Origin of the sequence: Shigella sp. FJ200513, assembly GCF_040495915.1 — a bacterium.
Classification (GTDB): Bacteria; Pseudomonadota; Gammaproteobacteria; order Enterobacterales; family Enterobacteriaceae; genus ECMA0423.
In genome coordinates this window covers 1-57671 of record NZ_JBDYCV010000008.1, presented here as the reverse complement: position 1 = coordinate 57671, position 57671 = coordinate 1, and the positions used below count along the sequence as shown (strand labels likewise).

At 53.1% G+C, this 57671-nt stretch carries 48 protein-coding genes, 1 pseudogene and 1 riboswitch (1 of these 50 running past the window's edge); of the genes and pseudogenes, 21 read left to right on the top strand and 28 right to left on the bottom strand.

Annotation, left to right across the window (positions count from 1 at the left end; all coding sequences use genetic code 11):
• From carA to caiF, 3 genes are all read left to right on the top strand, one after another.
• A protein-coding gene (gene carA, locus ABZJ92_RS03400) for a glutamine-hydrolyzing carbamoyl-phosphate synthase small subunit (protein ID WP_005086795.1) crosses the window boundary here: on the top strand, nucleotides 1–884 show its 3' portion. The gene continues 265 nt to the left of window position 1, outside the view; only the last 884 of its 1149 coding nucleotides appear in the window; its start codon lies beyond the left edge, outside the window; its stop codon occupies nucleotides 882–884.
• 17 nt (nucleotides 885–901) lie between these two features.
• The gene (carB, locus tag ABZJ92_RS03395; RefSeq protein WP_001126371.1) at nucleotides 902–4123 is read left to right on the top strand and encodes a carbamoyl-phosphate synthase large subunit; all 3222 of its coding nucleotides are present in this window, start codon (nucleotides 902–904) and stop codon (nucleotides 4121–4123) included.
• 261 nt (nucleotides 4124–4384) lie between these two features.
• Nucleotides 4385–4780 carry a carnitine metabolism transcriptional regulator CaiF gene (gene caiF, locus ABZJ92_RS03390; protein ID WP_000333125.1) on the top strand — a complete coding sequence of 132 codons (396 nt, stop codon included), beginning with the start codon at nucleotides 4385–4387 and terminating at the stop codon, nucleotides 4778–4780.
• 85 nt (nucleotides 4781–4865) lie between these two features.
• Here the strand turns inward: caiF and caiE are convergent, their stop codons facing one another.
• From caiE to caiT, 6 genes are all read right to left on the bottom strand, one after another.
• Nucleotides 4866–5456, bottom strand: a complete 591-nt coding sequence (caiE, locus tag ABZJ92_RS03385; protein ID WP_000122884.1) for a carnitine operon protein CaiE — start codon at nucleotides 5454–5456, stop codon at nucleotides 4866–4868.
• A gap of 5 nt (nucleotides 5457–5461) precedes the next feature.
• The gene (gene caiD / locus ABZJ92_RS03380; RefSeq protein WP_005053639.1) at nucleotides 5462–6247 is read right to left on the bottom strand and encodes a crotonobetainyl-CoA hydratase; all 786 of its coding nucleotides are present in this window, start codon (nucleotides 6245–6247) and stop codon (nucleotides 5462–5464) included.
• 108 nt (nucleotides 6248–6355) lie between these two features.
• Complete coding sequence (gene caiC, locus ABZJ92_RS03375; RefSeq protein ID WP_005053636.1) at nucleotides 6356–7909, bottom strand: crotonobetaine/carnitine-CoA ligase; 1554 nt, start codon at nucleotides 7907–7909, stop codon at nucleotides 6356–6358.
• Between the two features lie 73 nt (nucleotides 7910–7982).
• Nucleotides 7983–9200, bottom strand: coding sequence for an L-carnitine CoA-transferase (caiB, locus tag ABZJ92_RS03370; RefSeq protein ID WP_000349932.1), 1218 nt, complete (start codon nucleotides 9198–9200; stop codon nucleotides 7983–7985).
• A gap of 128 nt (nucleotides 9201–9328) precedes the next feature.
• Entirely contained in the window at nucleotides 9329–10471 is a 1143-nt protein-coding gene (caiA, locus tag ABZJ92_RS03365; protein ID WP_000347117.1) for a crotonobetainyl-CoA dehydrogenase, read from the bottom strand.
• Nucleotides 10472–10501: 30 nt separating this feature from the next.
• A complete protein-coding gene (caiT, locus tag ABZJ92_RS03360) occupies nucleotides 10502–12016 on the bottom strand; it encodes an L-carnitine/gamma-butyrobetaine antiporter (protein ID WP_000787092.1) in 1515 nt (504 codons plus the stop codon).
• A 355-nt stretch (nucleotides 12017–12371) separates the two neighbouring features.
• Here caiT and ABZJ92_RS03355 point away from each other — a divergent pair, with 355 nt between their 5' ends.
• The 8 genes and pseudogenes from ABZJ92_RS03355 to folA all read left to right on the top strand — a co-directional run bounded on the left by ABZJ92_RS03355 (nucleotide 12372) and on the right by folA (nucleotide 20275).
• On the top strand, nucleotides 12372–13142 hold the full coding sequence (locus tag ABZJ92_RS03355; protein WP_000692206.1) for an electron transfer flavoprotein FixA: 771 nt from the start codon (nucleotides 12372–12374) through the stop codon (nucleotides 13140–13142).
• A gap of 14 nt (nucleotides 13143–13156) precedes the next feature.
• Nucleotides 13157–14098 (top strand): annotated as a pseudogene (locus ABZJ92_RS03350) (electron transfer flavoprotein subunit alpha/FixB family protein).
• Nucleotides 14099–14148: 50 nt separating this feature from the next.
• On the top strand, nucleotides 14149–15435 hold the full coding sequence (locus ABZJ92_RS03345; RefSeq protein ID WP_001287727.1) for an FAD-dependent oxidoreductase: 1287 nt from the start codon (nucleotides 14149–14151) through the stop codon (nucleotides 15433–15435).
• Nucleotides 15432–15719: a ferredoxin-like protein FixX gene (gene fixX, locus ABZJ92_RS03340; protein WP_000203747.1), complete on the top strand. Its 288-nt coding sequence runs from the start codon at nucleotides 15432–15434 to the stop codon at nucleotides 15717–15719. The genes ABZJ92_RS03345 and fixX overlap by 4 nt, the downstream gene beginning before the upstream one ends.
• Nucleotides 15720–15777: 58 nt before the next feature.
• Nucleotides 15778–17172: an MFS transporter gene (locus tag ABZJ92_RS03335; protein ID WP_001183183.1), complete on the top strand. Its 1395-nt coding sequence runs from the start codon at nucleotides 15778–15780 to the stop codon at nucleotides 17170–17172.
• A gap of 47 nt (nucleotides 17173–17219) precedes the next feature.
• Nucleotides 17220–17750 carry a glutathione-regulated potassium-efflux system oxidoreductase KefF gene (gene kefF, locus ABZJ92_RS03330; protein ID WP_000600737.1) on the top strand — a complete coding sequence of 177 codons (531 nt, stop codon included), beginning with the start codon at nucleotides 17220–17222 and terminating at the stop codon, nucleotides 17748–17750.
• Nucleotides 17743–19605 (top strand): glutathione-regulated potassium-efflux system protein KefC, encoded by a 1863-nt coding sequence (kefC, locus tag ABZJ92_RS03325; protein ID WP_000377186.1) that lies wholly within the window; start codon nucleotides 17743–17745, stop codon nucleotides 19603–19605. Before kefF ends, kefC begins: the two co-directional genes overlap by 8 nt.
• A 190-nt stretch (nucleotides 19606–19795) precedes the next feature.
• Nucleotides 19796–20275, top strand: coding sequence for a type 3 dihydrofolate reductase (folA, locus tag ABZJ92_RS03320; RefSeq protein ID WP_000624375.1), 480 nt, complete (start codon nucleotides 19796–19798; stop codon nucleotides 20273–20275).
• A 77-nt stretch (nucleotides 20276–20352) separates the two neighbouring features.
• Here the strand turns inward: folA and apaH are convergent, their stop codons facing one another.
• The 6 genes from apaH to lptD are packed head-to-tail and all read right to left on the bottom strand — an operon-like array spanning nucleotide 20353 to nucleotide 27082.
• Nucleotides 20353–21195, bottom strand: coding sequence for a bis(5'-nucleosyl)-tetraphosphatase (symmetrical) ApaH (gene apaH / locus ABZJ92_RS03315; protein WP_000257186.1), 843 nt, complete (start codon nucleotides 21193–21195; stop codon nucleotides 20353–20355).
• Between the two features lie 6 nt (nucleotides 21196–21201).
• Complete coding sequence (apaG, locus tag ABZJ92_RS03310) at nucleotides 21202–21579, bottom strand: Co2+/Mg2+ efflux protein ApaG (RefSeq protein ID WP_000610901.1); 378 nt, start codon at nucleotides 21577–21579, stop codon at nucleotides 21202–21204.
• A 2-nt stretch (nucleotides 21580–21581) separates the two neighbouring features.
• On the bottom strand, nucleotides 21582–22403 hold the full coding sequence (gene rsmA / locus ABZJ92_RS03305) for a 16S rRNA (adenine(1518)-N(6)/adenine(1519)-N(6))-dimethyltransferase RsmA (protein WP_001065372.1): 822 nt from the start codon (nucleotides 22401–22403) through the stop codon (nucleotides 21582–21584).
• Nucleotides 22400–23389, bottom strand: a complete 990-nt coding sequence (gene pdxA, locus ABZJ92_RS03300) for a 4-hydroxythreonine-4-phosphate dehydrogenase PdxA (protein WP_000241261.1) — start codon at nucleotides 23387–23389, stop codon at nucleotides 22400–22402. The genes rsmA and pdxA overlap by 4 nt, the downstream gene beginning before the upstream one ends.
• Complete coding sequence (gene surA, locus ABZJ92_RS03295; RefSeq protein WP_000800457.1) at nucleotides 23389–24675, bottom strand: peptidylprolyl isomerase SurA; 1287 nt, start codon at nucleotides 24673–24675, stop codon at nucleotides 23389–23391. Before surA ends, pdxA begins: the two co-directional genes overlap by 1 nt.
• A 52-nt stretch (nucleotides 24676–24727) precedes the next feature.
• Nucleotides 24728–27082 (bottom strand): LPS assembly protein LptD, encoded by a 2355-nt coding sequence (lptD, locus tag ABZJ92_RS03290; RefSeq protein ID WP_000746145.1) that lies wholly within the window; start codon nucleotides 27080–27082, stop codon nucleotides 24728–24730.
• A 254-nt stretch (nucleotides 27083–27336) separates the two neighbouring features.
• Here lptD and djlA point away from each other — a divergent pair, with 254 nt between their 5' ends.
• The gene (gene djlA, locus ABZJ92_RS03285) at nucleotides 27337–28152 is read left to right on the top strand and encodes a co-chaperone DjlA (protein ID WP_001200573.1); all 816 of its coding nucleotides are present in this window, start codon (nucleotides 27337–27339) and stop codon (nucleotides 28150–28152) included.
• A gap of 116 nt (nucleotides 28153–28268) precedes the next feature.
• On the opposite strand, the gene rluA is transcribed toward djlA, so the two are convergent.
• From rluA to araB, 6 genes are all read right to left on the bottom strand, one after another.
• Nucleotides 28269–28928, bottom strand: a complete 660-nt coding sequence (gene rluA / locus ABZJ92_RS03280) for a bifunctional tRNA pseudouridine(32) synthase/23S rRNA pseudouridine(746) synthase RluA (protein ID WP_000525176.1) — start codon at nucleotides 28926–28928, stop codon at nucleotides 28269–28271.
• Between the two features lie 11 nt (nucleotides 28929–28939).
• Nucleotides 28940–31846: an RNA polymerase-associated protein RapA gene (rapA, locus tag ABZJ92_RS03275; protein ID WP_001117023.1), complete on the bottom strand. Its 2907-nt coding sequence runs from the start codon at nucleotides 31844–31846 to the stop codon at nucleotides 28940–28942.
• 164 nt (nucleotides 31847–32010) lie between these two features.
• Nucleotides 32011–34362, bottom strand: a complete 2352-nt coding sequence (gene polB / locus ABZJ92_RS03270; protein WP_000035612.1) for a DNA polymerase II — start codon at nucleotides 34360–34362, stop codon at nucleotides 32011–32013.
• 74 nt (nucleotides 34363–34436) lie between these two features.
• Nucleotides 34437–35132 carry an L-ribulose-5-phosphate 4-epimerase gene (gene araD / locus ABZJ92_RS03265; RefSeq protein ID WP_000910215.1) on the bottom strand — a complete coding sequence of 232 codons (696 nt, stop codon included), beginning with the start codon at nucleotides 35130–35132 and terminating at the stop codon, nucleotides 34437–34439.
• 199 nt (nucleotides 35133–35331) lie between these two features.
• Nucleotides 35332–36834 carry an L-arabinose isomerase gene (araA, locus tag ABZJ92_RS03260; protein ID WP_000963947.1) on the bottom strand — a complete coding sequence of 501 codons (1503 nt, stop codon included), beginning with the start codon at nucleotides 36832–36834 and terminating at the stop codon, nucleotides 35332–35334.
• A 10-nt stretch (nucleotides 36835–36844) separates the two neighbouring features.
• Nucleotides 36845–38545, bottom strand: a complete 1701-nt coding sequence (gene araB / locus ABZJ92_RS03255; RefSeq protein ID WP_000951772.1) for a ribulokinase — start codon at nucleotides 38543–38545, stop codon at nucleotides 36845–36847.
• 338 nt (nucleotides 38546–38883) lie between these two features.
• Here araB and araC point away from each other — a divergent pair, with 338 nt between their 5' ends.
• Nucleotides 38884–39762: an arabinose operon transcriptional regulator AraC gene (gene araC, locus ABZJ92_RS03250; RefSeq protein ID WP_005053594.1), complete on the top strand. Its 879-nt coding sequence runs from the start codon at nucleotides 38884–38886 to the stop codon at nucleotides 39760–39762.
• 85 nt (nucleotides 39763–39847) lie between these two features.
• Nucleotides 39848–40612 (top strand): DedA family protein, encoded by a 765-nt coding sequence (locus tag ABZJ92_RS03245; protein ID WP_001148403.1) that lies wholly within the window; start codon nucleotides 39848–39850, stop codon nucleotides 40610–40612.
• A gap of 113 nt (nucleotides 40613–40725) precedes the next feature.
• Here the strand turns inward: ABZJ92_RS03245 and thiQ are convergent, their stop codons facing one another.
• From thiQ to sgrR, 4 genes are all read right to left on the bottom strand, one after another.
• Complete coding sequence (gene thiQ, locus ABZJ92_RS03240; protein WP_000916288.1) at nucleotides 40726–41424, bottom strand: thiamine ABC transporter ATP-binding protein ThiQ; 699 nt, start codon at nucleotides 41422–41424, stop codon at nucleotides 40726–40728.
• Nucleotides 41408–43018 (bottom strand): thiamine/thiamine pyrophosphate ABC transporter permease ThiP, encoded by a 1611-nt coding sequence (thiP, locus tag ABZJ92_RS03235; protein WP_000235706.1) that lies wholly within the window; start codon nucleotides 43016–43018, stop codon nucleotides 41408–41410. Before thiP ends, thiQ begins: the two co-directional genes overlap by 17 nt.
• Nucleotides 42994–43977, bottom strand: coding sequence for a thiamine ABC transporter substrate binding subunit (thiB, locus tag ABZJ92_RS03230; protein ID WP_005053588.1), 984 nt, complete (start codon nucleotides 43975–43977; stop codon nucleotides 42994–42996). Before thiB ends, thiP begins: the two co-directional genes overlap by 25 nt.
• 30 nt (nucleotides 43978–44007) lie before the next feature.
• A riboswitch (TPP riboswitch) is annotated at nucleotides 44008–44107 on the bottom strand.
• Between the two features lie 33 nt (nucleotides 44108–44140).
• Complete coding sequence (gene sgrR, locus ABZJ92_RS03225) at nucleotides 44141–45796, bottom strand: DNA-binding transcriptional regulator SgrR (protein WP_005053586.1); 1656 nt, start codon at nucleotides 45794–45796, stop codon at nucleotides 44141–44143.
• An 88-nt stretch (nucleotides 45797–45884) separates the two neighbouring features.
• Here sgrR and sgrT point away from each other — a divergent pair, with 88 nt between their 5' ends.
• Both sgrT and setA read left to right on the top strand, forming a co-directional pair.
• Nucleotides 45885–46016, top strand: a complete 132-nt coding sequence (gene sgrT, locus ABZJ92_RS03220) for a glucose uptake inhibitor SgrT (RefSeq protein WP_001248770.1) — start codon at nucleotides 45885–45887, stop codon at nucleotides 46014–46016.
• Between the two features lie 101 nt (nucleotides 46017–46117).
• Complete coding sequence (gene setA, locus ABZJ92_RS03215) at nucleotides 46118–47296, top strand: sugar efflux transporter SetA (protein WP_000637838.1); 1179 nt, start codon at nucleotides 46118–46120, stop codon at nucleotides 47294–47296.
• 48 nt (nucleotides 47297–47344) lie between these two features.
• On the opposite strand, the gene leuD is transcribed toward setA, so the two are convergent.
• The 5 genes from leuD to leuL all read right to left on the bottom strand — a co-directional run bounded on the left by leuD (nucleotide 47345) and on the right by leuL (nucleotide 52205).
• Complete coding sequence (gene leuD, locus ABZJ92_RS03210; protein WP_000818230.1) at nucleotides 47345–47950, bottom strand: 3-isopropylmalate dehydratase small subunit; 606 nt, start codon at nucleotides 47948–47950, stop codon at nucleotides 47345–47347.
• Between the two features lie 10 nt (nucleotides 47951–47960).
• On the bottom strand, nucleotides 47961–49361 hold the full coding sequence (leuC, locus tag ABZJ92_RS03205; RefSeq protein ID WP_001140640.1) for a 3-isopropylmalate dehydratase large subunit: 1401 nt from the start codon (nucleotides 49359–49361) through the stop codon (nucleotides 47961–47963).
• Between the two features lie 2 nt (nucleotides 49362–49363).
• A complete protein-coding gene (gene leuB / locus ABZJ92_RS03200) occupies nucleotides 49364–50455 on the bottom strand; it encodes a 3-isopropylmalate dehydrogenase (RefSeq protein WP_000042384.1) in 1092 nt (363 codons plus the stop codon).
• Nucleotides 50455–52026 carry a 2-isopropylmalate synthase gene (leuA, locus tag ABZJ92_RS03195; RefSeq protein WP_000082848.1) on the bottom strand — a complete coding sequence of 524 codons (1572 nt, stop codon included), beginning with the start codon at nucleotides 52024–52026 and terminating at the stop codon, nucleotides 50455–50457. The genes leuB and leuA overlap by 1 nt, the downstream gene beginning before the upstream one ends.
• Nucleotides 52027–52118: 92 nt before the next feature.
• Nucleotides 52119–52205, bottom strand: coding sequence for a leu operon leader peptide (gene leuL, locus ABZJ92_RS03190; protein ID WP_001300467.1), 87 nt, complete (start codon nucleotides 52203–52205; stop codon nucleotides 52119–52121).
• A gap of 658 nt (nucleotides 52206–52863) precedes the next feature.
• Between leuL and leuO the strand changes: the two genes are divergently transcribed.
• Nucleotides 52864–53808 (top strand): transcriptional regulator LeuO, encoded by a 945-nt coding sequence (leuO, locus tag ABZJ92_RS03185; protein ID WP_001297362.1) that lies wholly within the window; start codon nucleotides 52864–52866, stop codon nucleotides 53806–53808.
• A 154-nt stretch (nucleotides 53809–53962) separates the two neighbouring features.
• On the opposite strand, the gene ABZJ92_RS03180 is transcribed toward leuO, so the two are convergent.
• Entirely contained in the window at nucleotides 53963–54007 is a 45-nt protein-coding gene (locus tag ABZJ92_RS03180) for a hypothetical protein (RefSeq protein ID WP_128566915.1), read from the bottom strand.
• 118 nt (nucleotides 54008–54125) lie between these two features.
• On the opposite strand from ABZJ92_RS03180, the gene ilvI reads away from it, so the two are divergent.
• The 4 genes from ilvI to cra all read left to right on the top strand — a co-directional run bounded on the left by ilvI (nucleotide 54126) and on the right by cra (nucleotide 57528).
• Nucleotides 54126–55850 carry an acetolactate synthase 3 large subunit gene (ilvI, locus tag ABZJ92_RS03175; protein ID WP_000425676.1) on the top strand — a complete coding sequence of 575 codons (1725 nt, stop codon included), beginning with the start codon at nucleotides 54126–54128 and terminating at the stop codon, nucleotides 55848–55850.
• A 2-nt stretch (nucleotides 55851–55852) separates the two neighbouring features.
• The gene (ilvN, locus tag ABZJ92_RS03170) at nucleotides 55853–56344 is read left to right on the top strand and encodes an acetolactate synthase small subunit (RefSeq protein ID WP_001252744.1); all 492 of its coding nucleotides are present in this window, start codon (nucleotides 55853–55855) and stop codon (nucleotides 56342–56344) included.
• 11 nt (nucleotides 56345–56355) lie between these two features.
• Nucleotides 56356–56442 carry a fruR/shl operon leader peptide gene (locus ABZJ92_RS03165; protein WP_001303787.1) on the top strand — a complete coding sequence of 29 codons (87 nt, stop codon included), beginning with the start codon at nucleotides 56356–56358 and terminating at the stop codon, nucleotides 56440–56442.
• An 81-nt stretch (nucleotides 56443–56523) separates the two neighbouring features.
• On the top strand, nucleotides 56524–57528 hold the full coding sequence (cra, locus tag ABZJ92_RS03160; RefSeq protein ID WP_000762401.1) for a catabolite repressor/activator: 1005 nt from the start codon (nucleotides 56524–56526) through the stop codon (nucleotides 57526–57528).
• Nucleotides 57529–57671: the final 143 nt, after the last annotated feature.

The following is a 57671-nucleotide window of genomic DNA, read 5'->3' as shown; positions in this document are numbered from 1 at the left end:
CCAGCAACTTCCGTAATACCGAAGACCTCTCTTCTTACCTGAAGCGCCATAACATCGTGGCGATTGCCGATATCGATACCCGTAAGCTGACGCGTTTACTGCGCGAGAAAGGCGCACAGAATGGCTGCATTATCGCAGGCGATAACCCGGATGCGGCGCTGGCGTTAGAAAAAGCCCGCGCGTTCCCAGGTCTGAACGGCATGGATCTGGCAAAAGAAGTGACCACCGCAGAAGCCTATAGCTGGACACAAGGGAGCTGGACGTTGACCGGCGGCCTGCCAGAAGCGAAAAAAGAAGACGAGCTGCCGTTCCACGTCGTGGCTTATGATTTTGGTGCCAAGCGCAACATCCTGCGGATGCTGGTGGATAGAGGCTGTCGCCTGACCATCGTTCCGGCGCAAACTTCTGCGGAAGATGTGCTGAAAATGAATCCAGACGGCATCTTCCTCTCCAACGGTCCTGGCGACCCGGCCCCGTGCGATTACGCCATTACCGCCATCCAGAAGTTCCTCGAAACCGATATTCCGGTATTCGGCATCTGTCTCGGTCATCAGCTGCTGGCGCTGGCGAGCGGTGCGAAGACTGTCAAAATGAAATTTGGTCACCACGGCGGCAACCATCCGGTTAAAGATGTGGAGAAAAACGTGGTGATGATCACCGCCCAGAACCACGGTTTTGCGGTGGATGAAGCAACATTACCTGCAAACCTGCGTGTCACGCATAAATCCCTGTTCGACGGTACGTTACAGGGCATTCATCGCATCGATAAGCCGGCGTTCAGCTTCCAGGGTCACCCTGAAGCCAGCCCTGGTCCACACGACGCCGCGCCGTTGTTCGACCACTTTATCAAGTTAATTGAGCAGTACCGTAAAACCGCTAAGTAATCAGGAGTAAAAGAGCCATGCCAAAACGTACAGATATAAAAAGTATCCTGATTCTGGGTGCGGGCCCGATTGTTATCGGTCAGGCGTGTGAGTTTGACTACTCTGGCGCGCAAGCATGTAAAGCCCTGCGCGAAGAGGGTTACCGCGTCATTCTGGTGAACTCCAACCCGGCGACCATCATGACCGACCCGGAAATGGCCGATGCGACCTACATCGAGCCGATTCACTGGGAAGTGGTACGCAAGATTATTGAAAAAGAGCGCCCGGACGCGGTGCTGCCAACCATGGGCGGTCAGACGGCGCTGAACTGCGCGCTGGAGCTGGAACGTCAGGGCGTGTTGGAAGAGTTCGGTGTCACCATGATTGGTGCCACTGCCGATGCGATTGATAAAGCAGAAGACCGCCGTCGTTTCGACGTAGCGATGAAGAAAATTGGTCTGGAAACCGCGCGTTCCGGTATCGCACACACGATGGAAGAAGCGCTGGCTGTTGCCGCTGACGTGGGCTTCCCGTGCATTATTCGCCCATCCTTTACCATGGGCGGTAGCGGCGGCGGTATCGCTTATAACCGTGAAGAGTTTGAAGAAATTTGCGCCCGCGGTCTGGATCTCTCTCCGACCAAAGAGTTGCTGATTGATGAGTCGCTGATCGGCTGGAAAGAGTACGAGATGGAAGTGGTGCGTGATAAAAACGACAACTGCATCATCGTCTGCTCTATCGAAAACTTTGATGCGATGGGCATCCACACCGGTGACTCCATCACTGTCGCGCCAGCCCAAACGCTGACCGACAAAGAATATCAAATCATGCGTAACGCCTCGATGGCGGTGCTGCGTGAAATCGGCGTTGAAACCGGTGGTTCCAATGTCCAGTTTGCGGTGAACCCGAAAAACGGTCGCCTGATTGTTATCGAAATGAACCCACGCGTGTCCCGTTCTTCGGCGCTGGCGTCGAAAGCGACCGGTTTCCCGATTGCTAAAGTGGCGGCGAAACTGGCGGTGGGTTACACCCTAGACGAACTGATGAACGACATCACTGGCGGACGTACTCCGGCCTCCTTCGAGCCGTCCATCGACTATGTGGTTACTAAAATTCCTCGCTTCAACTTCGAAAAATTCGCCGGTGCTAACGACCGTCTGACCACTCAGATGAAATCGGTTGGCGAAGTGATGGCGATTGGTCGCACGCAGCAGGAATCCCTGCAAAAAGCGCTGCGCGGCCTGGAAGTGGGCGCAACTGGCTTCGACCCGAAAGTGAGCCTGGATGACCCGGAAGCGTTAACCAAAATCCGTCGCGAACTGAAAGACGCAGGCGCAGAGCGTATCTGGTACATCGCCGATGCTTTCCGCGCGGGCCTGTCTGTGGACGGCGTCTTCAACCTGACTAACATTGACCGCTGGTTCCTGGTACAGATTGAAGAACTGGTGCGTCTGGAAGAGAAAGTGGCGGAAGTGGGCATCACTGGCCTGAACGCTGAATTCCTGCGCCAGCTGAAACGCAAAGGCTTTGCCGATGCGCGCTTGGCAAAACTGGCGGGCGTACGCGAAGCGGAAATCCGTAAGCTGCGTGACCAATATGACCTGCACCCGGTCTACAAGCGCGTGGATACCTGTGCGGCAGAGTTTGCCACCGACACCGCTTACATGTACTCCACTTATGAAGAAGAGTGCGAAGCGAATCCGTCTACCGACCGTGAAAAAATCATGGTGCTTGGCGGCGGTCCAAACCGTATCGGTCAGGGTATCGAATTCGACTACTGCTGCGTACACGCCTCGCTGGCGCTGCGTGAAGACGGTTACGAAACCATTATGGTTAACTGTAACCCGGAAACCGTCTCTACCGACTACGACACTTCCGATCGCCTCTACTTCGAGCCGGTAACTCTGGAAGATGTGCTGGAAATCGTGCGTATTGAGAAGCCGAAAGGCGTTATCGTTCAGTACGGCGGTCAGACCCCGCTGAAACTGGCGCGTGCACTGGAAGCCGCTGGCGTACCGGTTATCGGCACCAGCCCGGATGCTATCGACCGTGCGGAAGACCGTGAACGCTTCCAGCATGCGGTTGACCGTCTGAAACTGAAACAACCGGCGAACGCCACCGTTACTGCTATTGAAATGGCAGTTGAGAAGGCAAAAGAGATTGGCTACCCGCTGGTGGTGCGTCCGTCTTACGTTCTCGGCGGTCGGGCGATGGAAATCGTCTATGACGAAGCTGACCTGCGTCGCTACTTCCAGACGGCGGTTAGCGTGTCTAACGATGCGCCAGTGTTGCTGGATCATTTCCTTGATGACGCAGTAGAAGTTGACGTGGATGCCATCTGCGACGGCGAAATGGTGCTGATTGGCGGCATCATGGAGCACATCGAGCAGGCGGGTGTGCACTCCGGTGACTCCGCATGTTCGCTGCCAGCGTACACCTTAAGTCAGGAAATTCAGGATGTGATGCGCCAGCAGGTGCAGAAACTGGCCTTCGAATTGCAGGTGCGCGGTCTGATGAACGTGCAGTTTGCGGTGAAAAACAACGAAGTTTACCTGATTGAAGTAAACCCGCGTGCGGCGCGTACTGTTCCGTTCGTCTCCAAAGCCACCGGCGTACCGCTGGCAAAAGTGGCGGCGCGTGTGATGGCTGGCAAATCGCTGGCTGAGCAGGGCGTAACCAAAGAAGTTATTCCGCCGTACTACTCGGTGAAAGAAGTGGTGCTGCCGTTCAATAAATTCCCAGGCGTTGACCCGCTGTTAGGGCCAGAAATGCGCTCTACCGGGGAAGTCATGGGCGTGGGCCGCACCTTCGCTGAAGCGTTCGCCAAAGCGCAGCTGGGCAGCAACTCCACCATGAAGAAACACGGTCGTGCGCTGCTTTCCGTGCGCGAAGGCGATAAAGAACGCGTGGTGGACCTGGCGGCAAAACTGCTGAAACAGGGCTTCGAGCTGGATGCGACCCACGGCACGGCGATTGTGCTGGGCGAAGCGGGTATCAATCCGCGTCTGGTAAACAAGGTGCATGAAGGCCGTCCGCACATTCAGGACCGTATCAAGAATGGCGAATATACCTACATCATCAACACCACCTCAGGCCGTCGTGCGATTGAAGACTCCCGCGTGATCCGTCGCAGTGCGCTGCAATATAAAGTGCATTATGACACCACCCTGAACGGTGGTTTCGCTACCGCGATGGCGCTGAATGCCGATGCGACTGAAAAAGTAATTTCGGTGCAGGAAATGCACGCACAGATCAAATAATAGCGTGTCGTGGCGGATATTTTTCATCCGCTAATTTGATCGAATAACTAATACGGTTCTCTGATGAGGACCGTTTTTTTTTGCCCATTAAGTAAATCTTTTGGGGAATCGATATTTTTGATGACATAAGCAGGATTTAGCTCACACTTATCGACGGTGAAGTTGCATACTATCGATATATCCACAATTTTAATATGGCCTTGTTTAATTGCTTCAAAACGAGTCATAGCTAGACTTTTAATTTGTGAAACTGGAGTTCGTATGTGTGAAGGATATGTTGAAAAACCACTCTACTTGTTAATCGCCGAATGGATGATGGCTGAAAATCGGTGGGTGATAGCAAGAGAGATCTCTATTCATTTCGATATTGAACACAGCAAGGCGGTTAATACCCTGACTTATATTCTGTCGGAAGTCACAGAAATAAGCTGCGAAGTTAAGATGATCCCTAATAAGCTGGAAGGGCGGGGATGCCAGTGTCAGCGACTGGTTAAAGTGGTCGATATCGATGAGCAAATTTACGCGCGCCTGCGCAATAACAGTCGGGAAAAATTAGTCGGCGTAAGAAAGACACCGCGTATTCCTGCCGTTCCGCTCACGGAACTTAACCGCGAGCAGAAGTGGCAGATGATGTTGTCAAAGAGTATGCGTCGTTAATTTTATCTCGTTGATACCGGGCGTCCTGCTTGCCAGATACGATGTTGTAGCATCTTATCCAGCAACCAGGTCGCATCCGGCAAGATCACCGTTTAGGCGTCACATCCGTCGTCCCCTGCAAACGGGGGCGATTTTCCTCCATTTGCCTCAGTGGCTGCGTTTCATGTAACGATGCATGACAGCGCCCGACAAGATCCTGATACTCTTTGGTATTCAACCGTTTCCAGTGTAACTCGTCGTCACTAACACTGCGTACAGCGCGGGCTGGCGTACCCATCAACAACTGGCGTTTCTCGCCACTAAAGCCTGCTTTGACAAAGCTCATTGCGGCAACAATGCTCTCTTCGCCAATGACCGCGCCATCCATAATTACGCTGTTCATCCCGACCAATGCATCGCGACCAATCACACAACCATGCAGGATCGCTCCATGCCCGATATGGCCGTTTTCCCCAACGATGGTGTCAGTGTCGCAGTAGCCATGCATAATGCAGCCATCCTGAATATTGGCTCCCGCTTGCACGATCAACCGCCCGTAGTCACCACGCAGTGAGGCGAGTGGGCCGATGTAGACACCGGCTCCCACAATCACATCGCCAATCAAGACGGCACTGGGATGGACAAACGCCGTCGGGTGAACCACCGGAATTAACCCCTCAAAGGCGTAATAGCTCACGGTTGTTAACGTCCTTTCCACACCGGATCGCGCTTCTCGGCAAACGCCAGCGGCCCTTCAATGGCATCTTCCGAATGCAGAACCGATGGATAGTGTTTCAACACGCCGCTGCGAATATAGCGATACGCTTCTTCTACCGGCATTTCGCTGGTGGTGCGGTAGATCTCTTTCAGCGCCGCAATCGCCAGCGGGGCGCTGTTAACCAGCTGCTGAGCCAGTTCGCGGGCGTTATCCATCAGTTCCGCCTGGCTAACCACGCGGTTGACTATCCCCCAACGCAGCGCCTCTTCTGCGCCCATTCGTCTGCCGGTCATCACCATTTCATTGACGATGGTAGGCGGCAGGATCTTCGGCAGACGCAGCACACCGCCGCTGTCAGGAACGATGCCCAGTTTGGCTTCCGGCAGGGCGAAGCTGGCGTTATCGGCACAAACAATAAAATCTGCCGCCAGCGCCAGTTCGAAACCGCCGCCAAAGGCGTAGCCGTTCACAGCTGCGATAACTGGTTTGTCGAGATTGAAAATTTCGGTTAATCCCGCAAAACCACCCGGGCCAAAGTCAGCATCCGGTGCTTCGCCTTCTGCTGCCGCTTTTAAATCCCAGCCCGCGGAAAAGAATTTCTCTCCGGCACCGGTAATAATGGCGACACGTAATTGCGGATCGTCACGGAAATTTAGAAATACTTCGCCCATTTCAAAGCTGGTTTTTGCATCAATAGCATTCGCTTTTGGGCGATCAAGGGTAATTTCCAGAATTGATCCATTGCGGGTCAGATGTAATGATTCACTCATTCCTTTTCTCCATTTTTGCTTTTTTAGGGACGACAACATCCCTGCAAAAAATGCATATTGTTTTAGGGCGTGATTATTAGCTGGCAGGGTAGTTCCCTGACGTTTCATTTATTTCAGATTCTTTCTAATTATTTTCCCCGAGCAATTACGTGGCAGATCTTTTCTGATCTCCAGATAAGAGGGCACTTTAAATTTCGCCATATTTTGTTCGCAGAAGCGAAAAAATTCCTCTTCGCTCAATGTTTCACCTTCATTCAGCACCACAAATGCTTTGATGGCTTCATCGCGAATCGAATCTTTAATACCCACAACCACGATGTCCTGAATTTTCGGATGGGTGGCGATGATATTTTCCAGCTCCACGCAGGAGACATTCTCGCCACCGCGTTTGATCATATTGCAGCGGCGATCGACGAAATAAAAAAAGCCTTCTTCGTCGCGGTATCCGGTATCGCCGGTATGTAGCCAGCCGTCGGCTTCCAGCACTTTCGCAGTGGCTTTCGGGTTGAGAAAATACTCTTTGAAGATGGTTTTCCCTGGTACGCCTTTAATACAGATTTCACCGATCTCACCTGCCGGGAGCGGGCGATTGTGATCGTCGCGGATCTCCGCTTCGTAGCAAAACCCCGCCCGACCAATCGACGGCCAGCGTCGTTTATCGCTAGGGCGATCGCCGATAATGCCCACAATGGTTTCCGTCATCCCATAAGACGTCAGCAAGCGAACGCCGAAGCGTTCACAAAATGCGTCTTTTTCCTGCTCCGACAAGTTGAGATAAAACATCACTTCCCGCAGGCGGTGTTGCCGATCGTTCGCTGAAGGCGGCTGCACCATCAACGTACGGATCATCATCGGAATACATTCGGTAATGGTGGCGCGGTACTTCTGCGCCTGTCCCCAGAAGGCGCGGGCGCTGTATTTCTCGACCAGCACAAAGGTGGCCCCGGCAGAAAACGCCGCCATCGCCGCAGTACACTGGCAATCGATATGAAACGCAGGCATTACCGTCATGTAGACGTCATCGTCACGCAGTGCACACTGCCAGGCGGAGTAATATCCAGCGAAGCGCAGGTTGTAATGGGTAATCACCACACCTTTCGGTCGGGAGGTGGTGCCGGAGGTGAAGAGAATTTCCGCCGTATCGTCAGTCGATAGCGGCGGTGCATAGCACAAGGTGGCAGGTTGTTGATTTTTCAGTTGAGTAAATGAACTCACTCCATCATCAGCGGGAAGTGCCACATCTGTCAGGCAAATGTGCCGCAATTGAGTGGCATCTTCCTGCTGAATCTGTTGATACATAGGATAAAATTGCGCACTGGTCACCAGCAGGCACGCCTGGCTATTTTGCAAGATCCACTCGCTTTCCTCGCGTAACAGGCGGGCGTTAATCGGCACCATAATCGCGCCAATTTTTGCCAGCCCGAACCAGCAAAAGATAAATTCCGGGCAGTTGTCGAGATGTAGTGCAACCTTGTTGCCTTTGCGAATCCCCAGCGTATAAAACAGGTTTGCCGTGCGGTTAATCTCCTGATTTAACTCAAGATAACTATACCGGTTAACGACTCCGCCGCTGGATTCACAAATCAGCGCCGTTTTATGACCGTAAACGTCCGCCAGATCGTCCCACATTTGACGTAGATGTTGTCCGCCAATGATATCCATTGCACCTCTATCCATTTTTGTTCGTTTGTTATTGGGCGGGCGCTAGTCAGGCAAGCCGACTGACGCCACGCGTTTAGTCCTCAACTTTGGCCAGACCTTTGCTGACCAACTCCTGAATGTCGTTTTCGCTGTAGCCGATATTTTTCAAAATGGCAGCCGTGTCCATGCCATGTGAGGGCATTCCGCGCCAGATTTGTCCGGGGTTATTTTTGAATTTCGGCATGATGTTCGGCCCTTTGCAGGTGCGACCATCCATCGTTTGCCACTGAGTGATTGATTCACGGGCAACATACTGTGGATTGCTTTCCAGTTCCGGTACGGTCAGTACTTTGGCACAGGCGATATTCAGTTCGGCAAAGCGTTCTTTAACTTCTGCGATGGTATGTGCCGCCAGCCAGGCATCGAGTTTTTCTTCTACCAGTGGGCCGTAAGGGCATTCGATACGGTGGATAAGCTGAGTGCCTTCCGGGATTTCCGGCGTACCGAGTAGATGTGCGAGGCCAATATCTTTAAAGCACTCTTCAATTTGGGTAATGCCCACCAGTTCCATCACGATGTAGCCGTCGGCACATTTATACAGACCGCAACCGGCGTAGTAGGGATCTTTACCTTTGCTCATGCGCGGGCACATTTCGCCGCCGTTGAAGTAATCCATCATGAAGTACTGGCCCATACGCAGCATCACTTCATACATGGCGATGTCGATACTTTCGCCTTTACCGGTTTCACGCACTTTATGCAGTGCTGCCAGCGCCGCCGTGGTGGCGGTCAGGCCAGAAAAGTAATCGGCGGTATACGGGAAGGCAGGCATTGGCTGGTCAACATCACCGTTCTGAATCAGGTAACCACTGAAGGCCTGGGCGATGGTGTTATAGGCCGGAAGATTGGTGTACTCCTCGGTGCCGTACTGACCAAAACCGGACAGGTGAGCGATAACCAGTTTCGGGTTGTGCTGCCACAGTACTTCATCGGTAATGCCACGACGGGCAAAGGCCGGACCTTTACTGGCTTCGATGAAGATATCGGTGGTTTCCATTAATTTCAGAAACGCTTCGCGGCCTTCATCTTTGAAAATATTTAACGACAGCGCGTGCAAATTGCGGCGGGAGAGCTGCGGGTAGTTCGGTTGAACGCGAATGGTGTCGGCCCAGGCGACGTTCTCGATCCAAATAACTTCCGCGCCCCATTCTGCGAACATTTGTCCGGCAAACGGTCCGGCGATTTCGATACCGGAGAAGACAACGCGCAATCCGGCCAGCGGTCCGAATTTCGGCATGGGTAGATGATCCATTATTAGCTCCTGAAAAATTTATGTAGCGCATGACTGCCGGATGCGGCGTAAACGCCTTATCCGGCTTACATTCGTGCTCCCGTAGGCCTGATAAGACGCGTCAGCGTCGCATCAGGCAGCGCACGGACTTAGCGGTATTGCTTCAGCACCGCACGACCCAGCGTCAGGATCTGCATTTCGTCAGATCCTCCGGAAACGCGGTCTACACGCAGGTCACGCCAGAAGCGGCTGATGCGGTGGTTGCCCGCAATCCCGACACCGCCCAGCACCTGCATTGCGCTATCCACCACTTCAAATGCCGCATTGGCGCAGAAGTATTTGCACATCGCTGCATCGCCAGAGGTGATGGTGCCGTTGTCTGCTTTCCACGCTGCTTCATACAGCATGTTTTTCATGGAGTTTAATTTGATCGCCATGTGGGCGAATTTTTCCTGAATCAACTGGAAACGACCAATAGCCTCGCCAAACTGCACGCGCTGGTTGGCGTAGCGCGCAGCATCTTCAAAGGCGCACATCGCCGTACCGTAGTTGGTCAGGGCTACCAGGAAACGTTCATGGTCGAACTCTTCTTTGACGCGGTTAAAGCCGTTACCTTCCCGACCGAACATGTCTTTCTCGTCCAGTTCCACATCGTCAAAGGTGATTTCACAGCAGCTATCCATACGCAGACCGAGCTTCTCAAGTTTGGTCACTTTGATGCCCGGTTTGCTCATATCAACAAACCATTCGGTGTAGACAGGTTTGTCCGGAGAAGCCCCGTCGCGCGCCATCACCACGATGTACGGGGTGTAGGCGCTACTGGTAATAAAACACTTACTACCATTAAGATAAATCTTACCATTTCTACGGGTATAAGTCGTTTTCAGGCTACCCACGTCGGAGCCCGCGCCCGGTTCGGTAATCGCTGAGTTCCACATCTGCTTACCGGTGCCGCGGAAAGCCATAATCTTGTCGATCTGCTCTTGTGTGCCTTCGCGCAGGAAGGTATTGAACCCGCCCGGCAGCTGGTACAGTACATAGGTTGGTGCCCCCAGACGTCCCAGCTCCATCCACACGGCGGCGAGAGTAACAAACCCCGCGTCCAGACCACCGTGCTCTTCAGGGATCAGCAGACTGTCGATACCCATATCCGCCAGTGCTTTGACAAAACGTTCCGGGTAGACGCTGTCACGGTCGCACTCGGCAAAATAGGCCTCCCAGTTTTCGCTGGCCATCAGTTCGCGGATACCGGCGACAAACAGTTCCTGCTCATCATTTAAATTAAAATCCATCTTTCAACCTCTTGATATTTTGGGGGTTAATTAATCTTTCCAGTTCTGTTTCGCGTCTTTAATAAAGGAGAGCGTCACCATAATGTTGACGAAGAACAGCGGGCATCCTCCGGCGATAATGGCGGTTTGAATCGGTTTCAGGCCGCCGAGCGCCAGCAGAACAATACCGATAATGCCAACCAGAATTGACCAACCGATACGCACCAGCAGCGGTGGTTCTTCACCATCGCGTACTTCGCGGCAAGTAGACATCGCCAGGGTATAAGAGCAGGCGTTAACCAGCGTAACGGTGGCAATAAAGCAGAGGATGAAGAAGCCCCACATGGTGGCGGTGCTGAGTGGCAGAGCGGCCCAGGTTTCGATGATGGCGCGCGCCACACCGTACTGTTCGATCAGATTTGGAATGTTGATGATGTTTTTATCCATCAACAGCAGAGTGTTACTACCGAGCACGGTCCACAGGATCCAGGTGGATGCTGTCAGCCCCATCACCATGCCGAAGCACAGTTCACGCACAGTACGACCACGGGAGATGCGGGCGAGGAAGATACTCATCTGGATGGCGTAAATCACCCACCATGCCCAGTAGAACACGGTCCAGCCCTGCGGGAAGCCGCCTTTAGCGATGGGATCGGTATAGAACAACATGCGCGGCAGATACATCAGCAACATCCCCACCGAATCGGTGAAGTAGTTCATGATGAAGCTGGCACCGCTGACGATGAACACCCAACCCAGCATCAGGAAGCTCAGGTAACTACGCACGTCACTGGCGATACGTACCCCTTTTTGCAGACCGCAAGCGACGCAAATGGCGTTGAGGATAATCCAGCAGGTAATGATGATAGCGTCCAGTTGCAGGGTATGCGGAATGCCAAACAACCATTGCATACACTCGGTCACCAGCGGCGTGGCAAGGCCCAGACTGGTACCCATCGCGAAGATCAAGGCGACGAGATAGAAGTTGTCGACGATGGTACCGAACAACCCTTTGGCGTGTTTTTCACCTGCCAGCGGCACCAGTGTCGAGCTGGGGCGAATCACTTCCATTTTGCGGACAAAGAAGAAGTAAGCGAAGGCGACTGAAAGGAAGCTGTAAGTGGCCCACGGCAGAGGTCCCCAGTGGAACAAGCTGTAAGCCAGCCCCAACTCTTTCGCTCCTGTCGAGTTCGGTTCTAAGCCAAACGGCGGGGTGGAGATGTAGTAGTAGATCTCAATCGATCCCCAGAACAGTACGGCAGCAGACGTACAGGAGGCGAACATCATAAAGATCCAACTGGCGGTGCTAAATTCTGGCGGTTCGTTACCTAAACGCTTTTTGGCATACGGGCCAAACACCAGCCAGAACCAACCGAAAAGCATCACCACCATATACCATTCAAATGCCCATCCCCATACATTGGTGACGTAACTGAATACAGCATTAATAACGACATTCGCCGCATCCAGATCTCTGACTGTAAGCCAACAAAGTATGCCGACGATTATTAATGGCGGAAAGAAAACCTTCGGTTCTATTCCCGTTTTTCTCTTTTCATTCTTCATGAGTTAATTCCACTGTGAAAACGAATATTTATTTTGCGTTCCCGTTTGTTTTATTTTTGTTAACATTTAATATAATTATTATTAACATCGTGGACGCGTTAATGGCTAACTCATAATGGGTATTCAATAAGCTGTATTCTGTGATTGGTATCACATTTTTGTTTCGAGTGAACAGAGGGCGTTTTTCGTTAATTTTGGTTATTAATCAGTTTGTTATATTCTTTTGTGGGTAAAAAAATAGCATCTGACTTTCAATATTGGTGATTAAAGTTTTATTTCCAAATTAAAGGGCGTGATATCTGTAATTAACACCACCGATATGAACGACGTTTCCTTCATGATTTCTGGAGATGCAATGAAGATTATTACTTGCTATAAGTGCGTGCCTGATGAACAGGATATTGCGGTCAATAATGCTGATGGTTCATTAGACTTCAGCAAAGCCGATGCCAAAATAAGCCAATACGATCTCAACGCTATTGAAGCGGCTTGCCAGCTAAAGCAACAGGCAGCAGAGGCGCAGGTGACAGCCTTAAGTGTGGGCGGTAAAGCCCTGACCAACGCCAAAGGGCGTAAAGATGTGCTATCGCGCGGCCCGGATGAACTGATTGTGGTGATTGATGACCAGTTCGAGCAGGCACTGCCGCAACAAACGGCGAGCGCACTGGCTGCAGCCGCCCAGAAAGCAGGCTTTGATCTGATCCTCTGTGGCGATGGTTCTTCCGACCTTTATGCCCAGCAGGTTGGTCTGCTGGTGGGCGAAATCCTCAATATTCCGGCAGTTAACGGCGTCAGCAAAATTATCTCCCTGACGGCAGATACCCTCACCGTTGAGCGCGAACTGGAAGATGAAACCGAAACCTTAAGCATTCCGCTGCCTGCGGTTGTTGCTGTTTCCACTGATATCAACTCCCCACAAATTCCTTCGATGAAAGCCATTCTCGGCGCGGCGAAAAAGCCAGTCCAGGTATGGTCGGCGGCGGATATTGGTTTTAACGCCGTGGACGCCTGGTCTGAACAACAGGTTGCCGCGCCGAAACAGCGCGAGCGTCAGCGCATCGTGATTGAAGGCGACGGCGAAGAACAGATCGCCGCATTTGCTGAAAATCTTCGCAAAGTCATTTAATTACAGGGGATGCTATGAACACGTTTTCTCAAGTCTGGGTATTCAGCGATACCCCCTCTCGTCTGCCGGAACTGATGAACGGTGCGCAGGCTTTAGCTAATCAAATCAATGCCTTTGTCCTCAATGATGCCGACGGCGCACAGGCAATCCAGCTCGGCGCTAATCATGTCTGGAAATTAAACGGCAAACCGGACGATCGGATGATCGAAGATTACGCCGGTGTCATGGCTGACACTATTCGCCAGCACGGCGCTGACGGTCTGGTGCTGTTGCCAAACACCCGTCGCGGCAAATTACTGGCGGCAAAACTGGGTTATCGCCTTAAAGCGGCGGTGTCTAACGATGCCAGCACCGTCAGCGTACAGGACGGTAAAGCAACAGTGAAACACATGGTTTACGGCGGTCTGGCGATTGGCGAAGAACGCATTGCCACGCCGTATGCGGTACTGACCATCAGCAGCGGCACGTTCGATGCGGCTCAGCCAGACGCGTCACGCACTGGCGAAACGCACACCGTGGAGTGGCAGGCTCCGGCTGTGGCGATTACCCGCACGGCAACCCAGGCGCGCCAGAGCAACAGCGTCGATCTCGACAAAGCCCGTCTGGTGGTCAGCGTCGGTCGCGGCATTGGCAGCAAAGAGAACATTGCGCTGGCAGAACAGCTTTGCAAGGCGATAGGTGCGGAGTTGGCCTGTTCTCGTCCGGTGGCAGAAAACGAAAAATGGATGGAGCACGAACGCTATGTCGGTATCTCCAACCTGATGCTGAAACCTGAACTGTACCTGGCGGTGGGGATCTCCGGGTAGATCCAGCACATGGTTGGCGCTAACGCGTCGCAAACCATTTTCGCCATCAATAAAGATAAAAATGCGCCGATCTTCCAGTACGCGGATTACGGCATTGTTGGCGATGCCGTGAAGATCCTTCCGGCACTGACCGCAGCTTTAGCGCGTTGATCCACTCTGGCAGGGCTGCATTACGGCTCTGCCGCTGACAGGGAGCTCTTATGTCCGAAGATATCTTTGACGCCATCATCGTCGGTGCAGGGCTTGCCGGTTCGGTTGCCGCACTGGTGCTCGCCCGCGAAGGGGCGCAAGTGTTAGTTATCGAGCGTGGCAATTCCGCAGGTGCCAAGAACGTTACTGGCGGGCGTCTCTATGCCCACAGTCTGGAACACATTATTCCAGGTTTCGCCGATTCCGCCCCCGTAGAACGCCTGATCACCCATGAAAAACTCGCGTTTATGACGGAAAAGTCAGCGATGACTATGGACTACTGCAACGGTGACGAAACCTCGCCATCCCAGCGTTCTTACTCCGTTTTGCGCAGTAAATTTGATGCCTGGTTGATGGAGCAGGCCGAAGAAGCGGGCGCGCAGTTAATTACCGGGATCCGCGTCGATAACCTCGTACAGCGCGATGGCAAAGTCGTCGGTGTAGAAGCCGATGGTGATGTGATTGAAGCGAAAACGGTGCTCCTTGCTGATGGGGTGAACTCCATCCTTGCCGAAAAGTTGGGGATGGCAAAACGCGTTAAACCGACGGATGTGGCGGTTGGCGTGAAGGAACTGATCGAGTTACCGAAGTCGGTAATCGAAGACCGTTTTCAGTTGCAGGGTAATCAGGGCGCGGCTTGTCTGTTTGCGGGATCACCCACCGATGGCCTGATGGGCGGCGGCTTCCTTTATACCAATGAAAATACCCTGTCGCTGGGGCTGGTTTGTGGTCTGCATCATCTGCATGACGCGAAAAAATCGGTGCCGCAAATGCTGGAAGATTTCAAACAGCATCCGGCCGTTGCACCGCTGATCGCGGGCGGCAAGCTGGTGGAATATTCCGCTCACGTAGTGCCGGAAGCAGGCATCAACATGCTGCCGGAGCTGGTCGGTGACGGCGTATTGATTGCCGGTGATGCCGCCGGAATGTGTATGAACCTCGGTTTTACCATTCGCGGTATGGATCTGGCGATTGCCGCCGGGGAAGCTGCAGCAAAAACCGTGCTTTCAGCGATGAAAAGCGACGATTTCAGTAAGCAAAAACTCGCGGAATATCGTCAGCATCTGGAGAGTGGCCCGCTGCGCGATATGCGCATGTACCAGAAACTACCGGCGTTCCTTGATAACCCACGCATGTTTAGCGGCAACCCGGAACTGGCGGTGGGCGTGGCGCGTGACCTGTTCACCATTGACGGCAGTGCGCCGGAACTGATGCGCAAGAAAATCCTCCGCCACGGCAAGAAAGTGGGCTTCATCAATCTGATCAAGGATGGCATGAAAGGAGTGACCGTTTTATGACTTCTCCCGTCAATGTGGACGTCAAACTGGGCGTCAATAAATTCAATGTCGATGAAGAGCATCCGCACATTGTTGTGAAGGCCGATGCTGATAAACAGGTGCTGGAGCTGCTGGTGAAAGCGTGCCCCGCAGGTCTGTACAAGAAGCAGGATGACGGCAGTGTGCGCTTCGATTACGCCGGATGTCTGGAGTGCGGCACCTGTCGCATTCTGGGGCTGGGGTCGGCGCTGGAACAGTGGGAATACCCGCGCGGCACCTTTGGTGTGGAGTTCCGTTACGGCTGATGTTGGTTTGATACGTAACGCCGTACTGACTCTCATTGCAAAAAAACAGGAATAACCCATGCAACCGTCCAGAAACTTTGACGATCTCAAATTCTCCTCTATTCACCGCCGCATTTTGCTGTGGGGAAGCGGTGGTCCGTTTCTGGATGGTTATGTACTGGTAATGATTGGCGTGGCGCTGGAGCAACTGACTCCGGCGCTGAAACTGGACGCTGACTGGATTGGCTTGCTGGGCGCGGGAACGCTCGCCGGGCTGTTCGTTGGCACATCGCTGTTTGGCTATATCTCCGATAAAGTCGGACGGCGCAAAATGTTCCTCATTGATATCATCGCCATCGGCGTGATATCGGTGGCGACGATGTGTGTTTCATCCCCCGTCGAACTGTTGGTGATGCGGGTACTCATCGGCATTGTCATCGGTGCAGATTATCCCATCGCCACTTCGATGATCACCGAGTTCTCCAGTACCCGTCAGCGGGCGTTTTCCATCAGCTTTATTGCCGCGATGTGGTATGTCGGCGCGACCTGCGCCGATCTGGTCGGCTACTGGCTTTATGATGTGGAAGGTGGTTGGCGCTGGATGCTGGGTAGCGCGGCGATCCCTTGTTTGTTGATTTTGATTGGTCGATTCGAACTGCCAGAATCTCCCCGCTGGTTATTACGCAAAGGGCGAGTAAAAGAGTGCGAAGAGATGATGATAAAACTGTTTGGCGAACCGGTGGCTTTCGATGAAGAGCAGCCGCAGCAAACCCGTTTTCGCGATCTGTTTAATCGCCGCCATTTTCCTTTTGTTCTGTTTGTTGCCGCCATCTGGACCTGCCAGGTGATCCCAATGTTCGCCATTTACACCTTTGGCCCGCAAATCGTTGGTTCGTTGGGATTGGGGGTTGGCAAAAACGCGGCACTAGGGAATGTGGTGATTAGCCTGTTCTTTATGCTCGGCTGTATTCCGCCGATGCTGTGGCTAAACACTGCCGGACGGCGTCCATTGTTGATTGGCAGCTTTGCCATGATGACGCTGGCGTTGGCGGTTTTGGGGCTAATCCCGGATATGGGGATCTGGCTGGTAGTGATGGCCTTTGCGGTGTATGCCTTTTTCTCTGGCGGGCCGGGTAATTTGCAGTGGCTCTATCCTAATGAACTCTTCCCGACGGATATCCGCGCCTCTGCCGTGGGCGTGATTATGTCCTTAAGTCGTATTGGCACCATTGTTTCGACCTGGGCACTGCCGATATTTATCAATAATTACGGTATCAGTAACACGATGCTAATGGGGGCGGGTATCTCGCTGTTTGGCTTGTTGATTTCCGTAGCGTTTGCCCCGGAGACTCGAGGAATGTCACTGGCGCAGACCAGCAATATGACGATCCGCGGGCAGAGAATGGGATTATTTGTTCAGATTTCTCTCTTTTCTGAATCAATATTATTGACTATAAGCCGCGTGAATATATGACTACACTTTGTGGGAAAACAAAGGCGTAAACACGCGGGCTAATAACTATGATCCTCATCATTTATGCGCATCCGTATCCGCATCATTCCCATGCGAATAAACGGATGCTTGAACAGGCAAGGACGCTGGAAGGCGTCGAAATTCGCTCTCTTTATCAACTCTATCCTGACTTCAATATCGATATTGCCGCCGAGCAGGAGGCGCTCTCTCGCGCCGATCTGATCGTCTGGCAGCACCCGATGCAGTGGTACAGCATTCCTCCGCTTCTTAAACTTTGGATCGATAAAGTTTTGTCGCACGGCTGGGCTTACGGTCACGGCGGCACGGCGCTGCATGGCAAACATTTGCTGTGGGCGGTGACGACCGGCGGCGGGGAAAGCCATTTTGAAATTGGTGCGCATCCGGGCTTTGATGTGCTGTCGCAGCCGCTACAGGCGACGGCAATCTACTGCGGGCTGAACTGGCTGCCACCGTTTGCCATGCACTGCACCTTTATTTGTGACGACGAAACCCTCGAAGGGCAGGCGCGCCACTATAAGCAACGTCTGCTGGAATGGCAGGAGGCCCATCATGGATAGTCATACGCTGGTTCAGGCGCTGATCTACCTCGGATCGGCGGCGCTGATTGTACCCATTGCGGTACGTCTTGGTCTGGGATCGGTACTTGGCTACCTGATCGCCGGCTGCATTATTGGCCCGTGGGGGCTGCGACTGGTGACCGATGCCGAATCTATTCTGCACTTTGCCGAGATTGGGGTGGTGCTGATGCTGTTTATTATCGGCCTCGAACTCGATCCACAAAGGCTGTGGAAGCTGCGTGCGGCAGTGTTCGGCGGTGGCGCATTGCAGATGGTGATTTGCGGTGGCCTGCTGGGGCTGTTCTGTATGTTACTTGGGCTGCGCTGGCAGGTCGCGGAATTGATCGGTATGACGCTGGCGCTCTCATCAACGGCGATTGCCATGCAGGCGATGAATGAACGCAATCTGATGGTGACGCAAATGGGCCGCAGTGCCTTTGCAGTGCTGCTGTTCCAGGATATCGCGGCAATCCCGCTGGTGGCGATGATCCCGCTACTGGCGGCGAGCAGTGCCTCGACGACGATGGGCGCATTTGCTCTCTCGGCGTTAAAAGTGGCGGGTGCGCTGGTACTGGTGGTATTGCTGGGGCGCTATGTTACGCGTCCGGCGCTGCGTTTTGTTGCCCGCTCTGGCTTGCGGGAAGTGTTTAGTGCCGTGGCGTTATTCCTTGTGTTTGGCTTTGGTTTGCTGCTGGAAGAGGTCGGCTTGTCGATGGCGATGGGCGCGTTTCTGGCGGGCGTACTGCTGGCAAGCTCGGAATACCGTCATGCGTTGGAAAGCGATATCGAACCGTTTAAAGGTTTGCTGTTGGGGCTGTTTTTCATCGGTGTTGGCATGTCGATAGACTTTGGCACGCTGATTGAAAACCCATTGCGCATTGTCATTTTGCTGCTCGGTTTCCTCATCATCAAAATCGCCATGCTGTGGCTGATTGCCCGACCGTTGCAGGTGCCAAATAAACAGCGTCGCTGGTTTGCGGTGTTGTTAGGGCAGGGCAGTGAGTTTGCCTTTGTGGTATTTGGTGCGGCGCAGATGGCGAATGTGCTGGAGCCGGAGTGGGCGAAATCGCTGACCCTGGCGGTGGCGCTGTCGATGGCAGCAACGCCGATTCTGCTGGTGATCCTCAATCGCCTTGAGCAATCTTCTACGGAGGAGGCGCGTGAAGCCGATGAGATCGATGAAGAACAGCCGCGCGTGATTATCGCCGGATTCGGTCGTTTTGGACAGATTACCGGACGTTTACTGCTCTCCAGCGGGGTGAAAATGGTGGTGCTCGATCACGATCCGGACCATATCGAAACGCTGCGTAAATTTGGTATGAAAGTGTTTTATGGCGATGCCACGCGGATGGATTTACTGGAATCTGCCGGAGCGGCGAAAGCGGAAGTGCTGATTAACGCTATTGACGATCCGCAAACCAACCTGCAACTGACGGAGATGGTGAAAGAACATTTCCCGCATTTGCAGATTATTGCCCGCGCCCGCGATGTCGATCACTACATTCGTTTGCGTCAGGCAGGCGTTGAAAAGCCGGAGCGTGAAACCTTTGAAGGTGCGCTGAAAACCGGGCGTCTGGCGCTGGAAAGTTTAGGTCTGGGGCCGTATGAAGCGCGAGAACGTGCCGATGTGTTCCGCCGCTTTAATATTCAGATGGTGGAAGAGATGGCAATGGTTGAGAATGACACCAAAGCCCGCGCGGCGGTCTATAAACGCACCAGCGCGATGTTAAGTGAGATCATCACCGAGGACCGCGAACATCTGTCATTAATTCAACGACATGGCTGGCAGGGAACAGAAGAAGGTAAACATACCGGCAACATGGCGGATGAACCGGAAACGAAACCCTCATCTTAATAAAGAGTGACGTAAATCACACTTTACAGCTAACTGTTTGTTTTTGTTTCATTGTAATGCGGCGAGTCCAGGGGGAGAGCGTGGACTCGCCAGCAGAATATAAAATTTTCCTCAACATCATCCTCGCACCAGTCGACGACGGTTTACGCTTTACGTATAGTGGCGACAATTTTTTTATCGGGAAATCTCAATGATCAGTCTGATTGCGGCGTTAGCGGTAGATCGCGTTATCGGCATGGAAAACGCCATGCCGTGGAACCTGCCTGCCGATCTCGCCTGGTTTAAACGCAACACCTTAAATAAACCCGTGATTATGGGCCGCCATACTTGGGAATCAATCGGTCGTCCGTTGCCAGGACGCAAAAATATTATCCTCAGCAGTCAACCGGGTACGGACGATCGCGTAACGTGGGTGAAATCGGTGGATGAAGCCATTGCGGCGTGTGGTGACGTACCAGAAATCATGGTGATTGGCGGCGGTCGCGTTTATGAGCAGTTCCTGCCAAAAGCGCAAAAACTGTATCTGACGCATATCGACGCAGAAGTGGAAGGCGACACCCATTTCCCGGATTACGAGCCGGATGACTGGGAATCGGTATTCAGCGAATTCCACGACGCCGATGCGCAGAACTCTCACAGCTATTGCTTTGAGATTCTGGAGCGGCGGTAAGTTTGTATAGAATTTACGGCTAGTGCCGGATGCGACGCCGGTCGCGTCTTATCCGGCCTTCCTGTATCAGGCTGTGTTTAAGACGCCGCCGCTTCGCCCAAATCCTTATGCCGGTTCGACGGCTGGACAAAATACTGTTTATCTTCCCAGCGCAGGCAGGTTAATGACCCACCCCAGCAGCAGCCGGTATCCAGCGCGTAAATACCTTCCGGCGTACCTTTGCCTTCCAGCGATGCCCAGTGACCAAAGGCGATGCTGTATTCTTCAGCGACAGGGCCAGGAATCGCAAACCACGGTTTCAGTGGGGCAGGGGCTTCTTCCGGCGATTCTTTGCTGTACATATCCAGTTGACCGTTCGGGAAGCAAAAACGCATACGGGTAAAGGCGTTGGTGATAAAACGCAGTCTTCCCAGCCCCCGCAATTCCGGTGACCAGTTATTTGGCATATCGCCGTACATAGCGTCAAGAAAGAAGGGATAGGAGTCACTCGACAGCACCGCTTCTACATCGCGCGCGCACTCTTTGGCGGTCTGCAGATCCCACTGCGGCGTGATCCCTGCGTGGGCCATCACCAGCTTTTTCTCTTCGTCGATTTGCAGCAGAGGCTGGCGACGCAGCCAGTTAAGCAGCTCGTCGGCATCCGGCGCTTCCAGCAGCGGTGTCAGGCGATCTTTCGGTTTATTGCGGCTGATCCCGGCAAATACCGCCAGCAGATGCAGATCGTGATTGCCCAGCACCAGACGTACGCTGTCGCCTAAGGATTTCACATAGCGCAGAACATCCAGCGAACCCGGGCCGCGCGCGACCAGATCGCCCGTCAGCCAGAGGGTATCTTTCCCGGGGGTAAATTCTACTTTATGCAGCAATGCGATCAGTTCATCGTAACAACCATGAACGTCGCCAATAAGGTATGTCGCCATATTCTTTTAATGAATGAGTGTGGGAACGGCGAGTCGGAATACGGGAATGTCGATGCTGAAAGGGACGCCATTTTCATCGATCATTTCGTAGTGACCCTGCATGGTGCCCAGCGGGGTTTCAATGATTGCACCGCTGGTGTACTGGTACTCTTCGCCAGGCGCGATAAGTGGCTGGACGCCAACCACTCCTTCGCCCTGGACTTCGGTTTCACGGCCATTGCCATTGGTGATCAGCCAGTAACGCCCCAACAACTGCACTGGCGCTCGCCCCAGATTGCGTATGGTTACGGTATAAGCAAAAACGTAACGTTCATTATCAGGTGAAGATTGTGCCTCAATGTAGACGCTTTGAACCTGAATACACACTCGGGGCGAATTGATCATCGTTAACTCTCCTGCAAAGGCGCGTTCTCCGCCAGATAGTTCGCCATCTGGCAATATTGCGCGACAGAGATATTTTCCGCTCGCATCGCCGGGTCGATCCCCATTCCGGTTAACACCTCGACGCTAAACAGGTTGCCGAGGCTGTTACGAATGGTTTTACGACGCTGGTTAAAGGCTTCGGTGGTGATGCGGCTCAACACGCGAATATCTTTAACCGGGTGAGGCATCGTTGCATGAGGGACCAGGCGCACGACGGCGGAATCCACTTTGGGTGGTGGTGTAAAGGCTGACGGCGGAACTTCCAGTACCGGGATCACGTTGCAATAGTATTGCGCCATGACGCTTAATCGACCATACGCTTTGCTGTTCGGTCCTGCAACCAGACGATTCACCACCTCTTTTTGCAACATAAAGTGCATGTCGGCAATGGCATCAGTATAGCTAAACAGATGGAACATCAACGGCGTGGAGATGTTATAAGGCAGGTTGCCGAAAACACGCAGCGGCTGACCCATTTTCTCGGCCAGTTCGCCAAAGTTAAAGGTCATCGCATCCTGCTGATAAATCGTCAGTTTCGGGCCTAAGAATGGATGCGTTTGCAGACGTGCCGCCAGATCGCGGTCAAGTTCGATGACCGTCAGCTGGTCCAGACGTTCGCCGACCGGCTCGGTCAATGCCGCCAGACCGGGGCCGATTTCGACCATTGCCTGGCCCTTTTGCGGGTTAATGGCAGAAACAATGCTGTCGATCACGAACTGATCGTTGAGAAAGTTTTGCCCGAAGCGTTTACGGGCTAAGTGGCCCTGGTGGACTCGATTATTCATTGGGTGTTAACAATCATTTTGATGGCGAGATTAAGCGCCGTAATAAAACTGCCGACATCGGCTTCGCCACGTCCCGCCAGTTCAAGCGCGGTGCCGTGGTCCACTGATGTGCGAATAAAGGGCAGGCCCAGCGTAATGTTCACACCGCGCCCGAAGCCCTGGTATTTTAGCACGGGAAGACCCTGATCGTGGTACATCGCCAGCACGGCGTCGGCGTTATCGAGATATTTCGGCTGAAACAGGGTATCGGCAGGCAGCGGCCCGTTGAGTTTCATCCCCTGCGCCCGCAGCTCGTCGAGCACCGGAATAATGGTGTCTATCTCTTCCGTACCCATATGACCGCCTTCGCCCGCGTGCGGATTCAGCCCGCAGACCAGAATGCGCGGTTCGGCAATACCAAATTTTGTACGCAAATCGTGATGCAAAATAGCAATCACTTCGTGCAAAAGTGCAGGGGTGATAGCATCTGCGATATCGCGCAGCGGTAAATGCGTCGTTGCCAGCGCCACGCGAAGTTCTTCGGTCGCCAGCATCATCACCACTTTTTTCGCCTGCGAACGCTCTTCGAAAAACTCGGTATGACCGGTAAACGGAATGCTTGCGTCGTTAATGACGCCTTTATGCACGGGGCCTGTGATCAGCGCAGCAAATTCACCGTTCAGACAGCCATCACACGCTCGCGCCAGCGTCTCCACCACGTAATGCCCATTTTCAATCGCTAACTGCCCCGCAGTGACAGATTCACGTAGCGCGACAGGAAGTAGCGTTAATGTGCCCGTAGTTTGCGGTTGTGCAGGGGAGTTGGGGGAATAAGGGCGGAGGGTGAGCGGCAAACCGAGCATCGCTGCCCGGTCGGTAAGGAGAGTGGCATCGGCACAAACAACCAGTTCGACCGGCCACTCACGCTGTGCAAGCTGGACAACTAAGTCCGGGCCAATCCCGGCGGGCTCGCCGGGAGTGATCACAACACGTTGGGTTTTAACCATTAGTTGCTCAGGATTTTAACGTAGGCGCTGGCACGTTGTTCCTGCATCCAGCTTGCTGCTTCTTCCGAGAACTTACGGTTCATCAGCATGCGGTATGCACGATCTTTCTGCGCAGCGTCGGTTTTATCGACATTACGGGTATCCAGCAGTTCGATTAAATGCCAGCCGAATGAAGAGTGAACCGGTGCACTCATTTGACCTTTGTTCAGGCGGGTCAGGGCGTCACGGAAGGCTGGATCGAAAATATCTGGTGTAGCCCAGCCGAGATCACCGCCCTGGTTAGCAGAACCTGGATCCTGCGAGAACTCTTTCGCTGCGGCAGCAAAAGTCGTTTTACCACTCTTGATATCAGCAGCAATTTGCTCCAGTTTCACGCGGGCCTGTTCGTCAGTCATGATCGGCGACGGTTTCAGCAGAATATGGCGAGCATGAACTTCGGTCACCGAGATATTTTTGCTTTCGCCGCGCAGGTCGTTAACTTTCAGAATATGGAAGCCAACGCCGGAACGAATCGGGCCAACAATGTCGCCTTTCTTCGCGGTGCTTAATGCCTGGGCGAAGATCCCCGGCAACTCCTGAATACGGCCCCACCCCATCTGGCCGCCGTTCAGCGCCTGCTGGTCGGCAGAATGAGCAATCGCCAGCTTACCGAAATCAGCGCCGTTACGCGCCTGATCGACAATGGCGCGCGCCTGGCTTTCCGCTTCGTTCACCTGATCAGAGGTCGGGTTTTCCGGCAGCGGGATCAGGATGTGGCTCAGGTTCAGCTCAGTGCTGGCGTCGTTTTGGTTACCCACCTGCTGCGCCAGGGATTCGACTTCCTGTGGCAGGATGGTGATGCGACGACGCACCTCGTTGTTACGCACTTCAGAGATAATCATCTCTTTGCGGATCTGGTTACGATAAGTGTTGTAGTTCAGACCATCGTAAGCCAGACGGCTGCGCATCTGATCCAGCGTCATGTTGTTCTGTTTCGCGATGTTAGCAATCGCCTGATCCAGCTGCTCATCGGAGATTTTCACTCCCATTTTCTGCCCCATCTGCAGGATGATTTGATCCATGATCAAACGTTCCATGATTTGGTGGCGCAGCGTCGCGTCATCAGGAAGCTGCTGCCTTGCCTGCGCAGCGTTCAGTTTTACCGACTGCATTAATCCATCAACGTCGCTTTCCAGCACGACGCCGTTATTGACGACGGCTGCGACTTTATCGACTACCTGGGGGGCAGCGAAACTGGTATTCGCGATCATGGCGATACCGAGAAGCAGCGTTTTCCAGTTCTTCATACTTTTTCCATTTCAATTAACCGCACTGCGGATTACGTGGTAAATCAACAAATCACAAAGTGTTTTGATACGGCAGAATGTTCGAACGCAGCATCTCTTGCGTACCCAGACCGTAGTTGGAGCTCAGGCCGCGAAGTTCGATGTTAAAGCCGATTGCGTTGTCATATACCGCATGTTGTTTATCGTTATCCCAACCGTTCAGCTTCCGCTCGTAACCGACGCGAATTGCATAGCAGCAGGAGCTGTATTGCACACCTAACATAGAGTCGGCTTGCTTGTTCGCATTGGTGTCGTAGTAGTAGGCCCCAACAATGGACCAACGATCGGCAATTGGCCTGCTGGCGACAGCACCTACCTGCGAAATACCATTCTTATATTGCTCAGCAGTGGAATAGTACTTAGGCAGCGTAGCCTGAATATATTCCGGGCTGGCGTAATGGTAATTCAGCTGTACCAGACGGTCTTCATCCCGACGGTATTCAATGCTGGAGTTACTGGTCGCTACGTTATCCAGACGTGTATCGTACTGAATCCCGCCACGCAATCCCCAACGCTCGGAGATACGCCAGTAGGTGTCGCCTGCCCACACCAGTGAGCCCGTTTTGTCGTCATTCTCCCATGTTATGTTGTCATCGCCAGTGCGAGACTCCGTGAAATAGTAGATTTGACCAACGGAAATATTAAAACGTTCAACGGCAGCATCATCATATATGCGAGATGTGACACCGGTCGTCACTTGGTTAGCGGAGGCAATACGGTCAAGACCGCCGTAAGTCCGGTCCCGGAACAGGCCAGAGTAGTCAGATTGCAGCAGAGACGAGTCGTAGTTATAGATGTCGCTCTGATCGCGATACGGCACGTACAAATACTGCGCGCGCGGTTCCAGCGTTTGGGTATAACCCGGAGCCAGCATTTCCATATCGCGTTCAAAGACCATTTTGCCGTCAACTTTGAATTGCGGCATTACGCGGTTAACGGATTCGTCCAGCTTGGTCGTGTTTCTGGAGTTATACCAGTCAAGATTGGTTTGCTGATAATGGGTTGCCAGAAACTTCGCTTCGGTATTGATGCTGCCCCAGTTATTAGAGAGCGGCAAATTGATGGTCGGTTCCAGGTGAACACGGGTTGCTTCAGGCATGTCGTCTCTGGTGTTAACAAAGTGCACTGCCTGGCCGTAAATACGCGTATCAAACGGACCAACATCATTCTGGTAGTAATTAACGTCTAACTGCGGCTCTGCCGAGTAGCTACTGGTGTTCTGTTCGCTGAAAACCTGGAACTGCTTGGTTGAAACGGTGGCATTGAAGTTTTGCACCGCATAGCCAACGCTGAATTTTTGCGTTGCGTAGCCGTCAGTACTGGAACCGTACTTGTTATCGAAATCATTGAAGTAGCTAGGATCGCTGACCTTGGTGTAGTCGACGTTGAAACGCCACACCTGATCCATGACCCCGGAGTGGTTCCAGTAGAATAACCAACGACGTGAACTGTCATCGTTCGGGTGTTCATCTTCATAGACTTTATCTGAAGGCAGATAGTCCAGTTCCATCAAGCCAGCGCCCGCCTGGGAGAGGTAGCGGAATTCGTTCTCCCACATGATGTTGCCACGACGATGCATATAATGCGGCGTGATGGTGGCATCCATATTTGGCGCGATGTTCCAGTAATATGGCAGGTAGAACTCAAAGTAGTTGGTGGTGGTGTACTTGGCGTTCGGGATCAAGAAACCAGAGCGACGTTTGTCACCCACCGGCAACTGCAAATAGGGGCTATAAAAGATCGGTACCGGACCCACCTTAAAGCGGGCGTTCCAGATCTCAGCAACTTGTTCTTCGCGGTCATGAATAATTTCGCTACCTACCACGCTCCAGGTGTCAGAACCCGGCAGACAGGAGGTAAAGCTACCGTTATCCAGAATGGTATAGCGGTTTTCGCCACGTTGTTTCATCAGGTCCGCTTTACCGCGACCCTGGCGACCCACCATCTGGTAATCACCTTCCCAGACGTTGGTATCTTTGGTGTTCAGATTCGCCCAGCCTTTCGGCCCTTTGAGGATCACCTGGTTATCGTCGTAATGGACATTACCGAGCGCATCAACGGTACGTACCGGCTCCGGTTGTCCTGGTGCCTCTTTTTGATGGAGCTGCACTTCGTCGGCCTGCAGACGGCTGTTACCCTGCATGATATCCACGCTGCCAGTAAACACGGCGTCATCCGGGTAGTCCCCTTTCGCGTGGTCAGCATTGATAGTCACGGGTAAGTCATTGGTATCGCCCTGTACCAGAGGACGGTCATAGCTTGGCACGCCCAACATGCACTGTGAGGCGAGGTCGGCTGCCAGTCCCTGTTGACTATAAAGGGCGGTGGCAATCATGGTGGCCAGGAGAGTGGGGATACGTTTTTTCATACGTTGATTTTATTGTTCCATCATCGGTAACGTTGCGCGTGACAAACGGTCAGAGACTAACGTACTCGTCATCTCTACGCTAGTGTTAATCCTGTCCGAATAGCGTCAGTGGTGTTAGGCACGGCATTGAATGACAGGTATGATAATGCAAATTATAGGCGATGTCCCACAATTGACCGCAGCCGGAAAACGGTAAAAGCACCTTTATATTGTGGGAGATAGCCCTGATATCCGTGTGTCGATTTGGGGAATATATGCAGTATTGGGGAAAAATCATTGGCGTGGCCGTGGCCTTACTGATGGGCGGCGGCTTTTGGGGCGTAGTGTTAGGCCTGTTAATTGGCCATATGTTTGATAAAGCCCGTAGCCGTAAAATGGCGTGGTTCGCCAACCAGCGTGAGCGTCAGGCGCTGTTTTTTGCCACCACTTTTGAAGTGATGGGGCATTTAACCAAATCCAAAGGTCGCGTCACGGAGGCTGATATTCATATCGCCAGCCAGTTGATGGACCGAATGAACCTTCATGGCGCTTCCCGTACTGCGGCGCAAAACGCGTTCCGGGTGGGAAAATCAGATAATTACCCGCTGCGCGAAAAGATGCGCCAGTTTCGCAGTGTCTGCTTTGGTCGTTTTGACTTAATTCGTATGTTTCTGGAGATCCAGATTCAGGCGGCGTTTGCTGATGGTTCACTGCACCCGAATGAACGGGCGGTGCTGTATGTCATTGCTGAAGAATTAGGGATCTCCCGCGCCCAGTTTGACCAGTTTTTGCGCATGATGCAGGGCGGTGCACAGTTTGGCGGCGGTTATCAGCAGCAATCTGGCGGTGGTAACTGGCAGCAAGCGCAGCGTGGCCCGACGCTGGAAGATGCCTGTAATGTGCTGGGCGTGAAGCCGACGGATGATGCGACCACCATCAAACGTGCCTACCGTAAGCTGATGAGTGAACACCATCCCGATAAGCTGGTGGCGAAAGGTTTGCCGCCTGAGATGATGGAGATGGCGAAGCAGAAAGCGCAGGAAATTCAGCAGGCATATGAGCTGATAAAGCAGCAGAAAGGGTTTAAATAAGTTTTAAACTGTAGGCCTGATAAGACGCGGCCCGCGTCGCATCAGGCAATCGGCGCACAATTGCCGGATGCGGCGTGAACGCCTTATCCGCCTACCGAACTGCGCCAGCGTGACGATTAAAAATCCGCTGGCGCTTTAAACGTCATACTATTGCCATACGCCGGATGGGTAATCGTCAACATCTCTGCATGTAGCAACAAACGCGGTGCCATCGCTCTCGCTTCTGGTGATGCATAAAAACGATCGCCGAGAATCGGATGCCCCAGCGCCAGCATATGCACACGCAATTGATGCGAACGCCCGGTAATCGGTTTTAACACCACTCTTGCCGTGTTATCCGCCGCATACTCCACCACTTCATATTCCGTCTGCGCAGGTTTACCCGTTTCGTAACAGACTTTCTGTTTCGGGCGGTTTGGCCAGTCGCAAATCAGCGGCAGATCCACCAGACCTTCTGCGGGGGATGGATGCCCCCAGACGCGGGCCACATACTGCTTTTTCGGCTCGCGCTCGCGGAACTGGCGTTTTAACTCCCGCTCCGCGGCTTTGGTCAGCGCCACTACAATCACGCCGCTGGTAGCCATATCCAGACGATGCACCGATTCTGCCTGCGGATAATCACGCTGAATGCGCGTCATCACGCTGTCTTTGTGCTCTTCCAGACGACCCGGCACTGACAACAAACCGCTCGGCTTGTTGACCACCATAATATGGTCATCCTGATACAGGATAACCAACCAGGGTTCCTGCGGTGGATTGTAGTTTTCCATCCCCATTTTCGGCTCCGTTACTGATGCGTTACAACGATCAAACGCAGGGCATCCAGACGCCAACCTGCCTGATCCAGGCTTTCCATTACCTGCTGACGGTTGCTCTCAATGGCGGTCAGTTCGTCGTCACGAATGTTCGGGTTCACTGCACGCAGAGCTTCCAGACGAGACAGCTCGGCAGACAGTTTTTCGTCGGCTTCGTTACGCGCTGCATCAATCAATGCACGGGCAGATTTCTCGATCTGCGCTTCACCCAGTTGAAGGATAGCGTGAACATCCTGCTGCACGGCGTTAACCAGTTTGCTGCCGGTGTGACGGTTAACCGCGTTAAGCTGGCGGTTAAAGGTTTCAAACTCTACCTGCGCCGCCAGGTTGTTGCCGTTTTTATCCAGCAGCATACGTACCGGCGTCGGTGGCAGGAAGCGGTTGAGCTGCAACTGCTTCGGAGCCTGGGCTTCAACCACATAAATCAGTTCCACCAACAGCGTACCTACCGGCAACGCTTTGTTTTTTAACAGTGAAATCGTGCTGCTACCGGTATCGCCAGAAAGGATCAGATCCAGACCGTTGCGGATCAGCGGATGCTCCCAGGTAATAAACTGTGCATCTTCACGCGCCAGCGCCACTTCACGATCAAAGGTGATGGTGATGCCATCTTCCGACAGGCCAGGGAAGTCCGGCACCAGCATATGATCGGACGGCGTCAGCACGATCATGTTGTCGCCGCGATCGTCCTGATTGATACCGATAATATCGAACAGGTTCATGGCGAAGGCGATCAGGTTGGTATCGTCATCCTGCTCTTCAATGCTTTCTGCCAGTGCCTGGGCTTTTTCGCCACCGTTGGAGTGGATTTCCAGCAGGCGGTCACGACCCTGTTCCAGCTGTGCTTTCAGCGCTTCATGTTGCTCGCGGCAGCTTTTGATCAGATCGTCAAAGCCTTCGGTTTGATCCGGTGAAGCCAGATAGTTAATCAGATCGTTGTATACGCTATCGTAAATAGTGCGTCCGGTCGGGCAGGTGTGCTCAAATGCATCCAGACCTTCGTGATACCAGCGCACCAGCACCGACTGAGCGGTTTTCTCCAGATAAGGCACATGGATCTGAATATCGTGCGCCTGGCCGATACGATCCAGACGACCAATACGCTGCTCCAGTAGATCCGGGTTGAATGGCAGGTCAAACATCACCATGTGACTGGCGAACTGAAAGTTACGTCCTTCAGAACCGATTTCTGAGCACAGCAGTACCTGTGCGCCGGTGTCTTCTTCGGCAAACCAGGCGGCAGCGCGGTCACGTTCGATAATCGACATACCTTCGTGGAACACCGCAGCGCGAATACCTTCACGTTCGCGCAGTACCTGCTCCAGTTGCAGCGCAGTGGCAGCTTTGGCGCAGATCACCAGCACTTTCTGAGAGCGATGGCTGGTCAGGTAGCCCATCAGCCACTCAACGCGCGGATCGAAGTTCCACCAGGTGGCGTTATCACCTTCAAATTCCTGATAAATACGCTCCGGGTAGAGCATATCGCGAGCACGATCTTCCGCACTTTTACGTGCGCCCATAATGCCGGAGACTTTAATAGCCGTCTGATACTGCGTCGGTAGCGGCAGCTTAATGGTGTGCAGCTCGCGTTTCGGGAATCCTTTCACACCGTTACGCGTGTTACGGAACAGCACGCGGCTGGTGCCGTGGCGATCCATCAGCATCGAAACCAGCTCCTGACGGGCGCTCTGGGCATCTTCGCTGTCGCTGTTTGCTGCCTGCAACAGCGGCTCGATATCCTGCTCGCCGATCATCTCGCCGAGCATGTTCAGTTCGTCATTGCTCAGTTTGTTACCTGCCAGCAGCATGGCAACGGCGTCCGCAACCGGACGATAATTTTTCTGCTCTTCAACGAACTGCGCAAAATCGTGGAAACGGTTCGGGTCCAGCAGACGCAGACGGGCGAAGTGGCTTTCCATCCCCAGCTGTTCCGGGGTCGCGGTCAGCAGCAGAACGCCCGGCACGTGCTCTGCCAGTTGTTCAATGGCCTGATATTCACGGCTTGGCGCATCTTCGCTCCACACCAGGTGATGCGCTTCATCGACCACCAGCAGGTCCCATTCGGCTTCACAGAGATGTTCCAAGCGCTGTTTGCTACGACGGGCAAAATCCAGCGAGCAAATCACCAGCTGTTCGGTGTCAAACGGGTTGTAAGCATCGTGCTGAGCTTCGGCATAACGCTCATCATCAAACAGAGCAAAGCGCAGGTTGAAACGGCGCAGCATTTCTACCAGCCACTGATGCTGTAAGGTTTCCGGGACGATAATCAGCACACGTTCAGCAGCGCCAGAGAGCAGTTGCTGATGCAGGATCATCCCGGCTTCAATGGTTTTCCCTAAACCCACTTCGTCAGCCAGCAGGACGCGCGGCGCGTGGCGGCGACCAACATCATGAGCGATGTTGAGCTGATGCGGGATCAGGCTGGTACGCTGACCGCGCAGGCCGCTGTACGGCATACGGAACTGTTCGCTGGAATACTTACGCGCGCGATAACGCAGCGCAAAGCGGTCCATACGGTCAATCTGCCCGGCAAACAGACGGTCCTGCGGTTTGCTGAACACCAGTTTGCTATCAAGGAAAACTTCACGCAGGGCTACGCCGGACTCTTCAGTATCCAGGCGAGTACCGATATAGGTCAGCAAGCCATTTTCTTCTTTTACTTCTTCGACTTGCATCTGCCAGCCGTCATGGCTGGTAATGGTATCACCAGGGTTGAACATCACGCGGGTCACGGGGGAATCACTGCGTGCGTACAGACGGTTTTCACCAGTAGATGGGAAAAGTAAAGTGACAGTTCGCGCATCCACCGCGACAACGGTTCCAAGTCCCAATTCGCTTTCTGTATCGCTGATCCAGCGTTGACCAAGTGTAAAAGGCATATGTGTTCGGCTCTATATCTTTAATTGCAGGCAATAACCACCCGCTACCGTGCTTATGAGGTAGTGGTGTTATTCAGGTCCAGGAATGGAAAGGGCGCTATGGTACTGGATGGCAAAGCATTCGTCACGCATCAAAATGGTATCTGGCGAACTCTTTTTTTTGCTCAAAATAGCCCAAGTTGCCCGGTCATAAGTGTAGCAAAATTATCCTCAATAAAAGGGAGTATTCCCTCCGCCACGGGTTGTAGCTGGCGGGTCAGATAGTGTTCGTAATCCAGTGGTGAACGTTGGTAGTCCAGCGGCTCCGGGCCGTTGGTGGTCCATACGTACTTAATGGTGCCGCGATTCTGATATTGCAAGGGGCGACCGCGCTTTTGATTTTCTTCATCGGCAAGGCGAGCGGCGCGTACATGAGGCGGAACATTACGCTGATATTCGCTCAGCGGACGGCGAAGGCGTTTACGGTAAACCAGCCGCGCATCCAGTTCACCCGCCATCAGTTTGTCGATGGTTTGGCGGACGTACTCCTGATATGGCTCGTTGCGGAAGATACGCAGGTACAGCTCCTGCTGAAACTGCTGGGCCAGCGGCGTCCAGTCGGTGCGCACGGTTTCCAGCCCTTTAAACACCATCCGCTGCTTGTCGCCCTCCTGAATCAGCCCGGCGTAGCGCTTTTTACTGCCGGTATCAGCTCCGCGAATGGTTGGCATAAGAAAACGGCAGAAATGAGTTTCATACTCCAGTTCTAATGCGCTGGTCAGCCGTTGTTTTTGCAGCGTTTCCGCCCACCAGGCGTTAACGTGCTGCACCAGTGCACGACCGATTTTCGCCGCCTCTTCTTCCGAATGTGCACCTTTTAGCCAGACAAAAGTCGAGTCGGTATCTCCGTAGATAATGTCGTAGCCCTGCGCTTCAATCAATGCTTTGGTCTGCCGCATGATCTGATGACCACGCATGGTGATCGACGATGCCAGGCGCGGATCGAAGAAGCGGCAGGCGGTGGTGCCGAGCACGCCATAAAAGGCATTCATAATGATCTTCAGCGCCTGCGAAAGCGGCTTATTACCCTGACGTTTGGCTTTATCGCGCCCGTGCCAGATGTTAGTCACAATCTCCGGCAGGCAATGTTTCTCCCGTGAGAACCAGGCATCGAGAAAACCTTCGGTACTGTGCTCTGGATCAGGTTGCGCCATGCCTTCAACCAGCCCGACGGGATCAATCAGAAAGGTGCGGATGATCGACGGGTACAGGCTTTTATAGTCCAGCACCAGCACTGAATCATAAAGCCCTGGCCGTGAATCCATCACGTAGCCGCCAGGGCTGGCGTGCGGCGGCACTTCGCCGAGATTAGGCGCGACATAACCAGCGCGATGCATTCGCGGAAAATAGAGATGACCAAACGCTGCCACCGAACCGCCGTGCCGATCCACCGGCAGGCCGTTCACCGTTGCTCGTTCGAGTAAAAATGGCATGATTTCAGTTTTGTGGAAGATCTGCGTCACCAGCTCGCAATCTTTCAGGTTATAAGTTGCCAGCGCAGGTTTATCTTCGGCGAAACGGCGGTCAATTTCGTCCATTCGATCCCACGGGTTATCGATAGATTTTCCTTCGCCTAATAGCTCCTGAGCGACAGTTTCCAGCGAGAATGAAGAGAAATTCCAGAACGCGGATTTCAGCGCCTCGATACCGTCGATAATTAGCCGACCTTTAGCCTGGGCAAAAAAGACGCCGTTTTTAAAGCCGTGCTCGCGCCACTCCAGCTCGCTATTATCGCGCCCAAGACGCAGCGGAAGACGGTAACGCTCGGCATGTTTTTGCAGCATTCGCAGATCGAACTGCACCACGTTCCAGCCGATGATCACATCGGGATCGTGGTTTGCAAACCAGGCGTTGAGTTTTTCCAGCAGCAGCGGGCGGCTGGCGACGTATTCCAGTTCGAAATCAAGCGAGGAGGCGTCGCCATTCTCCGGCCCCAGCATATAAACGATGCGCTGCCCGCAGCCTTCCAGGCCGATGCAGTACAGCTCACCGTGGCGGGTGGTTTCAATATCTATAGAAACCCACTTGAGCGGCGGACGATAGTCGGGATGCGGTTTCAGACGGGCATTAACGATAGTGCCATTGTGCATATCACCCTCGACCCACACCGGTGAGGTGATAAACCGCTCCATCAGATAGCGTTCTGGCGGGCGCACATCGGCCTCGTAGACGGTAACGCCACCTTCACGCAGACGCTTTTCGTAATTCATCAATTGGCGATGGGCGCGACAGTAAAGGCCATACACCGGCTGGCGGTGAAAATCCTTTAACGCCAGCGGTGTCAGACGAAAGCCTTGTTCACCCTGCAAAATATGCTGAGCGCGGGGAACCTGATCGGCGTGAATAAACGCCACGGACTCTTGCGGTGCAAGCGTAACCTGCAACGGCCCGTTGTCCGTCGCCAGCCAGAAGGAGACTTCTGTCCCTTGCGGGGTGTCCCGCCAGTGTCGGGTTAAGATAAAACCTGCCTGCGCCACGCTGAAAATCCATCAAAAAACCAGGCTTGAGTATAGCCTGGTTTCGTTTGATTGGCTGTGGTTTTATACAGTCATTACTGCCCGTAATATGCCTTCGCGCCATGCTTACGCAGATAGTGTTTATCCAGCAGCGTTTGCTGCATATCCGGTAACTGCGGCGCTAACTGACGGCAGAATATCCCCATATAAGCGACCTCTTCCAGCACGATGGCGTTATGCACCGCATCTTCGGCATTTTTGCCCCATGCAAACGGGCCGTGGGAATGGACCAGAACGCCGGGCATTTGCGCTGCATCGATACCCTGTTTTTCAAAGGTTTCTACGATGACGTTACCGGTTTCCCACTCATATTCGCCGTTGATTTCTGCGTCGGTCATTTTGCGGGTGCAGGGAATGGTGCCGTAGAAATAGTCGGCGTGGGTGGTGCCGGTTGCTGGAATCGACTGACCCGCCTGCGCCCAGATGGTGGCGTGGCGCGAGTGCGTATGCACAATGCCGCCAATGGAGGGGAATGCCTGATAGAGCAGCCGGTGAGTTGGCGTGTCGGAGGAGGGCTTTTTCGTACCTTCAACCACTTCACCGGTTTCGATGCTAACCACGACCATATCGTCAGCGGTCATGACGCTGTAATCGACGCCGGAAGGTTTGATCACAAAGACGCCGCGCTCGCGATCAACGGCGCTGACGTTGCCCCATGTGAGCGTGACCAGGTTGTGTTTTGGCAGCGCCAGGTTGGCTTCTAATACCTGGCGTTTGAGATCTTTTAACATGTTGACTCCTTCGTGCCGGATGCGCTTCGCTTATCCGGTCTACAAAATCGCAGCGCGTAGGCCTGATAAGACGCGCCAGCGTCGCATCAGGCGTTGAATGCCGGATGCGCTTTGCTTATCCGGCCTACAAAATCGCAGCGTGTAGGCCAGATAAGACGCGTCAGCGTCGCATCAGGCGTTACATACCTGATGTGGCTACTTAGCGACGAAATCCGTAATACACTTCGTTCCAGCGCAGTGCGTCTTTAAACGCTGGCAGGCGGGTGTCGTTATCAATCACCGTGATTTCAATGTCGTGCATCTCGGCGAACTGGCGCATATCGTTGAGGTTCAGCGCATGGCTGAAGACGGTATGGTGCGCGCCACCAGCGAGGATCCACGCTTCGGAAGCAGTTGGCAGATCCGGTTGCGCTTTCCACAGTGCATTCGCCACCGGCAGTTTCGGCAGGGAGTGCGGTGTTTTCACCGTGTCGATACAGTTAACCAGCAGACGGTAACGATCGCCGAGATCAATCAGGCTGGCGACAATCGCTGGACCGGTTTGGGTATTGAAGATCAGTCGGGCAGGATCGTCCTTACCACCAATACCGAGATGCTGAACGTCGAGGATCGGTTTCTCTTCTACGGCAATCGACGGGCAGACTTCCAGCATATGGGAGCCGAGCACCAGGTCATTACCTTTCTCGAAGTGATAGGTGTAGTCCTCCATAAAGGAGGTGCCGCCCTGCAGACCGGTTGACATCACCTTCATGATGCGAAGCAGGGCGGCGGTTTTCCAGTCGCCTTCGCCCGCAAAGCCGTAACCCTGCTGCATCAGACGCTGTACGGGCAGACCTGGAAGCTGTTTCAGACCGTGCAAATCTTCAAAGGTGGTGGTGAACGCGTGGAAGCCACCTTGTTCCAGGAAACGCTTCATCCCCAGCTCAATACGCGCCGCTTCCAGCACGTTCTGTCGTTTTTCGCCGTGGATTTGTGTGGCAGGCGTCATGGTGTAGCAGCTTTCGTACTCATCGACCAGCGCGTTAACATCGCCGTCGCTGATGGAGTTCACCACCTGCACCAGATAGCCAACCGCCCAGGTATTGACGGAGAAACCGAACTTGATCTGTGCGGCAACTTTATCGCCATCGGTGACCGCCACTTCACGCATGTTATCGCCAAATCGGCAGACTTTCAGATGACGGGTATCCTGTTTAGAGACCGCCTGACGCATCCAGGAGCCGATACGCTCATGGGCTTGTTTATCCTGCCAGTGACCGGTAACGACGGCATGTTGCTGACGCATACGCGCGCCAATGAAGCCGAACTCGCGACCGCCATGTGCAGTCTGGTTCAGGTTCATAAAGTCCATATCGATACTGTCCCACGGCAGCGCCGCGTTGAACTGGGTGTGGAATTGCAGCAACGGTTTGTTGAGCATGGTCAGGCCGTTGATCCACATTTTGGCCGGGGAGAAGGTGTGCAGCCACACCACCAGACCAGCGCAACGATCGTCGTAATTCGCGTCGCGGCAAATAGCGGTGATTTCATCCGGCGTGGTGCCCAGCGGTTTCAACACCAGTTTGTAGGGCAGTTTCGCTTCCGTATTCAGCGCATTAACAACGTGCTCGGCATGTTGGGTGACCTGACGCAGGGTTTCCGGGCCATACAGATGCTGGCTGCCAATGACAAACCACACTTCATAATTATCAAAAATCGCCATTATCGTGTCCTTATAGAGTCGCAACGGCCTGGGCAGCCTGTGCCGGGGCGGAAGTTGGAAGATAGTGTTGTTCGGCGCTCATCGCCCATTGCTGATAGCGGCGATAAAGCTGTTCAAAGCGTTGTGCCTGTTCGCTGCGCGGTTGCAGGGTTTTCTCTACCGCACTGGCCATTTTTTGCTGGGCTGATGGGATGTCTGCGTGCACTTTCGCGGCGACGGCAGCAAAAATCGCCGCACCGAGCGCACAGCACTGGTCAGAGGCAACAATTTGCAGCGGGCGATTCAGCACGTCGCAGCAGGCCTGCATAATGACCTGGTTTTTCCGCGCGATGCCGCCCAGCGCCATCACGTTATTGACGGCGATCCCCTGATCGGTAAAGCACTCCATGATTGCGCGTGCGCCAAAGGCGGTGGCAGCAATCAAACCGCCGAACAGCAGCGGAGTGTCGGTAGCGAGGTTAAGATCGGTAATCACCCCTTTCAGGCGTTGGTTAGCGTTTGGCGTGCGACGACCGTTAAACCAGTCGAGCACCACCGGCAGGTGATCCAGAGACGGATTTTTGGCCCATGCTTCGGTCAGCGCCGGAAGCAGTTGTTTCTGGCTGGCGTTGATTTGCGCTTTCAGTTCCGGATGCTGGGCGGCAAGCTGTTCCAGCGGCCAGCCGAGTACGCGACCAAACCAGGCGTAGATATCACCAAACGCCGATTGGCCTGCTTCCAGACCGATAAATCCAGGCACCACGCTGCCATCAACCTGACCGCAAATACCTTTAACTGCCCGCTCGCCAACGCTCTGTTTGTCGGCAATCAGAATGTCGCAGGTGGAAGTACCGATAACTTTTACCAGTGCGTTAGGCTGTGCGCCTGCGCCAACTGCGCCCATATGGCAGTCAAACGCGCCGCCGGAAATCACCACGCTTTCAGGCAGGCCGAGACGCTGCGCCCATTCCGGGCATAAGGTGCCCACCGGAATATCGGCAGTCCAGGTGTCAGTGAACAGCGGGGAAGGCAAATGGCGATTGAGGATCGGGTCCAGCTCATCAAAGAAACTGGCTGGCGGCAAGCCGCCCCAGCTTTCGTGCCACAGAGATTTATGCCCGGCGCTGCAACGTCCGCGACGAATATCCTGCGGGCGGGTGGTACCGGAAAGCAGAGCTGGCACCCAGTCGCACAGCTCAATCCACGATGCGGCAGATTGCGCCACGGCGCTGTCCTGGCGAGTCACATGCAGGATTTTTGCCCAGAACCATTCGCTGGAATAAATACCGCCAATATAGCGGGAGTAGTCAACGTTGCCCGGCGCGTGGCACAAACGGGTAATCTCTTCCGCTTCTTCAACCGCAGTGTGGTCTTTCCACAATACGAACATCGCGTTCGGGTTTTCGGCAAACTCCGGGCGCAGCGCCAGCACGTTACCGTCGGCATCAATCGGTGCGGGCGTCGAGCCGGTACTGTCAACGCCAATCCCGACCACAGCTGCGCGCTGTTCGACGCTAAGCTCTGCAAGCACGGTTTTCAGTGCCGCTTCCATTGACTCAATGTAGTCACGCGGATGATGACGGAACTGGTTATTCGGGGCATCACAAAATTGCCCTTTTTGCCAACGGGGATACCACTCTACGCTGGTGGCGATCTCTTCACCGCTGGCGCAGTCCACCGCCAAAGCTCGCACAGAATCACTGCCAAAATCGAGGCCAATTGCAATCGCCATCGTTTCACTCCATCCAAAAAAACGGGTATGGAGAAACAGTAGAGAGTTGCGATAAAAAGCGTCAGGTAGGATCCGCTAATCTTATGGATAAAAATGCTATGGCATAGCAAAGTGTGACGCCGTGCAAATAATCAATGTGGACTTTTCTGCCGTGATTATAGACACTTTTGTTACGCGTTTTTGTCATGGCTTTGGTCCTGCTTTGTTACAGAATGCTTTTAATAAGCGGGGTTACCGGTTGGGTTAGCGAGAAGAGCCAGTAAAAGACGCAGTGACGGCAATGTCTGATGCAATATGGACAATTGGTTTCTTCTCTGAATGGCGGGAGTATGAAAAGTATGGCTGAAGCGCAAAATGATCCCCTGCTGCCGGGATACTCGTTTAATGCCCATCTGGTGGCGGGTTTAACGCCGATTGAGGCCAACGGTTATCTCGATTTTTTTATCGACCGACCGCTGGGAATGAAAGGTTATATTCTCAATCTCACCATTCGCGGTCAGGGGGTGGTGAAAAATCAGGGACGAGAATTTGTCTGCCGACCGGGTGATATTTTGCTGTTCCCGCCAGGAGAGATTCATCACTACGGTTGTCATCCGGAGGCTCGCGAATGGTATCACCAGTGGGTTTACTTTCGTCCGCGCGCCTACTGGCATGAATGGCTTAACTGGCCGTCAATATTTGCCAATACGGGTTTCTTTCGCCCGGATGAAGCGCACCAGCCGTATTTCAGCGACCTGTTTGGGCAAATCATTAACGCCGGGCAAGGGGAAGGGCGCTATTCGGAGCTGCTGGCGATGAATCTGCTTGAGCAATTGTTACTGCGGCGCATGGAAGCGATTAACGAGTCGCTCCATCCACCGATGGATAATCGTGTACGCGAGGCTTGTCAGTACATCAGCGATCACCTGGCAGACAGCAATTTTGATATCGCCAGCGTCGCACAGCATGTTTGCTTGTCGCCGTCGCGTCTGTCACATCTTTTCCGCCAGCAGTTAGGGATTAGCGTCTTAAGCTGGCGCGAGGACCAACGTATCAGCCAGGCGAAGCTGCTTTTGAGCACCACCCGGATGCCTATCGCCACCGTCGGTCGCAATGTTGGTTTTGACGATCAACTCTATTTCTCGCGGGTATTTAAAAAATGCACCGGGGCCAGCCCGAGCGAGTTCCGTGCCGGTTGTGAAGAAAAAGTGAATGATGTAGCCGTCAAGTTGTCATAATTGGTAACGAATCAGACAATTGACGGCTTGACGGAGTAGCATAGGGTTTGCAGAATCCCTGCTTCGTCCATTTGACAGGCACATTATGCAAGCATTGCTGGAACACTTTATTACCCAATCTACCGTGTATTCATTGATGGCGGTGGTGTTGGTGGCCTTTCTGGAGTCGCTGGCGCTGGTCGGTTTGATTCTACCCGGTACGGTGCTGATGGCGGGGCTGGGAGCGCTGATTGGCAGCGGCGAGTTAAGTTTCTGGCACGCTTGGCTGGCAGGGATTGTCGGTTGTCTGCTGGGCGACTGGATCTCCTTCTGGCTGGGCTGGCGTTTTAAAAAGCCGTTGCATCGCTGGTCATTTCTGAAGAAAAACAAAGCATTACTCGATAAAACTGAACATGCGTTGCATCAACACAGCATGTTCACCATTCTGGTCGGTCGCTTTGTTGGCCCGACGCGTCCGCTGGTGCCAATGGTGGCGGGAATGCTGGATCTGCCGGTGGCAAAATTCATTACGCCGAATATTATCGGCTGCCTGCTGTGGCCACCGTTTTACTTCCTGCCTGGGATTCTGGCGGGCGCGGCGATCGATATTCCAGCCGGAATGCAGAGCGGCGAGTTTAAATGGTTGCTGCTGGCGACGGCGGTATTTTTGTGGGTTGGTGGCTGGCTGTGCTGGCGGTTATGGCGCAGCGGTAAAGCAACCGATCGTTTAAGTCATTATTTGTCGCGCGGCCGTTTGTTGTGGCTGACGCCGTTGATTTCTGCCATCGGCGTGGTGGCGCTGGTGGTGTTAATTCGCCACCCGTTGATGCCGGTGTATATCGATATTTTGCGTAAAGTGGTTGGGGTTTAGGGGATTGTCTTGTGCGGGTTGCCTCATGCGACGCTGACCGCGTCTTATCAGGCCTACAAAACGCACTGTCCGTAGGTCGGATAAGGTGTTCACGCCGCATCTGACAGTGCATACTAACCCGTAATCCCCAATATTGCCGAAGCACTCGCCTTACCGCTCAACAATTCTTCAGTCTTACCCTGCCAGGCGATGCGCCCGTCGGCGACCACCACCGAGCGTGTGGCGATCCGCGCCGCATCTTCCACACTGTGCGACACCATCAATAGCGTCATTTTTTGCTGCTGGCAGCTCGTGCTCACCAGCGTCAGCATCTCCTGACGTAACGCCGGATCGAGCGCAGAGAACGGTTCATCGAGCAATAAAATCGGCTGTTCGCGCACCAGACAACGCGCTAACGCCACGCGCTGTCGCTGACCGCCGGAAAGCTCGCCCGGTAACCGCGCCATTAAATTATCAATCCCCATCTGACGGGCAATCGCGTGCATTTTCTCCTGCTGTGCCGCGTTCAGTTTCAACCCCGGATTTAGCCCCAGCCCGATGTTCTGCGCGACCGTCAGATGGCTGAACAGGTTGTTCTCCTGAAACAGCATCGACACCGGACGGCGTGACGGCGGCGTCGTGGTGTGATCAACACCATCGATAGTCAGCGAACCGCTGGCTGGCGTCAGAAAACCGGCAATCAAATTCAGCAGGGTACTTTTACCCGCGCCGCTTGGCCCGAGGATTGCCACCTGCTCGCCGCGTTCTACCGTTAAGCTAAAACGCATCGGCAAATGGTGATAAAGCCAGGTGATATCAGTCAGTTTTAACATTTCGCCCCGGTAGTTTTTCAATCACGGTAAACAGCAGAAAACAGAGTAGTAGCAGAATTAACGCGGTGACCGCGCCGTCCTGGCTGCGATAGGAGCCAATTTGCTGGTAGAGATAAAACGGCAGGGTACGGAAATCATCGTTACCGAACAACGCCACTACGCCAAAATCACCAATCGACAGCACGCAGGCAAAAGCCAGCGCCTGCGCCAGTGGACGTTTCAGGGCGCGCAGCTCGACCACTTTTAAGCGCGACCAGCCTTCAATGCCCAGCGACTGACACAACATACTGTAGCGGGCGGTGATATCGCGCATCGGGTTTTCCAGTACTTTCAGCGCATAAGGGATCGCCATTAACGCATTGGTGAAAATCACAATGCCGTCAGCAGATTGTGGCAGGCCGATAGTGTTGTTGAGCAGTAAAAAGAAGCCGGTAGCCAGCACAATCCCCGGCATGGCGAGGATCAACATGCCGCTCATCTCCAGCGCCTGACCCGCCAGCATTTTCTGCCGCGCCCGCAGTTCGCGACTGCTCCATAGCAGCATCATGGTCAGCACTACGCACAATACACCTGCCGCCAGCGCAATACGCAACGAGGTCCACAGCGCCTGCCACAGCACCGGTTGTGCCAGCACTTCCGGCAACTGGCGATTTACCCCATCGACGATCACCGCCAGCAACGGTGGCAGCAACAGCAGCAGCGCCAGCACTATTAACACCGTGTCGCAAATGCGGCTATGCAGACGATCGTCCGGATCGCGCCAGCCTTGCAGCAGCGTGGTGCCGGGCGCAATGGCCTTACTTAGTCGCTGACTCAACAGCACCAGCCCAAGGCAACACACCATCTGGAGCAGCGCCAGCATCGCCGCGCGGGCAGGATCGTAGTCGTAACTCAGCGCCTGATAAATAGCCAGCTCGATAGTGGTTGCCTGCGGACCGCCGCCCAGCGATAGCACGGTGGCGAAGCTGGCGAAACAGAGCATAAAGATAAGCGCGGCAACCGGCGGGATTTGTCGCCGTAGCCACGGCCATTCGACGAAGCGGAAAAAATGCCAGCCGCGCATCCCAAGCTGGGCGGCAAGCTGACGTTGTTCGCCGGGAATGTTTTCCAGTGCCTGGAGTAATAAGCGGCTCGCCATCGGCAGATTAAAAAATACGTGCGCCAGCAAAATGCCTTGCAGGCCGTAGGGCGAAAAGGTCCACTCCAGACCGAGCGATTGGCAGAGCGATGCCAGCCAGCCCTGACGACCATAGACGCTAAGAATGCCGAAAACAGCAACTAGCACCGGGAGGATCAAGGTCATTGCGCACAGACGCAACAGCGCCAGCCGACCCGGAAAGCGCCTGCGATAGAGGGCGCGGGCGAGGAATATCGCGGGTACGACAGAGAGTAGCGCCGAGAGAAACGCCTGCCAGAAGGAGAAGCGCACCACATGCCACAGGTAGCTGTCCTGCCAGACTGCCACCCAGTTACCCTGCGGCGCGTTCCACCACAGGGCGAGAAACGCCGCGAGCGCAACCGCTACCACCAGCGTGGCGGCGCTTACACCTGGAATTAACCAGCCGGGAATTAACGGCTGACGGCGCGTTGCCATTCGCTAATCCATGCCTGACGTTGTGCCGCCACTTCAGCTGGTGTGAACTCCAGCGTGGTGGCCGGTTTGGTCAATTGTTCAAACCCGGCAGGCAGCGTGACATTTGCCACCGGATACATCCAGTTACCGGTTGGGATCGCATTCTGAAAAGCCGGAGAAACCATAAACTGGAGGAATTTTTGCGCCAGCTCCGGCTGCTTGCTGGCAGCGGTGCGGGCGGCGACTTCCACCTGCAGATAGTGACCTTCGCTAAAGTTCGCGGCGGCGTAGTTATCTTTTTTCTCTTCGAGAATGTGATAAGCCGGAGAGGTGGTGTAACTCAGTACCAGATCGCTTTCACCTTTTAAAAACAGGCCGTAGGCTTCGCTCCAGCCTTTGGTGACCGTGACGGTTTTCTTCGCCAGTTTTTGCCAGGCTTGTGGGGCGTCATCGCCATAGACTTTTTGCATCCACAACAGCAGACCCAGCCCCGGCGTGCTGGTACGCGGATCCTGATAAATCACCCGCCAGTTCTGATCGCTCTCAACCAATTCTTTCAGGCTTTGCGGCGGGTTTTTCAGTTTGTTCTTGTCATAGACGAAGGCGAAATAGCCGTAATCAAACGGGACGAAAGTGTCATTATTCCAGCCGCCGGGAACGTTAACGGCATCCGCTGCCACACCGCTTTTGGCAAATAGTCCGGTTTTACTGGCGGCGTCTAACAGATTGTTATCCAGCCCCAGCACCACATCGGCTTTACTATTTTTGCCTTCCATCCGTAGACGGTTGAGAAGCGAAACGCCATCTTCCAGCGCCACCAGTTTCAGTTCGCAGTTACAGTTGGCTTCAAAAGCTTTTTTGATCTTTGGACCAGGCCCCCAGTCGGCGGCGAAGGAATCGTAGGTATAAACAGTCAGAACGGGTTTAGCGAAAACGGGCGCTGTGCACAGCAACAGCAGGGGAAGACATTTTTTTAACACTTTGCACCTCAAAAAAGAGTGGCAAAGGACTTGAGAAGGAGCCTCAAATCCCTTCGCCGGCGTTATCCGGATCAGGTTCGACGGGTATTTTCTCAGCGCACGCGTTTGCGTGGCACCCCGTTGAGAACGGCGTTAGTGTAGTGATTTTGTTATCTACCAGCAATCATGGATCCGGTGGCGCAAACCACGCTGATTTAAAATCGAACCAGCCGAGGGTATTCATACGCAGGCCGCGCATACTGCGTTGTCCCTGAATGATCAGCCAGTGGTGGATAAGCGGCACCATTGCTTTACTGGCGACCAGTTGCTGGCACCAGTTCGCCAGGTTCATTTCGCCATTGCGCCAGCGGGCGGCGTCGGCTTGCCAGTCGATCGGAATACAGTGTTGGAGCAGCGGCACCTCGCACAAGTGCGCGAACAGCGAAAAATCCAGCGGCAGCGTAAAGTTGGCGCTATTAAGCCAGATATCGCTCTCGATCTCTCCTTCATGCCACTGATCGTAGCTGATCTCTTTGATTTCCAGCGTGACCTGGTGACTTGCCAGAATCTGCTGCATGATCCCGGCAATCACCCGATGCTCACTGTGATCCTGATAAAAGGTCAGGGTGAGGCTTTCCAGGCCAGCCGGTTTTTCGCTCTTTATGGTGCGGGCATGGTGCCAACGGGGGAGCAGTCCATAAGCCGGGAACCACAGTTGCTGGTACTGTTCCTCAGCGAAATAGACCAGATTAGTTGGAGAAAGCACATAGCTTACCCAGTCCCTGACTTGCTGATTCGCCCCGCGATGGGTGCGGCTGTCGAACAGTAAATAGTAGCAACCTTCCTCCAGGCGGCTTTCAATCTCTTTTTTCTCGCCCTGTGGACCTTTTAGCATCAGACCACCGGCTGGCTCGTCGGCAATTTCCGGCAGAACCCAGACGTTAACTTCGTCGATTAATGCCCGGTAACCGAAGAAGTCATCGAATGCCTGAATTTTCAGTTGATTGGTGCTGTTGCGAATCACCGCATACGGACCGGTGCCAATAGGATGGCTGGCAAAGTTACTGAGGGTTTCCCATTCGCACGGCAGGATCATCGCCGGAACTTGCCCCAGCAGTAACGGCAACCAGCGGTCCGGCTGCGTGAGATGGATATCCAGCGTCCAGGGCGTCGGCGACACAATGTCCGTAATATGCGAATAGAGCGGCAGCGTATTGATTCGTTTTAAAGAGGCGATCACGTCGTCCATTTCCAGTTCACGACCATGATGAAAATGGACTCCTGGACGCAAAAAGAAACGCCAGTGAAGCGGTGATATTTGCTGCCAGTGGTGGGCGATGTCTGCTTCCAGTTCCCCATTTTCCTCATTTATGCGCGTTAGCGAACTGAAGATTTGCCGGGCAATATGGGTTTCGGAACGGCGCAATGCGCTGCCAGGTAGCAGATTACGCAACGGACGATAGTAGAGCACGCGCAGGATGTGCCGCCCCTGGCGGAAGCTGCGGCCCAGATGAGAAACCAGCATTTGCCGCACAGTCGCTTTGTCGCCAACCAACTGCACTAGTTGGTCGATACGATCCTGCTCCAGCAGGTCTTCCGCCCGCTGTTGCTGAAGCGCCAGCCCGGTATAGAGGAATGTCAGACGCGAGCGTTTACCGCGCCCGACTTCCGCTTCCCACGTCAGCCAGCCGCGATCCTGCATGGTGTTGAGCAGGGTACGCATATGACGACGCGAGCAGCTCAATAACGCTGCCAGTTCGTTGAGCGTTGTGTCCTGCGATTTACCCTCGCAGCATTGCCACAGGCGGATGAACTGTTGTTGCAGACGAGCAGATGGCATAAAAGGGGAACTCCTGCGCAAAAGACAGCAATTTTATTTTCCCTATATTAAGTCAATAATTCCTAACGATGAAGCAAGGAGGTGCCCCATGCGTCAGTTTTATCAGCACTATTTTACCGCGACAGCGAAGTTGTGCTGGTTGCGTTGGTTAAGCGTCCCACAACGATTAACCATGCTTGAAGGACTGATGCAGTGGGATGACCGCAATTCTGAAAGTTGACTTGCCTGCATCATGTGTGACTGAGTATTGGTGTAAAATCACCCGCCAGCAGATTATACCTGCTGGTTTTTTTTATTCTCGCCGCGCTAAAAAGGGAACGTATGATCTGGATAATGACGATGGCTCGCCGTATGAACGGTGTTTACGCGGCATTTATGCTGGTCGCTTTTATGATGGGGGTGGCCGGGGCGCTACAGGCTCCTACATTGAGCTTATTTCTGAGTCGTGAGGTTGGCGCGCAACCTTTCTGGATCGGACTCTTTTATACGGTGAATGCTATTGCTGGGATCGGCGTAAGCCTCTGGTTGGCAAAACGTTCTGACAGTCAGGGCGATCGGCGAAAACTGATTATATTTTGCTGTTTGATGGCTATTGGCAATGCGCTACTGTTTGCATTTAATCGTCATTATCTGACGCTTATCACCTGTGGTGTGCTTCTGGCATCTCTGGCCAATACGGCAATGCCACAGTTATTTGCTCTGGCGCGGGAATACGCGGATAACTCGGCGCGAGAAGTGGTGATGTTTAGCTCGGTGATGCGTGCGCAGCTTTCTCTGGCATGGGTAATCGGTCCACCGCTGGCCTTTATGCTGGCGTTGAATTACGGCTTTACAGTGATGTTTTCGATTGCCGCCGGGATATTCACACTCAGTCTGGTATTGATTGCATTTATGCTTCTGTCTGTGGCGCGGGTAGAACTGCCGTCGGAAAATGCTTTATCAATGCAAGGTGACTGGCAGGATAGTAACGTACGGATGTTATTTGTCGCCTCGACGTTAATGTGGACCTGCAACACTATGTACATTATTGATATGCCATTGTGGATCAGTAGCGATTTAGGATTGCCAGACAAACTGGCGGGTTTCCTGATGGGGACGGCAGCTGGACTGGAAATACCAGCAATGATTCTGGCTGGCTACTATGTCAAACGTTATGGTAAGCGGCGAATGATGGTCATTGCAGTGGTGGCAGGAGTGCTGTTTTACACTGGATTGATTTTCTTTCATAGCCGTATGGCGTTGATGACGCTGCAACTTTTTAACGCTGTATTTATCGGCATTGTTGCGGGTATTGGGATGCTATGGTTTCAGGATTTAATGCCTGGAAGAGCGGGGGCAGCTACCACCTTATTTACCAACACTATCTCTACCGGGGTAATTCTGGCTGGTGTTATTCAGGGAGCAATTGCACAAAGTTGGGGGCACTTTGCTGTCTACTGGGTAATTGCGATTATTTCTGTTGTCGCATTATTTTTAACCGCAAAGGTTAAAGACGTTTGATGACGTGGACGATAGCGGAAAGCCCGGTCATTTGACCGGGCAAGGGGTCTAATTCATAAACGCAGGTTGTTTTGCTTCATAAGACGCAATAGCGTCGTCGTGCTGCAGGGTCAGGCCGATGCTGTCCAGACCATTCATCATGCAGTGGCGGCGGAAGGCATCGATGGTAAAGCGATAGGTTTTCTCTCCCGCTTTCACCTCTTGCGCTTCCAGATCCACGTCGAAATGGATCCCCGGATTGGCTTTCACCAGCGCAAACAGTTCGTCCACTTCTGCATCGCTTAATTTCACCGGCAGCAGCTGGTTGTTAAAGCTATTGCCGTAGAAGATGTCAGCAAAACTCGGCGCAATCACCACTTTAAAACCGTAGTCGGTCAATGCCCAGGGCGCGTGCTCACGCGAGGAGCCACAGCCGAAGTTTTCTCGTGCCAGCAAAATGGAAGCGCCCTGATACTGCGGGAAGTTCAGCACGAAGTCCGGGTTTGGCTGTTGGCCTTTTTCATCGAGAAAACGCCAGTCGTTAAACAGATGCGCGCCAAAACCCGTACGGGTCACTTTCTGCAAAAACTGTTTCGGGATGATTGCATCGGTATCGACATTGGCGGCATCCAGCGGAACCACCAGGCCTGTGTGTTTGATAAATTTCTCTGCCATGGTGTGCTCCTTATTTAATGTTGCGAATGTCGGCGAAATGTCCGGTCACAGCAGCAGCGGCAGCCATTGCCGGGCTGACCAGATGCGTGCGCCCGCCGCGCCCCTGGCGGCCTTCAAAGTTACGGTTGCTGGTGGATGCACAACGTTCGCCCGGATTCAGACGGTCGTTGTTCATCGCCAGACACATTGAGCAGCCAGGCAAGCGCCATTCAAAACCGGCTTCAATAAATATTTTATCCAGACCTTCCGCTTCCGCCTGGGCTTTTACCGGGCCAGAGCCGGGAACCACCAGTGCCTGCACGCCTGGCGCGACTTTTCGCCCTTTGGCGATCTCCGCTGCCGCGCGTAAATCTTCAATGCGAGAGTTGGTACAGGAACCGATAAACACTTTGTCGATAGCCACTTCGGTCAGCGGAATACCCGGTTTCAGCCCCATATAGGCCAGCGCTTTTTCTGCCGACGCACGTTCAACCGGATCGGCAAACGAAGCCGGATCGGGAATATTGTCGTTCACAGAAATCACCTGGCCGGGATTGGTGCCCCAGGTGACCTGCGGTGAAATTTCTTCTGCTTGCAGAGTGACAACGGTATCGAAAGTTGCGCCTTCGTCGGTTTGCAGGGTTTTCCAGTAGGCAACGGCGTCGTCGAAATCTTTGCCTTTCGGCGCATGCAGACGGCCTTTGACATAGTTAAAGGTGGTTTCGTCAGGAGCAACCAGAGCGGCTTTTGCGCCCATTTCGATCGCCATATTGCACAGGGTCATACGACCTTCCATGCTTAAATCACGAATTGCTTCGCCGCAAAACTCCACCACATGCCCGGTGCCGCCTGCGCTGCCAGTTTTACCGATAATTGCCAGCACGATATCTTTTGCGGTAATGCCCGGCGCGGCTTTGCCCTGGACTTCAATTTTCATGGTCTTCGCACGGCCCTGTTTCAGGGTTTGTGTTGCCAGTACGTGTTCAACTTCGGAAGTGCCGATACCAAAGGCCAGTGCGCCAAACGCGCCGTGGGTGGCGGTATGCGAGTCGCCGCAGACAATGGTCATCCCCGGCAAGGTGACGCCCTGTTCCGGCCCCATTACGTGGACGATCCCCTGATACGGGTGATTCAGGTCATACAGCTCGACGCCAAATTCTTTGCAGTTTTTAATCAGCTCCTGCATCTGGATGCGCGCCATTTCACCACAGGCATTAATGTCTTTGGTCTGGGTAGAGACGTTGTGATCCATAGTGGCGAAGGTTTTGCCCGGCTGACGTACCGGGCGACCGTGGGCGCGCAGACCATCGAACGCCTGCGGTGAGGTCACTTCATGCACCAGGTGGCGGTCGATATATAACAGCGGGGTTTCGTTTTCGGCTTCGTACACTACGTGAGCGTCGAATAATTTTTCGTATAACGTTTTAGCCATGATTACACCCCTTCTGCCACATAGCGGGCAATGATATCGCCCATTTCATCGGTACTAACGGCGGCAGCGCCACGGGCTAAATCCCCGGTGCGAATGCCTTCTTCTAATGCACGGTTAATGGCGCGTTCAATGGCGGAAGCCGCATCATCGGCATCCAGGCTGTAACGCAGCAGCAGTGCCAGCGACAGGATTTGTGCAATCGGGTTGGCGATGTTTTTGCCTGCGATATCTGGTGCCGAGCCGCCCGCCGGTTCATACAGTCCAAAACCTTGCTCGTTCAGGCTGGCGGAAGGCAACATGCCCATCGAGCCAGTGATCATTGCGCACTCGTCAGACAGAATGTCGCCAAACAGGTTGGAGCACAGCAGAACGTCAAACTGTGATGGATCTTTAATCAGCTGCATGGTGGCGTTGTCGATGTACATATGCGCCAGTTCGACATCCGGGTATTCCGTGGCGATCTCGTTGACGATTTCACGCCATAAAATAGAGGATTGCAGCACGTTAGCTTTGTCGATTGAGGTGACTTTGTGGCGACGTTTACGAGCAGATTCAAACGCGATGCGGGCAATACGCTCGATCTCAAAACGGTGATACACCTCGGTATCAAACGCTTTTTCATATTGTCCGCTACCTTCGCGGCCTTTTGGCTGACCGAAATAGATGCCGCCGGTCAGTTCGCGCACGCACTGGATGTCGAAGCCGTTAGCGGCAATGTCTGCACGCAGCGGACAGAATGCTTCCAGCCCCTGATACAGTTTTGCCGGGCGCAGGTTGCTGAATAATTTGAAGTGCTTACGCAGCGGCAGCAGCGCGCCGCGTTCTGGTTGCTGGTCTGGTGGTAAATGTTCCCACTTCGGGCCGCCTACCGAGCCAAACAGCACGGCATCGGCTTGCTCACAACCTTCAACCGTCGCAGGCGGCAGTGGTTGCCCGTGGTTATCAATGGCTGCGCCGCCTACATCGTAATGGCTGGTGGTGATGCGCATCGCAAAGCGGTTGCGCACGGCATTCAGCACTTTCAGCGCCTGGGTCATCACTTCCGGACCAATACCGTCTCCCGGCAATACGGCAATATGGTAATTCTTCGACATCACACGGTTTCCTTGTTGTTTTCGTTGTGTTGAGTTTTGCGTTGCAACTCTTTTTCGACTTCTGCGGCACGCCAGATATTGTTCAGTACGTGCACCATGGCTTTGGCGGAGGACTCGACAATATCGGTGGCCAGGCCGACGCCGTGGAAGCGGCGACCGTTGTAGTTGGTGACAATATCCACCTGACCCAGCGCATCTTTACCGTGACCTTTGGCGGTCAGGCTGTATTTCACCAGTTCGACGTTATAGTCAGTGATGCGGTTAATTGCCTGATAGACGGCATCGACCGGACCGTTACCGTTGGCGGCTTCTGCTTTGACTTCTTCGCCACAGGCCAGTTTGACGGCGGCGGTGGCGATATCGTTAGAGCCAGACTGCACGCTGAAGTAATCCAGACGGAAATGCTCCGGCTCTTCTTGCTGCTTACCGATGAAGGCCAGCGCCTCCAGATCGTAATCAAACACCTGACCTTTTTTGTCCGCCAGCTTCAGGAAAGCATCGTACAAATTGTCTAAATTATATTCACTTTCTTTATACCCCATCTCATCCATGCGATGTTTCACCGCCGCACGCCCCGAACGAGAGGTCAGATTCAGCTGGATTTGGTTCAGACCAATAGATTCTGGTGTCATGATTTCGTAGTTTTCGCGGTTTTTCAGCACGCCATCCTGGTGGATACCGGAGGAGTGAGCGAATGCGCCGCTGCCAACAATGGCTTTGTTTGCCGGGATCGGCATATTACAAATCTGGCTAACTAACTGGCTGGTGCGCCATATCTCTTGGTGATTAATGGCGGTGTGGACGTTGAGAATATCCTTACGAACTTTAATCGCCATGATGACTTCTTCCAGCGAACAGTTACCGGCACGCTCGCCGATCCCGTTCATTGCACCTTCCACCTGGCGTGCACCGGCATGTACCGCCGCCAGTGAGTTGCCGACCGCCAGGCCTAAATCGTCGTGGGTATGTACGGAAATAATGGCTTTGTCGATGTTAGGTACGCGTTCATACAGGCCGCTGATGATTCCGGCGAACTCAAACGGCATGGTGTAGCCCACGGTGTCCGGAATGTTGATGGTGGTGGCACCGGCATTAATCGCCGCTTCGACCACTCGCGCCAGATCGGCAATGGGTGTACGCCCGGCATCTTCGCAAGAAAATTCAACATCATCGGTGTAATTACGGGCGCGTTTCACCATATAGATAGCGCGTTCGATCACCTCGTCTAGGGTGCTGCGCAGCTTGGTGGCGATGTGCATTGGGGAGGTAGCAATAAAGGTATGAATACGGAAGGCTTCGGCGACTTTCAGGGATTCGGCCGCCACGTCGATATCTTTTTCCACGCAGCGAGCTAACGCACATACGCGGCTGTTTTTAACCTGGCGGGCGATGGTTTGCACCGATTCAAAATCGCCCGGCGAAGAGACGGGGAAACCGACTTCCATCACGTCAACACCCATACGCTCAAGGGCCAGCGCAATTTGCAGTTTTTCTTTCACACTCAAGCTTGCCTGTAACGCCTGTTCACCGTCGCGCAATGTGGTATCGAAAATAATGACTTGCTGGCTCATGGTTTGGGTCCTTGTCTCTTTTAGAGCGCCTCGCTTCGGGCATAAAAAAACCCGCGCAATGGCGCGGGTTTTTTGTTTGACTGCGTGCTGGCTTAATGCTGGATGCCGCTCACTCGTCTACCGCGCAAAGAAGATGCGTTTAGTAGTAGTAGACCGATAAAGCGAACGATGTGAGTCATTAAATCAGCTCCAGATGAATGCGATATGCTTTTAGAGTTACTGGATACAAAAACGGATGTCAACCCTGACGCAATAAAAACGTCCCGCCAGCGTGAGTTCTGCATCCGTAAAATTAGCTAATTGTGCTACGGTGGTTAAAGTAAGCGATATTAATTTCTGCTTAACTACCGACGCTTTTCATCGGTTGACATATTTCAGCATAAATTTTTGCATCTAATCAACGAGGAAAAAGGGGACAAAATGCACGCGTTGCAAAACCTATCCTGATGATTTGTATTGAATTATATGTTTTGCGATTTTTTTTGATATTGATTTGGTGAATATTATTGAACAATTAATGTTAAGAATTAATGCATTAAATATATAAATTAATTATTAAATAAGCACATTTAATCCATTTTGTAGATGATTGAGTATTCGCGGTAGTTATGATTAGATTGTTTTCGCAACAAAACATTATGGATTATTATGCTGTGGTAAATGACTCATTCCACGGCAATGGATTCTGTTTTTATCAGAACCCGTATCTTTATGTTTTCCGAATTTTACTCATTTTGCTTTTTCTTATTTTATATGCATGATAAATCATATTCTTCAGGATTATTTCTCTGCATTCCAATAAGGGAAAGGGAGTTAAGTGTGACAGTGGAGTTAAGTATGCCAGAGGTACAAACAGATCATTCAGAGACGGCGGAGTTAAGCAAGCCACAGCTACGCATGGTCGATCTCAACTTATTAACCGTTTTCGATGCCGTGATGCAGGAGCAAAACATTACCCGTGCCGCTCATGTTCTGGGTATGTCGCAACCTGCGGTCAGTAACGCTGTTGCACGCCTGAAGGTGATGTTTAATGACGAGCTTTTTGTTCGTTATGGCCGTGGTATTCAACCGACTGCTCGCGCATTTCAACTTTTTGGTTCAGTTCGCCAGGCATTGCAACTAGTACAAAATGAATTGCCTGGTTCAGGTTTTGAACCCGCGAGCAGTGAACGTGTATTTCATCTTTGTGTTTGCAGCCCGTTAGACAGCATTCTGACCTCGCAGATTTATAATCACATTGAGCAGATTGCGCCAAATATACATGTTATGTTCAAGTCTTCATTAAATCAGAACACTGAACATCAGCTGCGTTATCAGGAAACGGAGTTTGTGATTAGTTATGAAGACTTCCATCGTCCTGAATTTACCAGCGTGCCATTATTTAAAGATGAAATGGTGCTGGTAGCCAGCAAAAATCATCCAACAATTAAAGGCCCGTTACTGAAACATGATGTTTATAACGAACAACATGCGGCGGTTTCGCTCGATCGTTTCGCGTCATTTAGTCAACCTTGGTATGACACGGTAGATAAGCAAGCCAGTATCGCGTATCAGGGCATGGCAATGATGAGCGTACTTAGCGTGGTGTCGCAAACGCATTTGGTCGCTATTGCGCCGCGTTGGCTGGCTGAAGAGTTCGCTGAATCCTTAGAATTACAGGTATTACCGCTGCCGTTAAAACAAAACAGCAGAACCTGTTATCTCTCTTGGCATGAAGCTGCCGGGCGCGATAAAGGCCATCAGTGGATGGAAGAACAATTAGTCTCAATTTGCAAACGCTAACTGAATGCAGAATAGGCCAGACATGAATGTCTGGTTTATTCTGCATTTTTTATTGAATGTAGAATTTTATTCTGAATGTGTGGACTCTCTATTTTAGGATTAATTAAAAAAATAGAGAAATTGCTGTAAGTTGTGGGATTCAGCCGATTTATTATCAATTTAATCCTTCGTAATGGAGGATTTTATCGTTTCTTTTCACCTTTCCTCCTGTTTATTCTTATTACCCTGCGTTTATGTCTCTGGCTGCCAATTGCTTAAGCAAGATCGGACGGTTAATGTGTTTTACACATTTTTTCCGTCAAACAGTGAGGCAGGCCATGGAGATGTTGTCTGGAGCCGAGATGGTCGTCCGATCGCTTATCGATCAGGGCGTTAAACAAGTATTCGGTTATCCCGGAGGCGCAGTCCTTGATATTTACGATGCATTGCATACCGTGGGTGGTATTGATCATGTATTAGTTCGTCATGAGCAGGCGGCGGTGCATATGGCCGATGGCCTGGCGCGTGCGACCGGGGAAGTCGGCGTCGTGCTGGTAACGTCGGGTCCAAGGGCGACCAATGCGATTACCGGCATCGCCACCGCTTATATGGATTCCATTCCATTAGTTGTCCTTTCCGGGCAGGTAGCGACCTCGTTGATAGGTTACGATGCCTTTCAGGAGTGCGACATGGTGGGGATTTCGCGACCGGTGGTTAAACACAGTTTTCTGGTTAAGCAAACGGAAGACATTCCGCAGGTGCTGAAAAAGGCTTTCTGGCTGGCGGCAAGTGGTCGCCCAGGACCAGTGGTCGTTGATTTACCGAAAGATATTCTTAATCCGGCGAACAAATTACCCTATGTCTGCCCTGAGTCGGTCAGTATGCGTTCTTACAATCCCACTACTACCGGACATAAAGGGCAAATTAAGCGTGCTCTGCAAACGCTGGTAGCGGCAAAAAAACCGGTTGTCTACGTAGGCGGTGGGGCAATCATGGCGGGCTGCCATCAGCAGTTGAAAGAAACGGTGGAGGCGTTGAATCTGCCCGTTGTTTCCTCATTGATGGGAATGGGGGCGTTTCCGGCAACGCATCGTCAGGCACTGGGCATGCTGGGAATGCACGGTACCTACGAAGCCAATATGACGATGCATAACGCGGATGTGATTTTCGCCGTCGGGGTACGATTTGATGACCGAACGACGAACAATCTGGCAAAGTACTGCCCAAATGCCACTGTTCTGCATATCGATATTGATCCTACTTCCATTTCTAAAACCGTGACTGCGGATATCCCGATTGTGGGGGATGCTCGCCAGGTCCTCGAACAAATGCTTGAACTCCTGTCGCAAGAATCCGCCCATCAACCGCTGGATGAGATCCGCGACTGGTGGCAGCAGATTGAACAGTGGCGCGCTCTTCAGTGCCTGAAATATGACACTCACAGTGAAAAGATTAAACCGCAGGCGGTGATCGAGACTCTTTGGCGGTTGACTAATGGGGACGCTTACGTGACGTCCGATGTCGGGCAGCACCAGATGTTTGCTGCGCTTTATTATCCATTCGACAAACCGCGTCGCTGGATCAATTCCGGCGGTCTCGGCACGATGGGTTTTGGTTTACCTGCGGCACTGGGCGTCAAAATGGCGTTGCCAGAAGAAACCGTGGTTTGCGTCACTGGCGACGGCAGTATTCAGATGAACATCCAGGAACTGTCTACCGCGTTGCAATACGAGTTGCCCGTACTGGTGGTGAATCTCAATAACCGCTATCTGGGGATGGTGAAACAGTGGCAGGACATGATCTATTCCGGCCGTCATTCACAATCTTATATGCAATCACTACCCGATTTCGTCCGTCTGGCGGAAGCCTATGGTCACGTCGGGATCCAGATCTCTCATCCGCATGAGCTGGAAAGCAAACTTAGCGAGGCGCTGGAACAGGTGCGCAATAATCGCCTGGTGTTTGTTGATGTTACCGTCGATGGCAGTGAGCACGTCTACCCGATGCAGATTCGCGGGGGCGGAATGGATGAAATGTGGTTAAGCAAAACGGAGAGAACCTGATTATGCGCCGGATATTATCAGTCTTACTCGAAAATGAATCAGGCGCGTTATCCCGCGTGATTGGCCTTTTTTCCCAGCGAGGCTACAACATTGAAAGCCTGACCGTTGCGCCAACCGACGATCCGACATTATCGCGTATGACCATCCAGACCGTGGGCGATGAAAAAGTACTTGAGCAGATCGAAAAGCAATTACACAAGCTGGTCGATGTCTTGCGCGTGAGTGAGTTGGGGCAGGGCGCGCATGTTGAGCGGGAAATCATGCTGGTGAAAATTCAGGCCAGCGGTTACGGGCGTGACGAAGTGAAACGTAATACGGAAATATTCCGTGGGCAAATTATCGATGTCACCCCCTCGCTTTATACCGTTCAATTAGCAGGCACCAGCGATAAGCTTGATGCATTTTTAGCATCGATTCGCGATGTGGCGAAAATTGTGGAAGTTGCTCGCTCTGGTGTGGTCGGACTTTCGCGCGGCGATAAAATAATGCGTTGAGAATGATCTCAGTGCGCAATTTGCAGCCCAACATGTCACGTTGGGCTTTTTTTGCGAAATCAGTGGGAACCTGGAATAAAAGCAGTTGCCGCAGTTAATTTTCTGCGCTTAGATGTTAATGAATTTAACCCATACCAGTACAATGGCTATGGTTTTTACATTTTACGCAAGGGGCAATTGTGAAACTGGATGAAATCGCTCGGCTGGCGGGAGTGTCGCGGACCACTGCAAGCTATGTTATTAACGGCAAAGCGAAGCAATACCGTGTGAGCGACAAAACCGTTGAAAAAGTCATGGCTGTGGTGCGTGAGCACAATTACCACCCGAACGCCGTGGCAGCTGGGCTTCGTGCTGGACGCACACGTTCTATTGGTCTTGTGATCCCCGATCTGGAGAACACCAGCTATACCCGCATCGCTAACTATCTTGAACGCCAGGCGCGGCAACGGGGTTATCAACTGCTGATTGCCTGCTCAGAAGATCAGCCAGACAACGAAATGCGCTGCATTGAGCACCTTTTACAGCGTCAGGTTGATGCCATTATTGTTTCGACGTCGTTGCCACCTGAGCATCCTTTTTATCAACGCTGGGCTAACGACCCGTTCCCGATTGTCGCGCTGGACCGCGCCCTCGATCGTGAACATTTCACCAGCGTGGTTGGTGCCGATCAGGATGATGCCGAAATGCTGGCGGAAGAGTTACGTAAGTTTCCCGCCGAGACGGTGCTTTATCTTGGCGCGCTGCCGGAGCTTTCTGTCAGCTTCCTGCGTGAACAAGGTTTCCGTACTGCTTGGAAAGATGATCCGCGCGAAGTGCATTTCCTGTATGCCAACAGCTATGAGCGGGAGGCGGCTGCCCAGTTATTCGAAAAATGGCTGGAAACGCATCCGATGCCGCAGGCGCTGTTCACAACGTCGTTTGCGTTGTTGCAAGGAGTGATGGATGTCACGCTGCGTCGCGACGGCAAACTGCCTTCTGACCTGGCAATTGCCACCTTTGGCGATAACGAACTGCTCGACTTCTTACAGTGTCCGGTGCTGGCAGTGGCTCAACGTCACCGCGATGTCGCAGAGCGTGTGCTGGAGATTGTCCTGGCAAGCCTGGACGAACCGCGTAAGCCAAAACCTGGTTTAACGCGCATTAAACGTAATCTCTATCGCCGCGGCGTGCTCAGCCGTAGCTAATCCGCGAACAAAAATACGCGCCAGGTGAATTTCCCTCTGGCGCGTAGAGTACGGGACTGGACATCAAGGTAATGCTGCCAACTTACTGATTTAGTGTATGATGGTGATTTTAAGGTGCTTGCGTGGCTTCCATTTCCATCAGA

What these genes read in the sequence shown, in the direction of transcription:
- carB (WP_001126371.1), top strand. Translation starts at nt 902, where the DNA reads ATGCCAAAACGTACAGATATAAAAAGTATCCTGATTCTGGGTGCGGGC.
- caiF (WP_000333125.1), top strand. Translation starts at nt 4,385, where the DNA reads ATGTGTGAAGGATATGTTGAAAAACCACTCTACTTGTTAATCGCCGAA.
- caiD (WP_005053639.1), bottom strand. Translation starts at nt 6,247, where the DNA reads ATGAGTGAATCATTACATCTGACCCGCAATGGATCAATTCTGGAAATT.
- caiC (WP_005053636.1), bottom strand. Translation starts at nt 7,909, where the DNA reads ATGGATATCATTGGCGGACAACATCTACGTCAAATGTGGGACGATCTG.
- caiB (WP_000349932.1), bottom strand. Translation starts at nt 9,200, where the DNA reads ATGGATCATCTACCCATGCCGAAATTCGGACCGCTGGCCGGATTGCGC.
- caiA (WP_000347117.1), bottom strand. Translation starts at nt 10,471, where the DNA reads ATGGATTTTAATTTAAATGATGAGCAGGAACTGTTTGTCGCCGGTATC.
- caiT (WP_000787092.1), bottom strand. Translation starts at nt 12,016, where the DNA reads ATGAAGAATGAAAAGAGAAAAACGGGAATAGAACCGAAGGTTTTCTTT.
- ABZJ92_RS03355 (WP_000692206.1), top strand. Translation starts at nt 12,372, where the DNA reads ATGAAGATTATTACTTGCTATAAGTGCGTGCCTGATGAACAGGATATT.
- ABZJ92_RS03345 (WP_001287727.1), top strand. Translation starts at nt 14,149, where the DNA reads ATGTCCGAAGATATCTTTGACGCCATCATCGTCGGTGCAGGGCTTGCC.
- fixX (WP_000203747.1), top strand. Translation starts at nt 15,432, where the DNA reads ATGACTTCTCCCGTCAATGTGGACGTCAAACTGGGCGTCAATAAATTC.
- ABZJ92_RS03335 (WP_001183183.1), top strand. Translation starts at nt 15,778, where the DNA reads ATGCAACCGTCCAGAAACTTTGACGATCTCAAATTCTCCTCTATTCAC.
- kefF (WP_000600737.1), top strand. Translation starts at nt 17,220, where the DNA reads ATGATCCTCATCATTTATGCGCATCCGTATCCGCATCATTCCCATGCG.
- kefC (WP_000377186.1), top strand. Translation starts at nt 17,743, where the DNA reads ATGGATAGTCATACGCTGGTTCAGGCGCTGATCTACCTCGGATCGGCG.
- folA (WP_000624375.1), top strand. Translation starts at nt 19,796, where the DNA reads ATGATCAGTCTGATTGCGGCGTTAGCGGTAGATCGCGTTATCGGCATG.
- apaH (WP_000257186.1), bottom strand. Translation starts at nt 21,195, where the DNA reads ATGGCGACATACCTTATTGGCGACGTTCATGGTTGTTACGATGAACTG.
- apaG (WP_000610901.1), bottom strand. Translation starts at nt 21,579, where the DNA reads ATGATCAATTCGCCCCGAGTGTGTATTCAGGTTCAAAGCGTCTACATT.
- rsmA (WP_001065372.1), bottom strand. Translation starts at nt 22,403, where the DNA reads ATGAATAATCGAGTCCACCAGGGCCACTTAGCCCGTAAACGCTTCGGG.
- pdxA (WP_000241261.1), bottom strand. Translation starts at nt 23,389, where the DNA reads ATGGTTAAAACCCAACGTGTTGTGATCACTCCCGGCGAGCCCGCCGGG.
- surA (WP_000800457.1), bottom strand. Translation starts at nt 24,675, where the DNA reads ATGAAGAACTGGAAAACGCTGCTTCTCGGTATCGCCATGATCGCGAAT.
- lptD (WP_000746145.1), bottom strand. Translation starts at nt 27,082, where the DNA reads ATGAAAAAACGTATCCCCACTCTCCTGGCCACCATGATTGCCACCGCC.
- djlA (WP_001200573.1), top strand. Translation starts at nt 27,337, where the DNA reads ATGCAGTATTGGGGAAAAATCATTGGCGTGGCCGTGGCCTTACTGATG.
- rluA (WP_000525176.1), bottom strand. Translation starts at nt 28,928, where the DNA reads ATGGGGATGGAAAACTACAATCCACCGCAGGAACCCTGGTTGGTTATC.
- rapA (WP_001117023.1), bottom strand. Translation starts at nt 31,846, where the DNA reads ATGCCTTTTACACTTGGTCAACGCTGGATCAGCGATACAGAAAGCGAA.
- araD (WP_000910215.1), bottom strand. Translation starts at nt 35,132, where the DNA reads ATGTTAAAAGATCTCAAACGCCAGGTATTAGAAGCCAACCTGGCGCTG.
- araA (WP_000963947.1), bottom strand. Translation starts at nt 36,834, where the DNA reads ATGGCGATTTTTGATAATTATGAAGTGTGGTTTGTCATTGGCAGCCAG.
- araB (WP_000951772.1), bottom strand. Translation starts at nt 38,545, where the DNA reads ATGGCGATTGCAATTGGCCTCGATTTTGGCAGTGATTCTGTGCGAGCT.
- araC (WP_005053594.1), top strand. Translation starts at nt 38,884, where the DNA reads ATGGCTGAAGCGCAAAATGATCCCCTGCTGCCGGGATACTCGTTTAAT.
- ABZJ92_RS03245 (WP_001148403.1), top strand. Translation starts at nt 39,848, where the DNA reads ATGCAAGCATTGCTGGAACACTTTATTACCCAATCTACCGTGTATTCA.
- thiQ (WP_000916288.1), bottom strand. Translation starts at nt 41,424, where the DNA reads ATGTTAAAACTGACTGATATCACCTGGCTTTATCACCATTTGCCGATG.
- thiP (WP_000235706.1), bottom strand. Translation starts at nt 43,018, where the DNA reads ATGGCAACGCGCCGTCAGCCGTTAATTCCCGGCTGGTTAATTCCAGGT.
- sgrR (WP_005053586.1), bottom strand. Translation starts at nt 45,796, where the DNA reads ATGCCATCTGCTCGTCTGCAACAACAGTTCATCCGCCTGTGGCAATGC.
- sgrT (WP_001248770.1), top strand. Translation starts at nt 45,885, where the DNA reads ATGCGTCAGTTTTATCAGCACTATTTTACCGCGACAGCGAAGTTGTGC.
- setA (WP_000637838.1), top strand. Translation starts at nt 46,118, where the DNA reads ATGATCTGGATAATGACGATGGCTCGCCGTATGAACGGTGTTTACGCG.
- leuD (WP_000818230.1), bottom strand. Translation starts at nt 47,950, where the DNA reads ATGGCAGAGAAATTTATCAAACACACAGGCCTGGTGGTTCCGCTGGAT.
- leuC (WP_001140640.1), bottom strand. Translation starts at nt 49,361, where the DNA reads ATGGCTAAAACGTTATACGAAAAATTATTCGACGCTCACGTAGTGTAC.
- leuB (WP_000042384.1), bottom strand. Translation starts at nt 50,455, where the DNA reads ATGTCGAAGAATTACCATATTGCCGTATTGCCGGGAGACGGTATTGGT.
- leuA (WP_000082848.1), bottom strand. Translation starts at nt 52,026, where the DNA reads ATGAGCCAGCAAGTCATTATTTTCGATACCACATTGCGCGACGGTGAA.
- leuL (WP_001300467.1), bottom strand. Translation starts at nt 52,205, where the DNA reads ATGACTCACATCGTTCGCTTTATCGGTCTACTACTACTAAACGCATCT.
- leuO (WP_001297362.1), top strand. Translation starts at nt 52,864, where the DNA reads ATGCCAGAGGTACAAACAGATCATTCAGAGACGGCGGAGTTAAGCAAG.
- ilvI (WP_000425676.1), top strand. Translation starts at nt 54,126, where the DNA reads ATGGAGATGTTGTCTGGAGCCGAGATGGTCGTCCGATCGCTTATCGAT.
- ilvN (WP_001252744.1), top strand. Translation starts at nt 55,853, where the DNA reads ATGCGCCGGATATTATCAGTCTTACTCGAAAATGAATCAGGCGCGTTA.